General features: G+C 71.7%; 51 protein-coding genes and 1 pseudogene (2 of these 52 only partly in view). 22 read left to right on the top strand and 30 right to left on the bottom strand.

Features of this window, described 5'->3' with window-relative positions; translation table 11 throughout:
* Positions 1-833, bottom strand: the 5' portion of a protein-coding gene (gene purH / locus ACIBTX_RS19930; protein WP_357126230.1) for a bifunctional phosphoribosylaminoimidazolecarboxamide formyltransferase/IMP cyclohydrolase. Its footprint begins 739 nt before the window's first position; 833 of the gene's 1,572 nt are visible here — the first part of the coding sequence; the start codon lies at positions 831-833; its stop codon lies off the left edge, out of view.
* Complete coding sequence (gene purN, locus ACIBTX_RS19935) at positions 830-1,450, bottom strand: phosphoribosylglycinamide formyltransferase (RefSeq protein WP_355050659.1); 621 nt, start codon at positions 1,448-1,450, stop codon at positions 830-832. The genes purH and purN overlap by 4 nt, the downstream gene beginning before the upstream one ends.
* 182 nt (positions 1,451-1,632) lie before the next feature.
* Here purN and ACIBTX_RS19940 point away from each other — a divergent pair, with 182 nt between their 5' ends.
* Together ACIBTX_RS19940 and ACIBTX_RS19945 are read left to right on the top strand one after the other, a co-directional pair.
* Positions 1,633-1,929: a CD225/dispanin family protein gene (locus ACIBTX_RS19940; RefSeq protein WP_363661426.1), complete on the top strand. Its 297-nt coding sequence runs from the start codon at positions 1,633-1,635 to the stop codon at positions 1,927-1,929.
* A gap of 26 nt (positions 1,930-1,955) precedes the next feature.
* Positions 1,956-2,522, top strand: coding sequence for a DUF4190 domain-containing protein (locus tag ACIBTX_RS19945; RefSeq protein ID WP_357126234.1), 567 nt, complete (start codon positions 1,956-1,958; stop codon positions 2,520-2,522).
* A gap of 144 nt (positions 2,523-2,666) precedes the next feature.
* On the opposite strand, the gene ACIBTX_RS19950 is transcribed toward ACIBTX_RS19945, so the two are convergent.
* Positions 2,667-3,962, bottom strand: a complete 1,296-nt coding sequence (locus tag ACIBTX_RS19950; protein ID WP_396832830.1) for a DUF6350 family protein — start codon at positions 3,960-3,962, stop codon at positions 2,667-2,669.
* Positions 3,963-4,163: 201 nt separating this feature from the next.
* Between ACIBTX_RS19950 and ACIBTX_RS19955 the strand changes: the two genes are divergently transcribed.
* Positions 4,164-4,424 carry a DUF4190 domain-containing protein gene (locus tag ACIBTX_RS19955; RefSeq protein WP_357174470.1) on the top strand — a complete coding sequence of 87 codons (261 nt, stop codon included), beginning with the start codon at positions 4,164-4,166 and terminating at the stop codon, positions 4,422-4,424.
* A gap of 63 nt (positions 4,425-4,487) precedes the next feature.
* Here the strand turns inward: ACIBTX_RS19955 and sucD are convergent, their stop codons facing one another.
* From sucD to ACIBTX_RS19970, 3 genes are all read right to left on the bottom strand, one after another.
* Positions 4,488-5,375 (bottom strand): succinate--CoA ligase subunit alpha, encoded by an 888-nt coding sequence (gene sucD / locus ACIBTX_RS19960; protein WP_357126243.1) that lies wholly within the window; start codon positions 5,373-5,375, stop codon positions 4,488-4,490.
* A 2-nt stretch (positions 5,376-5,377) separates the two neighbouring features.
* Positions 5,378-6,556 carry an ADP-forming succinate--CoA ligase subunit beta gene (gene sucC, locus ACIBTX_RS19965; protein ID WP_357126246.1) on the bottom strand — a complete coding sequence of 393 codons (1,179 nt, stop codon included), beginning with the start codon at positions 6,554-6,556 and terminating at the stop codon, positions 5,378-5,380.
* 417 nt (positions 6,557-6,973) lie between these two features.
* Positions 6,974-7,378 carry a cobalamin B12-binding domain-containing protein gene (locus ACIBTX_RS19970; RefSeq protein ID WP_357126249.1) on the bottom strand — a complete coding sequence of 135 codons (405 nt, stop codon included), beginning with the start codon at positions 7,376-7,378 and terminating at the stop codon, positions 6,974-6,976.
* Positions 7,379-7,805: 427 nt separating this feature from the next.
* Between ACIBTX_RS19970 and ACIBTX_RS19975 the strand changes: the two genes are divergently transcribed.
* Positions 7,806-8,513: a M23 family metallopeptidase gene (locus ACIBTX_RS19975; protein WP_357126252.1), complete on the top strand. Its 708-nt coding sequence runs from the start codon at positions 7,806-7,808 to the stop codon at positions 8,511-8,513.
* Between the two features lie 261 nt (positions 8,514-8,774).
* Positions 8,775-9,542: a M23 family metallopeptidase gene (locus tag ACIBTX_RS19980; RefSeq protein ID WP_363661427.1), complete on the top strand. Its 768-nt coding sequence runs from the start codon at positions 8,775-8,777 to the stop codon at positions 9,540-9,542.
* Positions 9,543-9,633: 91 nt separating this feature from the next.
* Here the strand turns inward: ACIBTX_RS19980 and pcrA are convergent, their stop codons facing one another.
* Positions 9,634-12,039, bottom strand: a complete 2,406-nt coding sequence (gene pcrA, locus ACIBTX_RS19985) for a DNA helicase PcrA (protein WP_396832831.1) — start codon at positions 12,037-12,039, stop codon at positions 9,634-9,636.
* Between the two features lie 292 nt (positions 12,040-12,331).
* Between pcrA and ACIBTX_RS19990 the strand changes: the two genes are divergently transcribed.
* The gene (locus ACIBTX_RS19990; protein ID WP_396832832.1) at positions 12,332-12,721 is read left to right on the top strand and encodes a chorismate mutase; all 390 of its coding nucleotides are present in this window, start codon (positions 12,332-12,334) and stop codon (positions 12,719-12,721) included.
* A gap of 73 nt (positions 12,722-12,794) precedes the next feature.
* Here ACIBTX_RS19990 and ACIBTX_RS19995 read toward each other — a convergent pair whose 3' ends face one another.
* The 8 genes from ACIBTX_RS19995 to ACIBTX_RS20030 all read right to left on the bottom strand — a co-directional run bounded on the left by ACIBTX_RS19995 (position 12,795) and on the right by ACIBTX_RS20030 (position 22,477).
* The gene (locus ACIBTX_RS19995) at positions 12,795-13,808 is read right to left on the bottom strand and encodes a dipeptide ABC transporter ATP-binding protein (protein WP_355050671.1); all 1,014 of its coding nucleotides are present in this window, start codon (positions 13,806-13,808) and stop codon (positions 12,795-12,797) included.
* Positions 13,801-14,829, bottom strand: coding sequence for an ABC transporter ATP-binding protein (locus tag ACIBTX_RS20000; RefSeq protein ID WP_357126580.1), 1,029 nt, complete (start codon positions 14,827-14,829; stop codon positions 13,801-13,803). Before ACIBTX_RS20000 ends, ACIBTX_RS19995 begins: the two co-directional genes overlap by 8 nt.
* Before the next feature lie 25 nt (positions 14,830-14,854).
* On the bottom strand, positions 14,855-15,814 hold the full coding sequence (locus tag ACIBTX_RS20005; RefSeq protein WP_357126262.1) for an ABC transporter permease: 960 nt from the start codon (positions 15,812-15,814) through the stop codon (positions 14,855-14,857).
* Entirely contained in the window at positions 15,807-16,733 is a 927-nt protein-coding gene (locus ACIBTX_RS20010; RefSeq protein ID WP_357126265.1) for an ABC transporter permease, read from the bottom strand. Before ACIBTX_RS20010 ends, ACIBTX_RS20005 begins: the two co-directional genes overlap by 8 nt.
* A gap of 149 nt (positions 16,734-16,882) precedes the next feature.
* A complete protein-coding gene (locus tag ACIBTX_RS20015; RefSeq protein WP_357126268.1) occupies positions 16,883-18,523 on the bottom strand; it encodes an ABC transporter substrate-binding protein in 1,641 nt (546 codons plus the stop codon).
* Between the two features lie 650 nt (positions 18,524-19,173).
* On the bottom strand, positions 19,174-20,337 hold the full coding sequence (locus ACIBTX_RS20020) for a Cys-Gln thioester bond-forming surface protein (RefSeq protein ID WP_357126271.1): 1,164 nt from the start codon (positions 20,335-20,337) through the stop codon (positions 19,174-19,176).
* Positions 20,338-20,528: 191 nt separating this feature from the next.
* Positions 20,529-21,209, bottom strand: a complete 681-nt coding sequence (locus ACIBTX_RS20025) for a response regulator transcription factor (RefSeq protein ID WP_357126583.1) — start codon at positions 21,207-21,209, stop codon at positions 20,529-20,531.
* A 2-nt stretch (positions 21,210-21,211) separates the two neighbouring features.
* Positions 21,212-22,477, bottom strand: a complete 1,266-nt coding sequence (locus ACIBTX_RS20030) for a PspC domain-containing protein (protein WP_357126274.1) — start codon at positions 22,475-22,477, stop codon at positions 21,212-21,214.
* A 160-nt stretch (positions 22,478-22,637) separates the two neighbouring features.
* Between ACIBTX_RS20030 and ACIBTX_RS20035 the strand changes: the two genes are divergently transcribed.
* From ACIBTX_RS20035 to ACIBTX_RS20045, 3 genes and pseudogenes are all read left to right on the top strand, one after another.
* Positions 22,638-24,488, top strand: a complete 1,851-nt coding sequence (locus ACIBTX_RS20035; RefSeq protein ID WP_396832833.1) for a PspC domain-containing protein — start codon at positions 22,638-22,640, stop codon at positions 24,486-24,488.
* A pseudogene (locus ACIBTX_RS20040) lies at positions 24,485-24,730 on the top strand (hypothetical protein); the annotation flags it as partial. The gene ACIBTX_RS20035 and the pseudogene ACIBTX_RS20040, both read left to right, overlap by 4 nt.
* A 674-nt stretch (positions 24,731-25,404) precedes the next feature.
* Positions 25,405-26,658 carry a phosphatidylserine decarboxylase gene (locus ACIBTX_RS20045; RefSeq protein WP_396832834.1) on the top strand — a complete coding sequence of 418 codons (1,254 nt, stop codon included), beginning with the start codon at positions 25,405-25,407 and terminating at the stop codon, positions 26,656-26,658.
* Positions 26,659-26,709: 51 nt separating this feature from the next.
* On the opposite strand, the gene ACIBTX_RS20050 is transcribed toward ACIBTX_RS20045, so the two are convergent.
* The 3 genes from ACIBTX_RS20050 to ACIBTX_RS20060 form a co-directional block, all read right to left on the bottom strand.
* A complete protein-coding gene (locus tag ACIBTX_RS20050; RefSeq protein ID WP_396832845.1) occupies positions 26,710-27,642 on the bottom strand; it encodes a CDP-alcohol phosphatidyltransferase family protein in 933 nt (310 codons plus the stop codon).
* A 347-nt stretch (positions 27,643-27,989) separates the two neighbouring features.
* A complete protein-coding gene (locus tag ACIBTX_RS20055; RefSeq protein WP_396832846.1) occupies positions 27,990-28,877 on the bottom strand; it encodes an NUDIX hydrolase in 888 nt (295 codons plus the stop codon).
* 136 nt (positions 28,878-29,013) lie between these two features.
* A complete protein-coding gene (locus ACIBTX_RS20060) occupies positions 29,014-29,964 on the bottom strand; it encodes an NUDIX hydrolase (RefSeq protein WP_357126283.1) in 951 nt (316 codons plus the stop codon).
* A gap of 144 nt (positions 29,965-30,108) precedes the next feature.
* On the opposite strand from ACIBTX_RS20060, the gene ACIBTX_RS20065 reads away from it, so the two are divergent.
* Positions 30,109-30,447 (top strand): PspC domain-containing protein, encoded by a 339-nt coding sequence (locus ACIBTX_RS20065; RefSeq protein ID WP_357126286.1) that lies wholly within the window; start codon positions 30,109-30,111, stop codon positions 30,445-30,447.
* Positions 30,448-30,454: 7 nt separating this feature from the next.
* On the opposite strand, the gene guaA is transcribed toward ACIBTX_RS20065, so the two are convergent.
* Positions 30,455-32,011 carry a glutamine-hydrolyzing GMP synthase gene (gene guaA / locus ACIBTX_RS20070; protein WP_357126288.1) on the bottom strand — a complete coding sequence of 519 codons (1,557 nt, stop codon included), beginning with the start codon at positions 32,009-32,011 and terminating at the stop codon, positions 30,455-30,457.
* Positions 32,012-32,183: 172 nt separating this feature from the next.
* Here guaA and ACIBTX_RS20075 point away from each other — a divergent pair, with 172 nt between their 5' ends.
* Entirely contained in the window at positions 32,184-32,645 is a 462-nt protein-coding gene (locus ACIBTX_RS20075) for a GNAT family N-acetyltransferase (RefSeq protein ID WP_357126291.1), read from the top strand.
* Here ACIBTX_RS20075 and ACIBTX_RS20080 read toward each other — a convergent pair.
* Positions 32,634-34,331, bottom strand: a complete 1,698-nt coding sequence (locus tag ACIBTX_RS20080; RefSeq protein WP_357126295.1) for a GMC family oxidoreductase — start codon at positions 34,329-34,331, stop codon at positions 32,634-32,636. The two genes, ACIBTX_RS20075 and ACIBTX_RS20080, sit on opposite strands and share 12 nt — an antisense overlap.
* A 146-nt stretch (positions 34,332-34,477) precedes the next feature.
* Between ACIBTX_RS20080 and ACIBTX_RS20085 the strand changes: the two genes are divergently transcribed.
* Positions 34,478-35,596, top strand: coding sequence for an LCP family protein (locus ACIBTX_RS20085; RefSeq protein ID WP_396832835.1), 1,119 nt, complete (start codon positions 34,478-34,480; stop codon positions 35,594-35,596).
* 50 nt (positions 35,597-35,646) lie between these two features.
* Here ACIBTX_RS20085 and ACIBTX_RS20090 read toward each other — a convergent pair whose 3' ends face one another.
* From ACIBTX_RS20090 to guaB, 4 genes are all read right to left on the bottom strand, one after another.
* The gene (locus ACIBTX_RS20090) at positions 35,647-37,107 is read right to left on the bottom strand and encodes a M1 family metallopeptidase (RefSeq protein ID WP_357126301.1); all 1,461 of its coding nucleotides are present in this window, start codon (positions 37,105-37,107) and stop codon (positions 35,647-35,649) included.
* Between the two features lie 108 nt (positions 37,108-37,215).
* Positions 37,216-38,637, bottom strand: coding sequence for a M1 family metallopeptidase (locus ACIBTX_RS20095; RefSeq protein ID WP_396832836.1), 1,422 nt, complete (start codon positions 38,635-38,637; stop codon positions 37,216-37,218).
* A gap of 151 nt (positions 38,638-38,788) precedes the next feature.
* On the bottom strand, positions 38,789-39,907 hold the full coding sequence (locus ACIBTX_RS20100; protein WP_357126307.1) for a GuaB3 family IMP dehydrogenase-related protein: 1,119 nt from the start codon (positions 39,905-39,907) through the stop codon (positions 38,789-38,791).
* Between the two features lie 31 nt (positions 39,908-39,938).
* Positions 39,939-41,501: an IMP dehydrogenase gene (guaB, locus tag ACIBTX_RS20105; protein ID WP_357126310.1), complete on the bottom strand. Its 1,563-nt coding sequence runs from the start codon at positions 41,499-41,501 to the stop codon at positions 39,939-39,941.
* A gap of 186 nt (positions 41,502-41,687) precedes the next feature.
* On the opposite strand from guaB, the gene ACIBTX_RS20110 reads away from it, so the two are divergent.
* Entirely contained in the window at positions 41,688-42,110 is a 423-nt protein-coding gene (locus ACIBTX_RS20110) for a DUF5319 domain-containing protein (RefSeq protein ID WP_357126313.1), read from the top strand.
* Between the two features lie 187 nt (positions 42,111-42,297).
* Here the strand turns inward: ACIBTX_RS20110 and ACIBTX_RS20115 are convergent, their stop codons facing one another.
* A complete protein-coding gene (locus ACIBTX_RS20115) occupies positions 42,298-43,116 on the bottom strand; it encodes a response regulator transcription factor (protein WP_357174439.1) in 819 nt (272 codons plus the stop codon).
* Between the two features lie 256 nt (positions 43,117-43,372).
* Between ACIBTX_RS20115 and ACIBTX_RS20120 the strand changes: the two genes are divergently transcribed.
* A complete protein-coding gene (locus tag ACIBTX_RS20120) occupies positions 43,373-43,756 on the top strand; it encodes a WhiB family transcriptional regulator (protein WP_357126320.1) in 384 nt (127 codons plus the stop codon).
* A 175-nt stretch (positions 43,757-43,931) separates the two neighbouring features.
* Here ACIBTX_RS20120 and ACIBTX_RS20125 read toward each other — a convergent pair whose 3' ends face one another.
* From ACIBTX_RS20125 to groES, 3 genes are all read right to left on the bottom strand, one after another.
* Complete coding sequence (locus ACIBTX_RS20125) at positions 43,932-45,497, bottom strand: molybdopterin-dependent oxidoreductase (protein ID WP_357396948.1); 1,566 nt, start codon at positions 45,495-45,497, stop codon at positions 43,932-43,934.
* Positions 45,498-45,622: 125 nt separating this feature from the next.
* Positions 45,623-47,266, bottom strand: coding sequence for a chaperonin GroEL (groL, locus tag ACIBTX_RS20130; protein ID WP_357126326.1), 1,644 nt, complete (start codon positions 47,264-47,266; stop codon positions 45,623-45,625).
* Between the two features lie 70 nt (positions 47,267-47,336).
* Positions 47,337-47,651, bottom strand: a complete 315-nt coding sequence (gene groES / locus ACIBTX_RS20135; RefSeq protein WP_030330046.1) for a co-chaperone GroES — start codon at positions 47,649-47,651, stop codon at positions 47,337-47,339.
* A 258-nt stretch (positions 47,652-47,909) separates the two neighbouring features.
* On the opposite strand from groES, the gene ACIBTX_RS20140 reads away from it, so the two are divergent.
* The 8 genes from ACIBTX_RS20140 (at position 47,910) to ACIBTX_RS20175 (ending at position 55,462) form a co-directional block, all read left to right on the top strand.
* Positions 47,910-49,091, top strand: a complete 1,182-nt coding sequence (locus tag ACIBTX_RS20140) for a methyltransferase domain-containing protein (protein ID WP_357174429.1) — start codon at positions 47,910-47,912, stop codon at positions 49,089-49,091.
* Between the two features lie 9 nt (positions 49,092-49,100).
* A complete protein-coding gene (gene ybaK / locus ACIBTX_RS20145) occupies positions 49,101-49,580 on the top strand; it encodes a Cys-tRNA(Pro) deacylase (RefSeq protein WP_357396944.1) in 480 nt (159 codons plus the stop codon).
* A 176-nt stretch (positions 49,581-49,756) separates the two neighbouring features.
* On the top strand, positions 49,757-50,845 hold the full coding sequence (locus ACIBTX_RS20150; protein ID WP_357126335.1) for a substrate-binding domain-containing protein: 1,089 nt from the start codon (positions 49,757-49,759) through the stop codon (positions 50,843-50,845).
* A gap of 113 nt (positions 50,846-50,958) precedes the next feature.
* Complete coding sequence (locus tag ACIBTX_RS20155; protein ID WP_357126338.1) at positions 50,959-51,777, top strand: ATP-binding cassette domain-containing protein; 819 nt, start codon at positions 50,959-50,961, stop codon at positions 51,775-51,777.
* A complete protein-coding gene (locus ACIBTX_RS20160) occupies positions 51,774-53,036 on the top strand; it encodes an ABC transporter permease (RefSeq protein WP_357174423.1) in 1,263 nt (420 codons plus the stop codon). Before ACIBTX_RS20155 ends, ACIBTX_RS20160 begins: the two co-directional genes overlap by 4 nt.
* A gap of 22 nt (positions 53,037-53,058) precedes the next feature.
* On the top strand, positions 53,059-54,240 hold the full coding sequence (locus ACIBTX_RS20165; protein WP_357126345.1) for an ROK family protein: 1,182 nt from the start codon (positions 53,059-53,061) through the stop codon (positions 54,238-54,240).
* Positions 54,241-54,259: 19 nt separating this feature from the next.
* Complete coding sequence (locus tag ACIBTX_RS20170; protein ID WP_357126348.1) at positions 54,260-54,565, top strand: DUF1707 domain-containing protein; 306 nt, start codon at positions 54,260-54,262, stop codon at positions 54,563-54,565.
* A 156-nt stretch (positions 54,566-54,721) separates the two neighbouring features.
* Entirely contained in the window at positions 54,722-55,462 is a 741-nt protein-coding gene (locus tag ACIBTX_RS20175; RefSeq protein ID WP_357126351.1) for a DUF4142 domain-containing protein, read from the top strand.
* 23 nt (positions 55,463-55,485) lie between these two features.
* On the opposite strand, the gene ACIBTX_RS20180 is transcribed toward ACIBTX_RS20175, so the two are convergent.
* Positions 55,486-55,740, bottom strand: coding sequence for a hypothetical protein (locus ACIBTX_RS20180; protein ID WP_053660576.1), 255 nt, complete (start codon positions 55,738-55,740; stop codon positions 55,486-55,488).
* A gap of 14 nt (positions 55,741-55,754) precedes the next feature.
* On the bottom strand, positions 55,755-56,642 hold the 3' portion of the coding sequence (gene tsaD / locus ACIBTX_RS20185) for a tRNA (adenosine(37)-N6)-threonylcarbamoyltransferase complex transferase subunit TsaD (protein ID WP_357126354.1). It continues 159 nt past the right edge of the window; only the last 888 of its 1,047 coding nucleotides appear in the window; the start codon falls outside the window, past its right edge — the gene reads right to left on this strand; the stop codon is at positions 55,755-55,757.

A 56,642-nucleotide genomic window follows, 5' to 3' on the forward strand; every position in this document is an offset into this window, starting at 1 on the left:
GCCGGCTGGTCGGCGAAGTCGTTCGCGGCCCGCCAGGCGGCGTCCGCGTCCACGTAGTTGTTGTACGACATCTCCTTGCCGTGCAACTGCTCGGCCTGAGCCAGCCCTGCCGGGGCGTCCGGGTCGACGTAGAGAGCGGCCGGCTGGTGCGGGTTCTCGCCGTACCGCAGCACCGTCGACTTGCGCAGCGCCGAACCGGCGAACGCCGGCCAGGTGTCGTCGGCGGGAGCCAGCTCACGGGCACACCACTGGGCGACCGCCACGTCGTACTCGGCGATGTCGGCGAACGCGCGGGCCGCGAGCGCGCGACGCTGGGCCAGCGTGAAGCCGCCCTCGTCGAGCGCGCCGAGCAGCGCCGGGTAGCCGGCCGGGTCGGTGAGCACGGCGACCGAGGCGTGGTTCTTGGCGGCGGCGCGCACCATTGCCGGGCCGCCGATGTCGATCTGCTCCACGCACTCCTCGACGCCGGCCCCGGAGGCGACGGTCGCCTGGAACGGATAGAGGTTGGAGACCAGCAGGTCGAACGCGGCCACCCCCAGCTCGTCGAGCTGGGCCACGTGGGTGTCCTTGCGCAGGTCGGCGAGCAGGCCCGCGTGCACCTTCGGGTGCAGGGTCTTCACCCGGCCGTCGAGCACCTCGGGGAACCCGGTCACCGTCTCCACCGGCGTCACCGGCACCCCGGCGGCGGCGATGGTGCCCGCCGTGCTGCCGGTGGACACGATCTCCACACCGGCCGCGTGCAGGGCCTGGGCCAGCTCGACCAACCCGGTCTTGTCGTAGACGCTGACCAGCGCCCGCCGAATCGGGCGACGCCCGTCCTGAGTGGGACTCACGGAACCGTGACCTTCCTTCCGGTGATGGTCCAGCCTTCGCGGACCAGCCGACCGACCTGCTCGACGAGCTGGCGGCGCTCGGCTTCCTTGATGCGTTCGGTGAGGGTGTCCACGTCGTCGTCGTCCAGCACCGGCACTGCGACCTGCGCCACGATCGGCCCGGTGTCCATGCCGGCGTCGACGAAGAACAGCGTGGCCCCGGTGAGCTTCACGCCGTAGGCGAGAGCGTCGCGCGGGCCGTGGATGCCGGGAAACGCCGGCAGCAGGGTGTTGTGGGTATTCAGGTAGCGGTCGCCGAAGGCGGCGAGGAAGTGCGGGCCGACCAGCTTGAGGAACCCGGCGGAGATGACCAGGTCCGGTTGGTGCTTGGCGACGTGCGCGGTGAGCGCCCGGTCCCAGTCTTCCCGGCTGTCGTGATCCGGGACCCGCTCGACGAACGTCGGCACCCCGGCGGCCTCGGCCCGGTCCAGGCCCGCGATGCCGTCGCGGTCCGCGCCGACCGCCACCACCTGGGCGCCGTACGCGGGATCGACCGCGGCGTCCAGCAGGGCCTGGAGGTTGCTCCCGGAGCCGGAGACGAGGACGACGATGCGGGCGACGGACGCGGGCTCGGTCACCGCAACACCCTATCGGGCAGGTCACGAACGACCTTCGACCGGGCGGCGCGCCGATTCTGTGCCGGTGCGGACGAGCATCGAACCGGTACGCTGCCGGTCGCTCGGGCTGGACACCGCGCCGGCCCGCACCCCTGTCAGTAATCCGGCACGGCGAGCGTGCCGATCGAATGAGGAGCACCCCCATGCACCCCGGCGCCCACCCCCAGCAGCAGCCGCCGATCAACAACAACATGACGATGTCGATCGTCGCCATCTTCCTGTTCTGGCCCCTGGCCATCCCGGCGATCATCAACGCGTCGAAGGTCAACCCGCTGCTGCAGCAGGGTGACTACGCCGGTGCCCAGGCCGCCGCCGCAGAGTCGCGGAAGTGGTCGAAGTGGGCCCTCATCGTGGGCATCGCGTGGCTTGTCATCGTGTTGCTGTGCTGTGCGTTGGGCGGCCTGGGCGCGATCATGAGTGGGAACAGCAGCACCAACTGACGGATCCAACCAAGGAGTTCTCTCGAATGCAGCCCGGTAATCCCGGTCAGGACCCGTACGGCCAGCAGCCGAACGACCCGTACGGCCAGCAGCCGAACGACCCGACCGCACCCCAGCCGCCGCACGACCCGTACGCCCCGCCGCCGGCCGCCCCGTACGGCCAGCAGCCCACCTCGGGCCAGCCGTACGGCCAGCCCGCTCCGGGGCAGCCCTACGGCCAGCCGCCGCAGGACCCGTACGGCGCGCCGCAGGCCCCGTACGGGCAGCAGCCGCAGGCGCCCTACGGCGCTCCGACGTACCCGAACGCCGGGTACCCGCAGGCCCAGGGGCAGAACAACACCCTCGGTCTGGTGTCGATGATCCTCGGCATCGCGTCGATCCCGCTGGTCTGCTGCGTCTTCCTGGGTATCCCGGTGGGCATCGCCGCCGTGGTGACCGGCTACCTCGCCAAGCAGAAGGTCGCCCAGGGCCAGGCCAGCAACGCGGGCCAGGCCAAGGCCGGTCTGATCTGCGGCGCGGTCGGCGTCGGCCTGGGCATCCTGCTGCTCCTGCTGAACGTCATCGGGAGCTTCAGCCTGCCGACCGAGCCCTGATCGGCAACCCTCTCGTCGGGGCGCTCCGGATCTCCTCCGGGGCGCCCCGCGGCGTTCCCACCCTCGATCCCCCACGCGTTGATCATGAAGTTATCGCCCCGCACCTCGGCGTGTCGTGACAACAGCTTCCTGATCAACCGAAGGTCAGGGGGTGGGGCGGGGGGTGCGGGCCAGTACGCGGGTGGCGGCGGCGCCGAGTAGCGCGCCTACCGCGACGACGCCGGCCGCCACGGCGCCGACCTGCCAGGCCACCGGCCCGAGCTGCGCCAGCCGCCCCGATCCGAGTGGTCCAGCGGAGGCCGCGGCGGCGACGCCGAGCAGCACGCCGGCCACCGGGCCGGCCAACGCGGCCGGCGCCAGCAACTCCGCCCACCGTCGCGGGGCGCGCTCCGGCCCGGCGACGCGGGCCAGCCGGCGGGCGAGCAGCCAGCCGGCGACCATCCCGGCCAGCACCGGCACCGCGAGCAGCAGGGCGCCGAGGCCGTCCACCGGGCCGCGCGGCAGGCCGGCGAGCAGGGGTACGGCCGGCAGCGCGCCGACGGACACCTCGCTGGTACGCACCGCCGTGTCGACGCCGACCGCGAAGCCCGGCCCGAGCAGATAGCTCGTCGACCAGACCGCCGCGTTCGGCGCGTACGCCATGCTGACCAGGGTGATCCCGGCCTGCCCGGCCACGCCGGTCCGGTACGCGCCGATCATGTCCGCCGCGTCGCCGCCCCCGGTGGCCACGGCCAGGCCGGCCGCGCCGGCCCCCGCGCCGAGCAGCAGGAGCGCGGCCACCAGGCCGGTGCGGACGCCGTCGCGCAGCGGGCCGGGTATCCGGGCGACGAGCAGCCGGGTCACGGCGGTGATCCGGATCGCGCCGACCAGCGCGCCGAGCGTGCCGACCATCGCGAACGTGGCCGCCGCCCGCACCGGGGACACCTGTGGACCGTGCGCGCCGATCAGCACCGCGGCGAGAGCGCCGAGCAGGGCGTACGCCAGACCGACCGCTCCGGCCGCGATCAGCGCCCGGCGCGGTGAGCGGCTGTCGCGGGCGCCGATCGCGCGACTCACGTGCACGCCGGCCCGGGTGAGTCGCCACAGCGCGAGCACGGTCAGCGCCAGCGGGGCGAGCCCGAACGGGCCCGCCTCGGTGTGCAGCGGAACGCCGTGCCCCACCAGCCAACCGGCCAACGCGGTGCGCAGGGTGCCGCCCAGCGTGGTGGAGTCCGCGCCCAACTGGACCAGGCCGAGCACGATGGCCACCGGCAGGTACGAGGTGAGGGCGGCCCCGCCGGCGGCCACCCCGGCGGCGACGGGCAACGGCGCCCGTCCGCGCGGCGACCCACCGGCGCGGGGCGCGGGCACCCGTCGGCGCGGCGGGGCGCGGTCGACCGGCCGGTCGTCGGCGCGTACGCCGCCGGCACGGCTGGGACGGTCAGGGGTGACGGGGGACATCCGCTCTACTCTGGCACGTCGCGCGGGCTGTGGCAGTCCGTTAACGCGCCCTCAGCGGCGGCGAGTTGGGCGAACCGGGTTCCGGACGGCCCGCGCGGGTCTAGCCTCGGCCCAGAGGGGGGTGGCCGTCGCCGCCATCGGGTCTCATCCGCCGGTCGCGGCCCGGGTCCGCCCGCCGCCCAGGACCGACCGGAGGTAGTCGTGACGACCGCATACCCGCCGCCACCGCCGGCCCGGGGCCGGGACCGCACCACGCTCTGGGGCGTGCTGGGCATCGTCCTCGGCCTGATCTGTTGCGGCATCCTCGGCATCATCTTCGGTTACCTGTCACTGCGGGACGCGCGGCGTAACGGCCAGTCCCCGGTGCTCGGCTACCTCGCCATCGCGTTCGGCGTGATCAACATCATCGGCGGCTCGATCCTGCGTCTCACCGGCAACTACCCGTTCTGGAACAACGACTGAGCCGGCGGTACGACGAAGGGGCCGACCGGTTCCGGTCGACCCCTTCGCTGTTGCCCTGCCGGCTCAGTTGCCGGACATGATCTCCCGCATCAGCTTCGCGGTCTCGGTCGGCGTCTTGCCGACCTTCACCCCGACGGCCTCGAGCGCCGCCTGCTTCGCCTCGGCGGTGCCGGCCGAGCCGGAGATGATCGCGCCGGCGTGGCCCATGGTCTTGCCGGGGGGCGCGGTGAATCCGGCGATGTAGCCCACCACCGGCTTGGTGACGTTGGCCTTGATGAACTCGGCGGCCCGCTCCTCGGCGTCGCCGCCGATCTCACCGATCATCACGATGGCGTCGGTCTCCGGGTCGGCCTCGAACGCCTTGAGGGCGTCGATGTGCGTGGTGCCGATGATCGGGTCGCCACCGATGCCGACGCAGGTGGAGAAGCCGATGTCGCGCAGCTCGTACATCATCTGGTAGGTCAGCGTGCCGCTCTTGCTGACCAGGCCGATCCGGCCGGAGCCGGTGATGTCGGCCGGGATGATGCCGGCGTTGGACGCGCCCGGGGAGGCGATCCCCGGGCAGTTCGGCCCGATGATTCGGGTGCGCTCGCCCTGGGCGAGGTTGTACGCCCAGAACGCGGCGGTGTCGTGCACCGGCACGCCCTCGGTGATCACCACGGCCAGCGGAATCGCGGCGTCGATCGCCTCGACCACGGCGGCCTTGGTGAACTGCGGCGGCACGAAGATGACGGTGACGTCGGCACCGGTCTCGGCCATGGCGTCCGCCACGGACGCGAACACCGGCAGCTCGGTGCCGTCGAAGTCGACCTTCTGGCCCGCCTTGCGCGGGTTGACGCCGCCCACCACGTTGGTGCCGGCGGCGAGCATCCGCCGGGTGTGCTTGGAGCCCTCGGAGCCGGTCATCCCCTGGACGATGACCTTCGATTCCTTGGTCAGCCAGATAGCCATGATCAGACCCCCGCAGCTGCCAGCTCAGCGGCCCGCTCGGCCGCACCGTCCATGGTGTCCACCCGCTGCACGAGCGGGTTGTTCGCGCCGTCCAGGATCGCCCGGCCAGCCTCGGCGTTGTTGCCGTCGAGACGGACGACGAGCGGCTTGGTGACCTTCTCGCCACGCTGCTCGAGCAGGGCCAGCGCCTGGATGATGCCGTTGGCGACCTCGTCGCAGGCGGTGATGCCGCCGAAGACGTTGACGAAGACGCTCTTCACGGCCGGGTCGGAGAGCACGATCTCCAGCCCGTTCGCCATCACCGCGGCGCTCGCGCCACCGCCGATGTCGAGGAAGTTGGCCGGCTTGACGTTGCCGTGCCGCTCACCGGCGTACGCGACCACGTCGAGGGTCGACATGACCAGGCCCGCGCCGTTGCCGATGATGCCGACCTCGCCGTCGAGCTTGACGTAGTTGAGGTCCTTGGCCTTGGCGGCCTGCTCCAACGGGTCCACGCTGGCCTGGTCGACCAGGGCCTCGTGGTCCGGGTGCCGGAACGCGGCGTTCTCGTCCAGGGTGATCTTGGCGTCGAGCAGCAGCAGCCGCCCGTCGCCGTTCTTGGCGAGAGGGTTCACCTCGACCAGGGTGGCGTCCTCGGCGACGAACGCCTGCCACAGGCCGACGGCCACCTCGACGACCTGGTCGGCGACCTCGGCCGGGAAGCCGGCCGCGGTGACGATCTCCCGCGCCTTGGCCTCGTCGACACCGGTGTTGGCGTCGATCGGCGCCTTCACCACGCGGTCCGGGGTCTCGGCGGCGACCTGCTCGATGTCCATACCGCCGGCCACGCTGGCGATGCAGAGGAAGGTGCGGTTCGCCCGGTCGAGCAGGTACGAGAAGTAGTACTCCTCGGCCACGTCCGCCGTCACGGTGATCATGACCTTGTGGACGGTGTGACCCTTGATGTCCATGCCCAGGATGTCGGTGGCCCTGGCCACCGCCTCATCCGGGCCCTCGGCGAGCTTGACGCCACCGGCCTTGCCTCGGCCGCCGACCTTCACCTGCGCCTTGACGACCACTCGACCGCCGAGGCGTTCGGCGATCGCGCGGGCCTCTTCCGGGGTCGTGGCAACGCCGCCGGCCAGCACGGGCAAGCCGTGCCGCTCGAACAGGTCCCGCCCCTGGTACTCGTACAGGTCCACGATTGCGCGTCCCGTCCCGTCTCCGCGGCGCGCCGTCGCGCCGCCACCAGCGTTCAGAAAACAGTTTGACGCCTGTCATCAGTTGAAACAGGCCATTGGCCGCAGCCTAGCGAGGTGGGCACGGCCGGCAACCGAGCGGGTGCGCGGTGTGCCGTAATGCACAGAGGCGGTCGGGACACGACCCGTTCCGACCAGGCCAGGGTCGGTGTCAGCCGTCCGGGCGATGTTGGCAGGGGTGCGTAACCCGGCCGTGGGGTCGTCGTTGAGTCAGGTGTCGGAGCGCTGCACAGCGCGATGACGGGAGACGGCCGATGCCCTGTCGGTCGAGGGGTGGCGGCGGGGCATCGTGCATAGAGGGGCCGGACGTGTGAGGGGTGCGTCCGGCCCCTCCCCCGTGCCCGGATACCGCGCCGCCGCTCAGGAGACCGGCTGCGCCACGTTCTCGCGGACCCACTCGACGATCGCCTGGGTGGTGGCGCCCGGCGTGAAGATCTTCGCGACGCCCAGCTTCTCCAACTCCGGGATGTCGTCGTTCGGGATGATGCCGCCACCGAAGACGACGATGTCCCGCGCGTCGCGCTCGGTGAGCAACTCCAGCACCCGACGGAACAGCGTCATGTGCGCGCCGGAGAGCACGGAGAGTCCGACCGCGTCGGCGTCCTCCTGGATGGCCGTCTCCACGATCTGCTCGGGCGTCTGGTGCAGGCCGGTGTAGACGACCTCCATCCCGGCGTCCCGCAGGGCGCGGGCGACGACCTTCGCGCCGCGGTCGTGGCCGTCCAGACCTGGCTTCGCGACGACGACCCGAATTCGAGAGCTCATCAGCGCACACCTTTCACCGGCTCCACGGCCTTCACCTGAACGAACGGTAACCCGCCCGGCCGGGGCCGGGAAATCCGGGCTGGAAACACGTCCGTCATCCCGGCGACCACGGACGCGCCCGGCGGCAAGCGCCCTCGCCCGGCCGTGGCGTCAAGCCGGACGACTCCGCCGGATCGGTCACGCTCGGCGACGAACGGGTGGTTACGGGGGCACCGTTCGACGGCACGATGCATGACAATCACGGACGCAAACGGACAAGTCGACACGCCAATTCAGCGGTCTGGCTTGTGACTCGCCTGGTGGTTGGCTAACGTGTCCACGGTTGTCATCAGGTCCATGGACGGGTGACGACGCGGTCGGCAGACGTTCATCCGAGCTTCACGGACGTCCACCGGTCGCCTCGGAACCCCGACAACGGAGGGTGTGCGTGCGCCAGCGCCTGTCGTCTGAGCCCGATCGATATCGCGGCCGCCGCCGCGTACCCACCCCCCCGCGTAGCCGTTACGCGGCGGTCGTCACCACCGCGTTCGTCGGCGCGGGCATCGTCGCGCTGGGCGCGTCGGCCCTGCCGGACGCCAAGGACGTCAGCCCGTCGGTGCTCGACGAGCTCAAGCAGGCGTCGGTCACCAGCCAGGACGCCGCAGCCCGCGCGGACAACGCCGAGCGCGCCTCCCGGGACAGCCGCGGCAAGGAAGCGGCCGAGCCCGAGGTCTGGATGCTGCCGCTGCAGGGCTACGACTTCAACTCGCCATACGGGATGCGGTGGGGCAAGCTGCACACCGGTGTCGACCTGGTCGTCCCCGAGGGCACGCCCTACGTGGCCGTCCACGACGGGCTGGTCACCAAGGCCGGCTGGTTCGGCGGCTACGGCTACGCCGTGATCGTGCAGCACGCCGACGGCAGCGAGGCCATCTACGGCCACTCCTCCGCGCTCAGCGTCAAGGAGGGCCAGCAGGTCAAGGCGGGCGACCAGCTCGGCCTGGTGGGCCAGACCGGTCACGCCTACGGCACCCACCTGCACCTCGAACTCCATGTCAAGGGCGCACCGATCGACCCCGTTCCGTACCTGCAGGAGCGCGGAGTGGACATCAAGCTGCAAGTCGAGGCAATCTACAGCGATGTAGCCGCGTCCTGACGCTGGGTACTGACCGTTGACCGCCCGGATCTGTCGATCCGGGCGGTTCTGCGTGCGCTGATGTTCCCTGGGTCACAGCGTCGACTGTGGCCCAGCACACGGGCCGCATGATCACTTATCCGGACGGAACGCCTCAGGACGCCGCATAACGGGCCGTCCCGGCTGCGGCCGGCGGGCCGGGCGTCCGGTCCCGGCCATCGCCCGACTCGGCCCGGCACCAGTATTTCGAGGTCAAGTGCCCCTCGACTGTGAAGGTCCGCCGTGCCGGAAGACAGCCCCGTCCAGAACGAGAACACCCCCGACACCACCGGTGAGCAGCCTCGGCGTGCCCGCCGGCGGAACCGCCTCATCGTGCTCGGCGCGGCCAGCCTGGTCGCCCTCGGCCTGGGCGGGGTCGCCGTCGCCACCACCGGACCCGACCGGCCCGCGCCCACCGCCGTCTCGCTCGACGCGCAGTCCCGGGCCGAGGCCGCCAGCCGGGCCGACCGTTCGGCCCGCGAGGCGAGCCCGCCCGCCTCCCCGTCGGCCAGCCCGACCACGAGCCCCTCGGCCGTCGCCGCCAGCCCGTTGCCCACGAAGACGGCCACCGCCAAGCCGAAGCCGAAGCCGAAGAAGACCACCAAGCCGACGGCCGCCTGGGTCGACCCGATGCCCGGGGCCGCGGTCACCTCCTGCTACGGCGAGCGCTGGGGCACCCTGCACGCCGGGATCGACCTGGCGCTGCCCTCGGGCACCCCCATCCGCGCCGCGGCGGCCGGCACTGTCACCCAGGCCGGCGACGCCGCCGACGGGTACGGGAACTCCGTCTTCATCGACCACGGCAACGGTTACCTGACCCACTACGCCCACCAGAGCCGCATCGCGGTCACCGTCGGCCAGAAGGTCAAAGCCGGCCAGGTGATCGGTTACGAGGGCGCCACCGGCGACGCCACCGGCCCACACCTGCACTTCGAGGTGCACCAGGGCATGTGGAACCAGATCGACCCGGCCCCGTTCATGCGCGCCCGAGGCGTGGACCTGGGCTGCTGACCCCGTACCTGCGCCGATCTTGCACTTTCTGTGGCGACAAAAAGGGCATGAGCCCCGATGTCGACGACCGAAAGTGCAAGATCGGCGCGGGTTAGAGCTTGTCGACCGGGGCGTGGCGCAGGACCAGCCACATGATCTGGTCGCCGAAGTCGATCTGCGCGCGGGCACCCGGGCCGTGGCCCTCGACGGCCAGCACCCGGCCCAGGCCGTAGCGCTGGTGGTTGACCCGGTCGCCGGCCGCCACCTTCGGCCCCTGCGGCAGCTCGCTGGCCGTGGTCAGGCGACTGCCGTCCACGCCGAGCCGCTGGGCGAGCTGAGCCGCCTTGGGCGTACCCCCGGTGAAGGTGCCGCGCCCGCCGGGCGCGCGGTCCGCGCGGCCACCGACGCCGCCGCCCCCGCCAGCCCACGAGGTGTACGACCCCTCGGTGCGCTCCCAGCGCACCAGCTCCGGCGGCAGCTCCTCCAGGAAGCGTGACGGGGGGTTGTAGGACGGCTGCCCCCACGCCGAACGGGTGACCGCACGGGACAGGTAGAGCCGCTGTCGGGCACGGGTGATCCCCACGTACGCCAGTCGGCGCTCCTCCTCCAACTCGCGGGTGTCGCCCAGCGAGCGCAGGTGCGGGAAGACGCCGTCCTCCAGGCCGGTCAGGAAGACCACCGGAAACTCGAGGCCCTTGGCGGTGTGCAACGTCATCAGGGTGACGACGCCCTGGTGGTCGGGGTCGTCGGAGGGGATCTGGTCGGCGTCGGCCACCAGCGCGACCTGCTCCAGGAACCCGGCCAGGGTGGCCCGCTCCCCGTCCTCGCCCAGGGCCTCGATCCGCTCGGTGTACTCCCGGGCGACGCTGACCAACTCCTGGAGGTTGTCCACCCGACCGGCGTCCTGCGGGTCGAGGCTCTCCTCCAGCTCGGTGAGGTAGCCCGAGCGGGTCAGCAGGGCCTCCAGCACCTCCTCCGGGGTGCCGGTCTCGGCCAGCTCCCGTGCGCCGTCGAGCAGCGCCACGAAGTCGGCGATGCCGTTGGCCGCCCGGGTGGAGATGCCGGGCGCCTCACGGGCCCGGCGCAGCGCCGCGCCGAACGAGATCCGGTCGCGGCTGGACAGCGCCTCGACGCACGCCTCCGCACGGTCGCCGATGCCCCGGCGTGGGGTGTTCAGCACCCGCCGCAGGCTCACGGTGTCGTCGTCGTTGACCACCGAGCGCAGGTACGCCAGCGCGTCGCGGACCTCCTTGCGCTCGTAGAAGCGCACCCCGCCGACCACCTTGTACGGCAGGCCGGCGCGGATGAACACCTCCTCGAAGACGCGGGACTGGGCGTTGGTGCGGTAGAAGACGGCGACGTCACCGGGGCGGGTCTCGTCGGCGTCGACGAGTCGGTCGATCTCCCGGCCCACCCAGTCGGCCTCGGAGTGCTCGGTGTCCGCCACGTACCCGACGATCCGCTCGCCGTCGCCGGCCTCGCTCCACAGCCGCTTCGGCTTGCGGGACGTGTTGCGGTCGATCACCGCGTTGGCCGCGTTGAGGATGGTCTGCGTGGAGCGGTAGTTCTGTTCCAGCAGGATCGTCCGCGCGTCGCTGAAGTCCCGCTCGAACTCCAGGATGTTGCGGATCGTCGCGCCCCGGAACGCGTAGATCGACTGGTCGGCGTCACCGACCACGCACAGCTCGGCCGGGTCCAGCCCGTCGGTGCCGGAGACCAGCTCCTTGATCAGGACGTACTGGGCGTGGTTGGTGTCCTGGTATTCGTCGACGAGCACGTGCCGGAACCGCCGCCGATAGCTCTCGGCCACGTGCGGGTGGGACTGGAGCAGGTGCACCGTCGTCATGATCAGGTCGTCGAAGTCCAGCGCGTGCGCCTCGCGCAGCCGGCGCTGGTAGAGCGTGTACGCCTCGGCGAGCGCCCGCTCGTTGGGCCCGCTGGCCCGCGCGGCGAACTGCTCCGGGTCGACCAGCTCGTTCTTGAGGTTGGAGACCTGGGCGGCCAGCCCACGCGCCGGGTAGCGCTTCGGGTCGAGATCCAACTCCCGGGTGACCAACTGCATCAGGCGGCGGGAGTCATCCGCGTCGTAGATCGAGAACGTCGATTTGAGGCCGGCGTGCTCGTGCTCGGCGCGCAGGATGCGGACGCACGCGGAGTGGAACGTCGACACCCACATCAGCCGGGCCCGGGGACCGACCAGCGCGGCGACGCGCTCCTTCATCTCGCCCGCCGCCTTGTTGGTGAACGTGATGGCGATGATCTCGCCGGGGTGGACGTCCCGTGCGGCGAGCAGGTAGGCGATCCGGTGGGTGAGCACCCGGGTCTTGCCGGAACCGGCGCCGGCCACGATCAGCAACGGGGAGCCGGCGTGGCTGACCGCGTCGCGCTGCGGCCCGTTCAACCCGTCGAGCAGTTGCCCCGGATCGAGGCGGGCGGCGGCCGGCCCGGGCCGGTGCGGACGGGCCGGCGCGGACTCCGGCGCGGGCGGGGACGCGGGGATGTCGAAGAGAGGATGCATCGCGCGCCAAGTCTATGCCGCCAGCCGGACACTTCCCGACCGGTGCGGGGCCCGTCCGCCAGCCGGGCCCTGCGTCACGAACCGCGTCGAATCCTTGCGCGCCGGCCATCCGCGTGGGCATACTCGACGGCGTGATCGGAGCGCGCTACTACTTTTACTACGGCACCGGGAGTCCGGCTGCCGTAGGTCGCGCCTGATCGATCAGACCTGCGAAAAGCCCCGGGCTCCTGGAGTCCGGGGCTTTTTCGTCCCGGGTTGCGGGCACGGGGCACCAGAGCGCGAGAGGTACCCGATGATGACAGACGTGGTGGAGCAGAACGGCGGCCCGGCACGGCCGGACCCGGCACAGGCCCCGGTCGACGGGAGCGTGCCGGAGGCGGGCCCTCCGATGGAGTCCGGCGAACCGGCCGACGCGCGGACCGGCACGGTGGAGCCGACCGCCGCCGCGCGGATCGTGCAGATCAGGGAGCGGATCGACGAGATCGACCACGCCTTGATCACGCTCTGGCAGGAGCGGGCCGCGCTGTCGCGGGAGGTCGGCGCGACCCGGATGGCCTCCGGCGGCACCCGGCTGGTGCTCTCCCGGGAACGGGACATCCTGGAACGCTTCCGGCTCGCGCTCGGCGCCGACGGTACGCAACTGGCGCTGTTGCTGCTGCGAGCGGGCCGCGGCCCGCTCTGAGGCGCTCAGCGGGCCGGGAAAGACAGAACCGCCTGCCGTCGTCGTGGTGACGTCGGCAGGCGGTTCCGGTGGATCACGCCTCGTGGGTGGCGACGATCTCGCGCCGCTCCGCGAAGTGGCACGCGCTCGGGTGGTCCGAGTCGCGGCGGATCTCCAGCAGCGGGACCTGCTCGGCGCAGACATCCTGCGCCTTCCAGCAGCGGGTCCGGAACCGGCAGCCCGAGGGCGGGCTGATCGGCGACGGCACGTCACCCGTGAGCCGGATGATCGTCTTGTTGTTCCGCTGGGTCGGGTCCGGCACCGGCACCGCCGAGAGCAGCGCCTGGGTGTACGGGTGGGTCGGCCGCTCGTAGATCTCGTCCTCGGTGCCGATCTCGACGATCTTGCCGAGGTACATCACCGCCACGCGGTCCGACAGGTGGCGGACCACCGACAGGTCGTGGGCAATGAAGATGTACGACAGGCCCAGCTCACCCTGCAGCTTCTCCAGCAGGTTCATCACCTGGGCCTGGATGGAGACGTCCAGCGCCGAGACGGGCTCGTCGCAGACGATCACCTCGGGCCGCAGCGCGAGCGCCCGGGCGATGCCGATGCGCTGCCGCTGACCGCCGGAGAACTGGTGCGGGTACCGGTTGATGTGCTCCGGGTTCAGCCCGACCAGGTCGAGCAGCTCGCGGACCTTGGCCCGGCGGCTGCCCCGGGGCGCCACCTCCGGGTGGATCTCGAACGGCTCACCGATCAGGTCGCCGACCGTCATCCGCGGGTTCAGCGAGGTGTACGGGTCCTGCATGACCAGCTGGATCTGCCGACGCAGCCGGCGCAGCGCCCCACCGGAGAGCTTGGAGATGTCCTGGCCCTTGTAGACCACGCTGCCTGCGGTCGGCTTCTCCAGGTTCATCAGAACCCGGGCGAGGGTCGACTTGCCGCAGCCGGACTCGCCGACGACACCGAGCGTCTCGCCGGCCCGAAGACCGAACGAGACCCCGTCGACGGCCTTGACCTGACCGACGGTCTTCTTGAACACCACACCCTGGGTGACGGGGTAGTGCTTGACCAGGTCACGGACCTCGAGGATGTTCTCAGACACGGTTCACCAGCTCCTCGGCGAAGTGGCAGGCGCTGGCCCGGGCGTGGCCCACCTGAAGCAGCGGGGGGACCTTCTCCCGGCACACCGGCTGAGCCATGGGGCAGCGCGGGTTGAACGGGCAGCCCGGCGGGATGTTCATCAGGTTCGGCGGGAGGCCCTTGATCGTCCGGAGCTGCTGCCCCTTCTCGTCGAGACGCGGGATCGAGTCGATCAGACCCATCGTGTACGGGTGCGCCGGCTTGGCGTACAGGTCGTACACGTCGGCTTCCTCGACGATGCGGCCCGCGTACATGACGGCGATCCGGTCCGCGACGTCGGCGACCACGCCGAGGTCGTGGGTGATCAGGATCATGCCCATCTGCCGCTCACGCTGAAGCTCCGCGAGCAGGTCCATGATCTGGGCCTGCACGGTCACGTCGAGCGCGGTGGTCGGCTCGTCGGCGATCAGCACCTCGGGGTCGAGCGCCAGCGACATCGCGATCATCGCGCGCTGCCGCATACCACCGGAGAACTGGTGCGGATAGTTGTTGAACCGGCCCTTAGCGTTCGGGATCTTGACCTGGTCGAGCATTTCGATCGCGCGCTTCTTGGCGTCGGCGCGACCCATGCCCCGCCGGACCCGGAACTGCTCGGCGATCTGGAACCCGACGGTGAAGACCGGGTTCAGGGCGGAGAGCGCGTCCTGGAAGATCATCGCGATGCCCTCGCCGCGGATGCGGCGGCGCTCCTCGCCGGACATGCGGAGCATGTCCTTGCCGTGGAAGCGGACCTGCCCACCGGTGACGAAACCCGGGGGCGTGTCGAGGATGCCCATGATGGTCTGCGCCGTGACGCTCTTGCCGGAGCCGGACTCGCCGAGCACGGCGAGGGTCTCCCCCGCGTCGACGTGGTACGTGACCCCGTTGATGACCTTTGCGACGCCGTCCCGGGTACGGAACTCCACCCGCAGGTCGTCGACCTCGAGCAGCCGGCCGGAGGGACGCCCGGACCCGCCGGATCCCGGCGCGGACTGCTCGGACACGAGAATGTCGGACACTGGATCTCCCCTAGCGGAGTTTCGGATCGAGGGCCTCGCGGACCGCCTCGCCGAGCATCACGAAGCTCAGCACCGCGGCGACGAGGAAGGCGGCGGGGAAGAACACCAGCCCCGGCGCGACCCGGATGAAATCCTTGCCCTCGCTGATCATGATGCCCCAGGACACCACCGGCGACTTCAGGCCGACGCCCAGGAACGAGAGGGTGGCCTCGGCGCCGATGAACGAGCCGACCATGATCGTGCCGTAGACCAGCAGCGGGGCCAGACAGTTCGGCAGCAGGTGCTTGAGGATGATCCGACCGCTACCGGCACCCAGCGCGCGGGCCGCGACGATGTAGTCGGCCTCCCGGGTGGCGAGCACCGAGGAGCGCATCAGCCGCATCACGACCGGCCAGCTCAGCACGATCAGCGAGACGGTCACCAGGCCCATGATCTCGGCCTTGCTGTTGCTGGTGCCCGAGCCGTTGAACGTGGTCAGGATGACGATCGCGCCGAGCACGAACGGAACCCCGAAGAACACGTCGGCGATCCGGCTGAGCAGCGTGTCGACCCAACCACCGAGGTAGCCGGAGATGATGCCCATGGTCCCACCAACCAGCAGGGTGCCGACCACGGAGAGCACGGCGACCACGACGGAGGCGCGGGCACCGTAGATGACCCGGGCGTAGACGTCCCGGCCCTGTAGGTCGTACCCGAACCAGGCGTTCCCGGACGCCTTGTTGAGGCTGCGCGACAGGGAGCCGTTGACCGCGTCGCCCGGGGCGAACAGCGACGGGAAGGCCGCCATCAACAGGAAGATGACGATGAACGTCGCCGAGATCCAGAACAGCGGCTTGCGGCGCAGGTCGCGCCAGGCGTCACCGAGCAGACCGCGCGGCTTCTCGTTGCTCTGGGGCCCCGGGGCGGCCGGGGTGTCCGTCGCCTGCGGGGTGGGGGTGCTGACGATCGATGCGGTGCTTGGGTCACTCATAACGGATCCTCGGGTCCAGGGCGGCGTAGAGCAGGTCGACCAACAGGTTCATCAACAGATAGACGACCACCAGTACGACCACGATGCCGACCACCGTAGCGCTCTCCTTGGTGATGATCGCGCGGTAGACCTCGCGGCCGATTCCGTTGATGCCGAAGATGCCCTCGGTGACGATCGCGCCGCCCATCAGCGCGCCAAGGTCGGTGCCGAGCAGGGTGACCACCGGAATGAGCGAGTTGCGCAGCAGGTGCACACCCACGACCCGGCGCATCGGCAGGCCCTTGGCGATGGCGGTGCGCACGTAGTCCGCTCGGCGGTTCTCCGCGATGCTCGTGCGGGCCACCCGGGCGATGTACGCCACCGACGCGCTACCGAGCACGAAGCCCGGGACGATCAGTTCGGACAGCCGCATCTCCGACGAGACGGTCGGCTTGACGAGGCCCCACTGCACGCCCAGCAGCCACTGCAGCACGAAGCCGACGACGAACACCGGCAGCGCGAGCAGGAAGAGGGTCGAGACCAGGACCAGGTTGTCCAGGAAGCCGTTGCGGCGCAGACCGGTCAGGATGCCGGCGCCGAGGCCGACGATGGCCTCGATGGCGAGCGCGACCAGGGCCAGCTTCAGCGTGTTGGGGTACGCCGTGGCGATGATGTCGCCGATTTCGCGCTGCGAGAACGTCTGCCCGAAGTCGCCCTGAAGGAGGTTCTTCATGTAGTTGCCGTACTGCACGAAGACGTTCTGGTCCAGGTGGTACTTCTCGGTCATGTACGCGATGTACTGATCCGGGCAGCGGCGCTCGCCGCACTTGCCGGCGAACGGGTCGCCCGGGACCGACCAGACGAGCCAGTAGATCAGGAAAGTCGAGCCGATGAAGACCGGCACGAGTTGGAGCAGCCGTCTCAACAGATAACGGCCCATGGGGTGGTCCTCCAGACAGGGGGCGCGTCGGACGGCCGACACGGTGGCGACAACGTGGCGAGTGGCATGTTGTAGCACCCACTCGCGGAACGGCCCCGGGTCGGGCTCACCGGATGTGGCGAGCCCGACCCGGGGTCAGACCGTACGGATCAGAGCTCGACCGAGGTGATGTCGAGTTCGCCGACGTTGTTCAGCTCGAGCTTCTTGATCTTCTCCGAGTGGCCGGACTGCTGGCCGTAGAAGTAGATCGGGATGCTCGGGACGTCCTGGTCGACAACCTCGACGGCCTTGGCGAACGCCTCGTGCGAGGCCTCCAGGCTCGGCGCGGCGCTGGCCTGCTTGGCCAGGGTGTCGACCTGCGGGTTGCTGTACAGGCCGTCGTTGGAGGAGCCACCCTTGACGTAGAGCGGGTTGACCCAGTTCTCCACGTCCGGGTAGTCCTGCTGCCAGGCGGCACGGTACGGGCCGTTCATCTTGTGCGCGTTGATGTTCTGCCGGAAGACCGCGAAGGTCGGGACGCCCTCGGCGCGGGCCTCGATGCCGAGGTTGGTCTTGACCTGCTGCGCAACGGCGTCCATCCAGTCCTTGTGGCTGGAGTCGGCGTTGTAGTAGAACACCATCTCACCGGTGAAGCCGCCGGCCTCGGTCAGCAGCTGCTTGGCCGTGGTCGGGTCGAACTTGCAGGCGGTGCAGTTGCCCGGCTTGGCGCCCGGGGTCAGCGGGTTCGCCCAGCTGTCGGCCGGCTTGCGGGTACCGAAGAAGATCTTGTCCGAGATCTCCTGCCGGTTGATCGACAGCGAGACCGCGCGACGCAGCTTCGGGTTCTGGAAGCGCTTGTCGTAGATCGGGAACGCGATGAACGCGGTCGACGGGGTGACCGTGTTCAGGCCCCGCTCGCCGAGGTCGGCCTTCCACTTGTCGCCGGCGAGCGCCGAGGTGGGGACAACCTCCATGAAGTCGAGGTTGTTGCTCAGCAGGTCGGCGTACGCGGCCGTCTCGTCCTGGTAGAGCTTGACGTCGACGTCCTTGATCTTCATCTTGTCACGCAGGTTGTAGTCGTCGAAGCGCGTGAGCTTGATGACGACGTTGTCCTGCCACGAGACGAACTTCACCGGGCCGTTGCCGATCGGCTTCTTACCGAAGTCCTCGGGCTTCATGGTGAAGAACGCGTCCGGCAGCGGCATGAAGGCGCTGTAGCCGAGCTTGGTCGGGAAGACCGCGGTCGGCGCGGCGAGGGTGACCTCGAAGGTCTGGTCGTCGACGACCTTCAGGCCGGAGAGCTCCTTGGCCGACGGGGTCGGGGCCTTCTGCGGGCCGTCCGCGCCGTCCGGGTCCTCGGTGTAGGTCTTGTCGAAGCCCTCGATGTCCGAGAAGAAGGAGCCGTTCTGCGCGCCGTTCGGCGAGTACGCGGCCCAGTTCCAGGCGTCGACGAAGTTCTTCGCCTTCACCTCGGTACCGTCGTGGAACTTGGTACCCTTCTTGATCTTGATCGTGAAGACCTTGGAGTCCTTGGTGTCGATGGACTCGGCCAGCGCGTTGCGCGGGGCCCCACCGTCGTTCGGGTACTCAACCAGGCCGGTGAACAGCCAGTCGATGACCTTGCCACCGCCGGTCTCCGTGGTGTTCGACGGAACCAGCGGGTTCTCCGGCTGGACGCCGTGGATGACGATGGCGCCGTCCTTGCTGGCGGCGGCGTCGCCGTCGCCGTCACCGCTCGAGCAACCGCTCGCGACAAGCGCGGCAGCCGCGCTGAGCGCGATCGCGCTCGTCGCCCGCTTCGAGACTCTCATTCCGAGGGGCCTCCTCTTTCTAACCTGGTCCGTCGTGGGTTTCACGCACGTTTGGGGGTGACACCGCCCGGCTACCTCGGGGCGGAGGTCGCCGGGACCACAGGGAAGTTTGGAGACACCCCTGATGTTCCGATCCGCCGGGCTCCCCACCCGACGGGGCACGACGCTACGCAGGCGTCGCGACCACGAACCCGCCGGGAAGCAGCGGAGATCATGGTCGTGGGCCGTACGGAGTGCCACACACCGAGGGTGAGGTGCTGCCACTGTGACACCCACCGGCCTCTTCCGTGAAGGTGCCGTTATCAAGCCGTTAGTTGCCCGCCACGTAGCCGATACTTGAAAAATGATCATAAAACGGTCGGTGTGTAGCTCCCCGGCTGCAACGCTCCGACCTGCCAGGAGACCCGTGCGGCGCTCAGATCCCGGTCTTTGTGAGTCACCCCGCACCCGGGGCCGTCGATCGGTGACCGCTCGCGCACTCAGTGTTCTTTACCCGTCCGGATGATGTCCTCGTCCGCTACACGGGCACCAGCACCAACTGGGTGGACGAGGGCGCCGCGGACGGACTTCTGCACACCACCTACGGCCGAGATGACATCGGCCCCGGCACCGCTCGCGCGGTTCCGGGGCCGATGGTGCGGCGAAATGGATCAGGCGGTGAAGCGGACCTTACGGCGACGCACCACCAGGACGGCCACCGCGCCCGCGGCGAGCAGCAGCAGACCCGCGGTCGCCGCCGCCGCGATCGGCGAACCGGTCAGCGGCAGGCCGCCACCGTTGCTCGCCGGCGAGGTGGACGGGGCCGGGCTGGCCGGCTGCGCCGAGTCCGACGGCGTGGCCGACGGGGTGGTCGGCGACGGCGACGCGCTCGGGGTCGCCGACGGGGTGGCCGGCGGCGTCGTGGGGACGGCCGTGAAGGTGGCCGCCGCCTGGGCGGTGACCGTCGCGCCGGTGCTGCCACCGAGGATCAGCTTCTGCGCCTTCTTGGGGCCGGTGAACAGGAACACCCGGCCGAAGGAGACCGAGTCCTGCGCGGTCAGGGTCACGTTGACCGTGCCGGCGGCCTCGGCGGCGAGCCAGAACTGCCCGCCGTTGGTGGTCGTGGTGACCGGCTTGCCCTCGGCGTCGACGGCGGTGCCGCCGGTGGCCGCGACGGTGATGGCGCCCGCCGGGCCCTTCACCGTGAACGGACCGGCCTTGCCGCCGACCGTCGCGGTGGCGCTGGCCGGGTCGACGGACAGCTCGGCACGCGGCTCCGGCTGGTCGGTGGCGTTCTTGACGAGGTAGTCACGAACCTTCGTGATCACCTCGTACTGGTTGCGCGGCTGCAGGTCCTTCTCCCAGGCGCCCAGCTCGATGCCGTCGCTGAAGTGCCAGATGGCGGTCTGGGTGCCGAAGTAGAGCAGGTTGTCGAGCTGCTTCTTGCCGATCTTGGTCTCCACGCCGGCGGCGGCGAGGAGCTTGGTCGAGTCGGCGTTCGGGTAACCGTGGGTGAGCACCCACTGCACCTTGCCGAGGTTCTTCACCTGGGACTCGTCCCAGGTGCCCTCCTCGTACTTGCCGTCGAGCTTCACGCTGGTGCGGTAGTCGATGCAGAAAGCCGGCACCAGCTTGCCGTCGATCTTCAGGGCGAGCGCGGACGTGGTGCGCGTCTTGCCGTCGAGCTTGAGGGTGACCTCGCTGCCGTCGACTGCCTTGGCCACACCGGTGGCCGGAGCGGCTGCGGCGACGCCTGCCACGCCGAACGCCAGGGCGCTGCCGGCGACAGCGGCCAGGGCGACCCGCGCCCAGCGTTGTCCTCGTTGTCCGAACATCAGAAGTGGTACCTCTCCCCCAGGGGTGACCCGCGATCCGCGGGTACGCGCGTGAGCCGTCGTTTCCACGGGATGCGACACCCACGCGCGGAAACGGGACCGGGGCAGTATGGAACCACGGTTGATCTTTTGTCAGCCCCGCCCGGCGGCATCCGTGGCATGTGTCCGAATTGCCGGGGCGGAGGAATTAATCACACGAGCCGGCGGTCCGCCGCCCAGCGGGAAAGCTCGTACCGGTTGGACATCTGGAGCTTGCGCAGCACGTTCGACACGTGCGTCTCCACCGTCTTGATGGAGATGAACAACTCCTTGGCGATCTCCTTGTACGCGTACCCCCGGGCGAGCAGGCGCAGCACCTCCCGCTCACGGTTGGTGAGCTGGTCCAGCTCCGGGTCGGCGACCGGCGCGTCCGGCCGGGCCGCGAACGCGTCCAGCACGAACCCGGCCAGCCGAGGGCTGAACACGGCGTCACCGTCGGCCACCCGGCGGATCGCGGCGGCCAACTCGTCCGGCGAGATGGTCTTGGTGACGTACCCCCGCGCGCCGGCCCGGATCAGCCCGATCACGTCCTCGGCCGCGTCGGAGACACTCAGGGCCAGGAACTTGACCTGCGGGTGACTGCGCCGCATCGCCTCCAGCACCGCGCGGCCGCCACCGTCGGGCATGTGCACGTCGAGCAGCACCACGTCGGGCACCGTGACGGCGATCCGGGCCACCGCCTCGGCCACCGTGCTCGCCTCGCCCACCACCTCGACGTGGGCGCCCAGCTCGGCACGTACCCCGGCGCGGAACATCGCGTGGTCGTCCACCAGGAAGACCCGCAGGCGTTCCGGGCGGCTCTGAACCGGGTGCTCCGTCGGCTGCTCGGCCATGGTCATTTGTTCCTCTCCGCCGCGGACGAGTCCCGGGAGATCGGCAGGATCAACCGGACCTCAGTCCCCTCCCCCGGGCCGGACCGGATCTCGGCCCGTCCGCCGTGCCGCTTCATCCGTCCGATGATCGAACCGCGTACGCCGTGCCGGTGGTCCTCCACCGTATCCGGATCGAAGCCCTTGCCCCGGTCCCGGACGAAGACACTTACCTGTTCCGGTTCCACCTCGGCGTAGAGCGACACGGTCTGCACGCCGGCGTGCCGTGCCGCGTTCACCAGCGCCTCCCGGGCGGCGGCGACCAGCGCGCCGACCTTCTCGTCGGTCTCGCGGTCACCCACCACCACCGCCTCCACGGTGATCGCGAACGTGTCCTCGACCTCGGCGGCAGCCTGCTCCAGGGCGGCCGCGAAGCGCTCGTTCGGCGAGGCCGTGGGCTTGTAGAGCCAGTTGCGCAGCGAGCGTTCCTGCCCCCGCGCCAACCGCTGCACCGTCTTGACGTCGCCCGCGTTGCGCTGGATCAGCGCCAGGGTGTGCAGCACCTGGTCGTGCACCATCGCGGCCAGCTCGGCCCGCTCCTGCTCCCGGATGCGACCCTCACGCTCCGCGCGGAGCTGGTTGTACGTCCGCCAGAGCACCGGCGCGGCGACCACGCCGACCCCGGCCAACCCGACCAGCGCGAAGATCACCCCGTTGATCACCGCGTCGAAGTTCTGTGCCGGCGAGTAGACCGCCGCGACACCGATGATGCCGACCGCGACCAGTACCCCGCCGCCGATGAACCGGAGCACGAAGGCCCGCCGGTCGCTCTCCTCGACGACCGCCCCGAGCCACGGGACCGGCATCGTCTCGCCCCAGCGCCGCCGCCGCTCGGGCGCCGACTGGTGCCAGATCACGCCCGCGCCGACCGCGATGATGGCGACCAGCCACCCGGCGGTGCCCGCCGCGCCGACCGAGTCGAAGACCATCACCTGGATCAACAGGACGCCGAGCCCGATCGCGACGAACGGCAGGAGCTGGGCCACGTCCCGCCGGGGCGGCACGGCGGTGTCACCGGGCCGCAGCGGCACCACCGCCCAGAACGCCGCGTACAGCAGCAGGCCGAGCCCACTGAGCCCGAGCAGCACCATGAACGCGACGCGCACGCGTAGCACCGAGATGCCGAGGTGGTCGGCGATACCGGCGGCCACGCCGGCGGCCATCCGATGCTCGGGGGCCCGGTACAGGCGCGGAGGCGGGGTCACGGTGCTGATCACAGGCTCCCTGGTCACGGTGGTGGGGCTTGGTGCGGGTCGGTGAGTTCGATCGTCACACGCTGCGGCGTCCCACGACCACGGGGACGCCCCCGACATTCCGGCCTCGGAGATCTCAGGGTGGTGTCAGGGTCGGGTCCTGAGGTCGTTCGGGCGAGGTGGGCCGCAGGATCGAGGCATGACCGAGGAAGCTGCCCCGCCGCCCCGCCCCGGGCCGGCACAGTCGGGCGGTTCAGTACCGCCCGCACCGCCCACGACACCCGCCGGCTGGGCCGAGCCGACCACGTTCGGCCCACCCGCCACACCGCCGACCGACGCCCAGCACGAGCCGCCGGGCGCCGGCTACGCCCCGGGTGCCGGCTACGCCCCGGGTGCCGGCTACGCGCCGGGTGCCGGCTACGCGGCCGGCACGGGCTACGGGCCCGGCGGTGGCGCGGGTACGCCTGGAGGGCCCGGCACGGCCGGACCGTCCGGGGGCCCGCTGGGCGGCACCGGCTTCACCTCGCGGTACGGGCTGGTCCGGCCCCGCGACGGCCGTTACCTCGCCGGGGTCTGCGCGGCGATCGGACGAGCCACCAACACCGACCCGGTGCTGTGGCGGGTGCTCCTCGCCGTGCTCGGGTTCTTCGGCGGCATCGGCATCCTGGTGTACGTCGCCGCCTGGCTGATCATCCCCAACGAGGGCGACACGGCCTCTCCGGTGGAGTCCATGCTGGGGCGGGGCCGTTCCAGCATGTCCCCGGTAACCGTGATCATCCTGGGCATCCTGGTGGCCGCGAGCTTCGGCTACATCGTCACCGACGCCTTCCGCGCGGTCCTGCTCGGCGCGGCCATCCTGATCGGCGGCGCGTTGCTCCTCAACCGGGACAACCGTGGGCCACAGCCCTCGGGTGGACCGGTGCCGCCCGCCCCGGCGGGCACGCCACCCGGGCCGGTTCCGCCGGTCGCCTGGCCCGCTCCCGCGTACGGCACGGTGCCGCCCGGCGGTCCGCTGGCGACCGCGCCGCTGGCGGGCGACACCCTGTCGTACGCCACCGCGCCGCAGAGCGCGTACCCGCCTGTCCCGGGTGGTCAGCCGCCCGCGACGGCGCAGCCGCCCGTCGGCGCGCAGCCGGCATCCCCGGCGACGCTGGTGTCCGGGGCAGGTCCGGTGTCCGCGCAGCCGGCCGCCGCGACGGCCACGTCGCAGGGCACCGGTTGGCCGGCCCCCGATCCCGGATGGCCGGGCGGCGACTCGCCCACCAGCGGCTGGCCGTCGGCGCCGGTGACCGCCGTACCCGCCGCCGGCCCGTCCACCCTCCCCGGGGCGACGACGCCGGGCGGATACCGCCCTCCGTTCGCTCCACACGGCCCGTACGCGGCACCGGCGCCGGTCGCGTACCCCCCGCCCAAGCCACCGAAGCCACCGAAGCGGCCCCGGGAGCGTTCGCCGCTCGGTCCGGTGACCTTCTCGCTGATCTTCCTGGCGCTCGGCGTGGTCGCCCTGCTCGACCTGTTGGACGTCTTCGACGTCGGCGCCTCGGCGTACTTCGCGGCCGCGTTGGCCACCATCGGACTGGGGCTGCTCGTCGGCACCTGGTTCGGCCGGGCGCGCTGGTTGATCGCGCTGGGGCTGGTGACGGCCGCCGCGTTGGGCACGGCGACCGTCGCCGAGTCCTACGACCGGATCCGGGGCGTGGACGGCGCGGTCACCTGGGCGCCCACCGACTACCGCGACCTCGCCGACCGGTACGAGAACAGTTTCGGTGACGCCGTCCTCGACCTGCGCGGCATCGACTTCACGAAGCAGGACACCCAGGTGACCGTGGCGATCAACTTCGGTCAGGCGACCGTGGTCGTACCGCCCAACGTGGACGTCACCACGGTGGCCGACGTCAACGCCGGCGACGCCACCGTCTTCGGCAACCGATCCGGCGGAATCGACGGCCGGCTGCGGGAGTCCACCGACCTGGGCGCGGACGGCCCCGGCGGCGGGAAGCTGCGGCTGTACATCCACGTCAATGCCGGCAACCTGGAGGTGACCCGGTGAAGGCTCACCGTACGGACCTGCTCTCGTTCGCCTTCGGGCTGGTGTTCCTGGCGCTGTCGGCCTGGTGGCTGCTCGCCCAACTGCTCGGGCTCGCGCTGCCGCCGGTCGGCTGGTTCCTGGCCGGCGCGCTGATCCTGATCGGAGTCTTCGGTCTGGTCGGCGCGCTGCGCTCCGGCCGGTCCGGCCGCCCGGAGCCGATCGAGACCACCGGACCGGGTGCGACGGCCTCCGCTGCGACGGGCGCGGGCGCGCCCGCGCCCGTCGCAGCCGAGCAGGGCACACCGCGGACCGCCTCGTTCGAGCCGACCGGGTACGAGCCGCCCGCGCCGACCATGTTCGAGTCCATGCCCGACCCTGCGCCCACGGCGGAGCTACGCACGCCGGAGCCACCCACGGCCGAACTGCGCACACCGGAGCCGCCCACGGCCGAGCTGAGCACGGCGGAGCCGCCCACGGCCGAGCTGAGCACGGCGGACGCGGCGACGGCCGGCATGGTCCATCCCGCCTGGCTGGCGCACGCCCCGGCCGAGCCGGAGACCTCGCCGGCCACGGCGCAGGCCGCCGAGCCGACCCGGGTCGACCACCCGCTCACCCCGGTCGGCGAGACCCGGGCGGCCGATCCGTCGGCCGAAAAGTCGGCCGAGACGTCGGCCGAGACGTCGGCCGGCGACAAGGATCCGGCGGCCAGCGACGGCCCCGCCACCGGCGACGATCCGGCGGGCGCTGACGAGCGGGCGGGGCGGCGAGAGGATTCCTGACCCCGGCGGTCGCCCCGGGCCGGAGGGCTCGCCGCTGCGGCCGGGGCGGACAGGCGCATATGCTGGCCGGTGGAGATCTCGCCTCCGCCGGCCGGCCCGTCCCGCCATGGCGCCCCCGCCGCGATTCCCGTCTCTACCCCGTCAGGAGCCCGCCCGTCATGACGCAGTCCCCCGCCGTGCGTACCACCGGCCGGTCCGGTCCGGTCCGCATCGGCGAGCGAGCCGCCCGTACGCTCGTCTCCGAGCTGGCCCGGATGAACGACCCGAAGGTCGCCCTGCTGGTCGGCGTGAGCCCGGAGTCCGCGGTGCTGGCCGCGGCGATCGAGGCGCTGCTCCCCGGCGACCGGCTCACCGTGGTGCCCGCCGAGTCGTCCACCGCCGCCGCGCTCCGTGAGCACGTCACCGCCCAGGGCCGGTGGGTCGCCGACCGGGTACACGTGGTCGACGCGCTCTCCGACGCCGAGCCCGCGGCGGTGGTCGTCGCCGGTGAGGCGTTCGTCGGCACCGCCGAGGAGGCCCGTCACGACATCCAGGGGTTGTCGAAGTACCTCGCCGACGGCGCGGTGCTGACCGTCGCCACCACCGCGACGCCGGGCCGGACCACCGGCGCGGCCGGCGAGCTGGGCCGCCAGGACGCCCTGTACGGCGTCGGCAGCGACCTGGTGCTGCGCAACTCGCCGCCGATACGGGTCCACCGACTGCGGTTCACGCCGGCCAGTCCGGCGGCGGCCGACCGGCTGGCCCCGGCGTACCGGCCGTCCAGCGTGCCGCTGACCAGGGGCATGCACATCGACTCCAACGGGGTGGCGGCGGCGGGCATCACGCTGGGTCTGGCGGCGCTGGCCCGGGTGGCGCGTCCGTCGTCCAAGCTGTGGCTGCTGCCGGCGCTGGCGGCCGGCCCGGTCGCCGCGTTCTTCCGGGATCCGCAGCGGGACGTGCCGGAGGACCCGAACGCCGTGGTCGCCAGCGCGGACGGCAAGGTCCTGTCGGTGCAGCGGCTGCACGACGAGCGGTTCGGTGACGGCGAGTGGCTGCGCGTCGCGGTCTTCCTGTCCGTGCTGGACGTGCACGTCAACCGGGCCCCGGTCGCCGGCAAGGTGGTGGACTACTTCGTCGCCGACGGTGGTTTCGTCAACGCGATGAAGCCGGACGCCGAGCACAACGTCGCCGCGTACACGGTGCTGGACACCAGCCGTGGCACGGTGGTGGTCGCGCAGCGGACCGGTCTGATCGCCCGCCGCATCGTGCAGCGCGCGCCGATCGGCACGCTGCTGGCCAAGGGCGAGCGGTTCGGGCTCATCCGGTTCGGCTCGCGGACCGACGTCTACCTGCCGGCCGACGCCGCGGAACCGCTGGTGGGGCCGGGCGACAAGGTCGTCGGCGGCGCCACGGTGATCGCCCGCTGGCGCTGAGACGAAGAACGGGGCGCCGCTGTCCGCGGCGCCCCGTTCTCGTACGTCGGGTCAGGCGGTACGACGCTGGCGCAGCCAGAGCACCGGCCCGCTGATCAGGTAACCGACCACGATCAGGGCGAACGTGAGCCGGATGTCGACGAGCGCGCCGAGCACCGGGGCGAGCCAGAGCCACGGCGGCAGCTTCACCAGGCGCGCGAGCTTGGCGTACGGGAAGCTGGACACCATCGCGAAGGCGAGCAGCGCCACGCCGGCCACGAGCACGAAGCCGGGCACCGGCAGACCGATCGCCACGGTCACGGCGAGCACGGCGGCGGCCATGGTGGTGGGGACACCGCAGAAGAAGCGGCCGTCCTTCGGTGAGACGTTGAAGCGGGCCAGCCGGATCGCCGCGCACGCCGCGACCAGCGCACAGGCGACCGCAGCCGCGGCCGTCGACACGGAGCCGGCGAGCGACGCGTAGACCACCACCGGCGCGGCGAGGCCGAACGAGCACATGTCGGCGAGCGAGTCCATCTGAGCGCCGAACGGGCTGGCGACGCCGAGCCGACGCGCCAACGCACCGTCCAGGCCGTCGAAGATGACGCAGGCGATCAGGCAGAGGGCGGCGATGCGCACCTCGCCCTGCATGGCCAGGAAGATCGCCAGCATGCCGAGCATCAGGCTGGCCAGGGTGCAGGCGTTGACCAGGGCGAACTTAATCCGGCGGGCCATCGTGCGCTCGCCGGGGAGCAGGGGGATCGACCCGGCGGTGGCCTCGTCGGTGTGCGCCATCGGCAGCGCCGGGCTGACCGGCATGACCGCTTCGATGCCGGCGCGGCTGACGCCGGCAGGCCGGCTGAGCCGGTCCAGGCCGTAGCGACGGCGCTGGCGGTCGGCGTACCGGTGCTCGGGCAGTGTCAGGTCGGTGGTCCGCAGGTCACCGTCACGGCGGCCCACCCGGACCAGCAACACCTGGCGGGCGAACGTGCTGCTGCGGCGCAACTGGCCCGCCCAGCGACGCCCTGCGGGGCGCGGACTGTCAGTCGTACGACGCCGGCGCCAAAGGGCTCTCGGCACGTTTCCTCCATCACCGGATCGGCTTGCCGCCCTCGGGGGGCGGGTGTCCGGCTGTCTCGTGCCGGACCTTACGTGGCCCGGCAGCCGTTTTGGCGGAGTACACCATCGCACAGGGGAACGGGGCTTGGCGATAGCTGCCGGCGGTACTCATCTGGTACAAACCACGCGAACCGCTTGTTATTCCCCATCCCGGGCTTCATCGCCCGTTTCCTCCACCATTCCCGCCTCTGACTCTACCGGAGGGTAGCCAACTCGGCTCGCTGAGCCGAGTGCTATGCGGCCAGCTGTCCGATTGCCGAGGCAGCGATGCCGGTCAGCGGCAGCTCAGCGGTCTGCGCGACGGTGAACCAGCCCGCCCGCGCGGTCGAGCCACCGGCGGACTCGGTCACCACGGCGTCGGTGGGGGCGTCCACCAGCACCCGGTAGACCACCCGGACGCCGTGCCAGTCCAACGGACGACCCTCCGGGCCGAGCGCGGCCGGGTTGTGCAGGTTGTCCACGCCGAGCAGCTCCACCACGCGGCCCACCTGACCGCCCTCCTCCACCAGTTCCCGGAGCAGCCCGGTGGTCGGCTGCTCACCGTGATCGGTGCCGCCGCCGGGTAGGTGCCACTTGCCGGCACCGGGGTAGCCGTCGGCGATCTGGGTCAGCAGGATCCGCCCCGCCGGGTCGGTGACCAGCCCGTACGCCCCGAAGCGCAGCCGGCGATCCGGATGCGACGGCGCGGGCGGCTCGGCGGACGGGTACGCGTCGACCGGAAGCGAAACGGCGGGCAGGCCGAGCAGTTCGGCGCTGAACGGCGTCAACGGCAGCTCGGCCACGGCCCCGGGGTCGACCCAACGGGTCTCCACGCCACCGCCGGTGACCTCCGGCACACCGTCCCGTGCGGCGAGGTCGAACAGCAAGCGGTCGGTGTGCACCGACGTACCGCCACCCGCGTCGGCGTTCACGTCCGCGGCGACAGCCCGCAACCGACCCACCGACGCGCTCGAACCGGTCTGCTCGGTGAACGCGCGCACCACGGCCCGCTCCGGGTGCTCCGCGTGCGCGACAAGCCCTCCCGGCAGCGACCAGGCCCGCGCCCCGCTATCCCGGACAACCAGAAACCGCCCCAGATCCCCCAACAGACCATAGGAACCAACCCGCCGCACCGACTCCACCCCGCCCACGCCCCTACCCCCGTCCCCAGCAGCACCCGGTGATCATGAAGTTATCGCCGTCCATCTCGGCGTGTCCTGACAATAACTTCATGATCACCGCGAGGCCGGTGGGCGGGGGCCAGGGTGGGGGTGGGGGTCAGGTTAGTTGGGCTGCTTGGACTGCTTCGGCTGTCACCTCGGTCAGGCGGTCGGTGGGCAGGGCGCCCAACTCCTCGCGGGCGAACCAACGGGCCTCGCAGGTGGAGCCGCCGACGTCGCCGATGATCAGCGGGTTGGGCTGGTCGACCACCACGCGGTAGAAGGCGCGTACGCCGTGCCAGTCGATGGGATAACCCTCCGGACCGAGCGAGGCGGCGTCGCGGTGGCTCGCCACACCGAGCAGCTCGACGAGGCGGCCGGCCTGGCCGGTCTCCTCGACCAGCTCCCGGATGAGCGCCGCGCCGGGCTGCTCGCCGTAGTCGGTGCCGCCGCCGGGCAGGTGCCAGCAGCCGGCGCCCGGGTACCCGTCGGAGATGCGGGTGAGCAGCACCCGGCCGGCCGGGTCGGTGCACACCGCGTACGCGGCGAAGCGCTGCGCCCGGTGCAGCCCGTCCGGGCCGGGGACCGCGTAGAAGGAGGGGAACTCGGGGGCCTCCTCGGGCACCACGTCGGCCGAGGAGGCGGGGAGGCCGAGAGTGCGGGCGGTGAAGGAGCGCAGCGGCAACTGACGCGCCTCGTCCAGCGTGTACCACCGGGCCAGGTCGGTGGGACGCTCGCCGGCCCGGTCGGCCAGCGTGCCGCCGCGCACCGCCACCCGGTAGATCAGGCGATCGGTGTGGATGGTGATGCCGCGCTCGGGCAGCGCCCGCATGTCGGCGAGCACGTCGGCCAGGCCCGAGACGGCGACCGAGAGGCCCGTCTCGGCGGCGGTCTCGCGGACCACCGTGTGATGGGGGTCCTCGCCGTGGTCGACCGCCCCTCCGGGCAGCGACCAGGTGCCGGGGGTGCCGGAGCGCTCCGATGCGCGGACCAGCAACACTCGGCCGTCTGAATCAGCACAAACTGCGTATGCCGCGATCCTGCGGAGCGGCTCCAGCATGGTGGTCACGGGTCCAAATTCTCCCCGGGCCGCGTTACCGGAACGGAAAAGAGTCGGATTCCTGACTTCTCGCTTCCCGCTCAGGGATCGATCAGGGTAGGGATCCGGGCGGTCACCGAGGGCAGGCCGGGCGTCGACGAGGACCGTGGAGGCATGACACCTACCGCCGCTCCCCAGGCCCCGTACAAGCAGCTCCGGCGACCCACCACCGACCGCATGGTGGCGGGGGTCGCCAGTGGCCTCGGCCGCTACTTCGACGTCGACCCCACCCTGATCCGCGTGGCCTTCGCGGTCACCGGCCTGCTCACCGGCGGGGTCGCGCTGCTCGCGTACCCGATCATGTGGTTCCTGATGCCCGAGGAGCCCACCGGCGCGCCCGCCTGGCCGCACCCGGCGGGCGTCGCGCCGACCGCCGGGTCCGCGCCGGGCGGTCCACCGCCGGGGTACGCCCCGACGCCGCCCTACCCGCCGACGACCCCGCCGGCCGCGTGAGGCCCGCTCACTCCCACTCGATGGTGCCCGGCGGCTTGCTGGTCACGTCCAGCACCACGCGGTTGACCTCGGCGACCTCGTTGGTGATCCGGGTGGAGATCCGGGCGACGACCTCGTAGGGCAGCCGGGACCAGTCGGCGGTCATCGCGTCCTCGCTGGAGACCGGGCGCAGCACCACGGGATGCCCGTAGCTGCGCCCGTCACCCTGCACCCCGACGCTGCGCACGTCGGCGAGCAGCACCACGGGGAACTGCCAGACGCCCCGGTCCAGGCCGGCGGCGGTCAGCTCCGCACGGGCGATCAGGTCGGCCTGACGCAGCAGGTCGAGGCGCTCCCGGTCGACGGCGCCGATGATCCGGATGGCCAGACCGGGGCCGGGGAACGGGTGCCGCCAGACCATCGCCTCGGGCAGGCCGAGCTGGAGGCCGAGCGCCCGGACCTCGTCCTTGAAGAGCGTGCGCAGCGGCTCGACGAGCGCGAACTTCAGGTCCTCCGGCAGGCCGCCGACGTTGTGGTGACTCTTGATGTTGGCGGTGCCGGTGCCGCCGCCGGACTCGACCACGTCCGGGTAGAGGGTGCCCTGGACGAGGAACTCCACGTCACCGTGCGAGGCGATCTCCCGGGCGGCGGCCTCGAAGACCCGGATGAACTCCCGGCCGATGATCTTGCGCTTCTGCTCGGGGTCGGTCACCCCGGCCAGCGCGCCGAGGAACCTCTCCGCCGCGTCGACCACCTTCAGCTTGATGCCGGTGGCGGCGACGTAGTCCTTCTCGACCTGCTCGGCCTCACCGGCGCGCAGCAGGCCGTGGTCGACGAAGACGCAGGTGAGCTGGTCACCGACCGCCCGGTGCACCAGCGCGGCGGCGACCGCCGAGTCCACCCCGCCGGAGAGGCCGCAGATGACCTCCTTGTCGCCGACCTGCGCCCGAATGCGGGCGACCTGCTCGTCGATGATGTTCTCGGGCGTCCAGGTCGGCTCGATGCCGGCGATGTCGTACAGGAAGCGGGTCAGCATCTCCTGGCCGTGCGCCGTGTGCCCGACCTCCGGGTGGAACTGCACGCCGGCCCGGCGGCCGACGATGTCCTCGAAGGCCGCCACGGGCGCACCCGCCGACTCGGCCGTCACCGTGAAGCCCTCGGGGGCCTCCGTGACGCAGTCGCCGTGGCTCATCCAGACCGGCAGATCAGCCGGCAGGTCACGCAGCAGCACACCCGGCTCGGTGAGGCGGGGACGCAGCGGGGTACCGCCGTACTCCCGGCTGCCCGTGTGCGCGACGGTGCCGCCGAGCGCCTGGGCCATCGCCTGGAAGCCGTAGCAGATGCCGAAGACCGGCACGTCGGCCGTGAACAGGCCGGCGTCGATCTGCGGGGCGTCCGGCGCGTACACGCTGGCCGGACCGCCGGAGAGGATGATCGCGGCCGGGTTCTTCGCCAGCATCTCGGCGACCGGCATGGAGTGCGGCACGATCTCGGAGTAGACCTTCGCCTCGCGGACCCGGCGCGCGATGAGCTGGGCGTACTGGGCTCCGAAGTCCACCACGAGGACGGGGCGAGGCAGGCTCATGTGCACAAAGCCTACCGACAGTCACCCCCGGCCCGACCCGCGCCCCACGCACTCGGCGCGGCGGCCGCACCGTCGGCGGTATGCCCCGTGATGTCCGGCGGGGTGGCGACGGCGTCCCGCGTCCCGATACGGTGCGCGACGATCCCCGTGCGGACCGGACGGAGGCGTGCCGATGACCGAGCTGACCATCCGAGCGTTCCGCCCCGAGGACGGCGAGGCACTGTCGGCCCTGGTCGTCCGCTGCCTGCGGGAGGTGAACAGCCGTGACTACCCGGCCGAGCTGATCGACCGGATGTGCGACCACTTCACCGCCGACCGGTTCCGCGACCTCAGTGCCGAGCGGCGGATCTACGTCGCCGAGCAGGACGGACGCCCGGTCGGCACGGTGTCCCGCGACGGCAACAAGGTCTACACCATGTTCGTCGACCCGGACGCGCACGGCCGCGGCGTCGGCCGCCGGTTGATGCGGCACGTCGAGGAGCTGGCCCGGGCCGAGGGGCACGCGTTCATGGAAACGGGCGCCAGCCACACCGGGCACGGGTTCTACCACCGGCTCGGCTACACCGACGTCCGCGTCAGCGACACCGTGTTCGGCGTCAACCACATCCTCCGCCGGCCCCTGTCAGGGGCGTAGGGCGGCCGGGGCGTCCGCGGGCACGGCCGGCGTGCGCGGGGGTACGGCCGGCAGCCGTCGGTACGGATCTCCGAGTGGGGGCCGGGGGTCCTCGTCGCCCCGGTTGGGCCAGAAGGACATCGCCCGCTCCGCCTGCGCGGTGATCGTCAGCGACGGGTTGACCCCGAGGTTGGCGGAGACGGCCGCGCCGTCGACCACGTGCAGGCCCGGATGGCCGTACACGCGGTGCCAGGGGTCGACCACCCCGTCGGCCGGGGTGGCGCCGATCACCGCCCCGCCCAGGATGTGCGCGGTGACCGGGATGTCGAACGGCTCGGTGAGCGAGCCGCCGGGCGTACCGCCGATCTCCTCGGCGAGCAGTCGGGTGGCGGTGTTGCCGGCCGGGATCCACGTCGGGCTCGGGGTACCGTGCCCCGGCCCCGCGACCAGGCGGCGGCCCCACGGACCGCGCCGCCAGCGGGTGGTCAACGAGTTGTCCACCGACTGCATCACCAGGGCGATCACCGTCCGCTCCGACCAGCCGCGCACGGTCAGCATCCGCGCGGCCAGGCGCGGCTGCCGGACGATGCTGCCCAGCCAGCGCCGGACCCGGTGCGGCCCGCCGTCGACCAGCAGCGACTGGAGCAGGCCCATGGCGTTCGAGCCGCGGCCGTAGCGGACCGGTTCGATATGGGTCTGCGGATCGGGGTGGAACGAACTGGTGATCGCCACCCCCTCGGTGAAGTCGGTCCGCTCCCGTCGGGCCCGTCGCCGGGGGATCGACGCGCCGAGGATCGCCTCGGAGTTGGTCCGGGTCAACGCGCCCAGCCGGTCCGACAGGCGCGGCAACGCCCCGGTGGCCTTCATCTCGTGCAGCAGCCGCTGCGTGCCGAGCGCCCCGGCCGCGAAGACCACCTGGTCGGCGTGGATGACCTGCCGCCGTCGGCGCAACCACGCCCCGGTGCGCTCGGTGTGCACCTCGTACCCGCCACCGGCGGCCGGCCGGACGGCCGTCACCGTGGTCAGCGGGTGCACGGTGGCGCCCAGCCGCTCGGCGAGCCAGAGGTAGTTCTTGGCGAGCGTGTTCTTGGCGCCGTGCCGGCAGCCGGTCATGCACGAGCCGCAGTGCAGACAGCCGGTGCGCTGCGGGCCGACGCCACCGAAGTAGGGGTCGGCGACGCGTTCACCCGGACGACCGATGTGCACGCCGACCGGGGTGGCGTGGAAGGTGTGCCCCACCCCCATCCGGTCGGCCACCGCCCGCATGGCGCGGTCCGCGCCCGTGTGGACGGGGTACGTGGTGACGCCGAGCATCCGCTTCGCCTGGTCGTAGTGGCGGGCCAACTCGTCTCGCCAGTCCGTGACGTCGCGCCACTGTGGATCGCGGTAGAAGGCGTCGAGCGGCTCGTAGAGGGTGTTCGCGTAGACCAGTGACCCGCCGCCCACCCCCGCTCCGGAGAGCACCAGCACGCCGCCGCCGGACCGGCCGGCGGCCGAGCGGAGCAGGGTGAGCCGCTGGATGCCGTAGCAGCCCAGCTTCGGCGCCCAGAGGAACCGGCGCAGACGCCACGACGTCTGCGGGAACTCGTCGTCGGCGAAGCGGCGGCCCGCCTCGACGACACCGACCGAATAGCCCTTCTCCGCCAGCCGCAGGGCGGTGACGCCGCCGCCGAAGCCGGACCCGATGACGACCACGTCGTACCGCATGGACGCATCATTACTCGCGAGTAGCGCTCGCGCCAGCGCCCGTTTTCGCGCGATCATGCACCGGCCGACCGACCCGTCGCCTCCCGGCCGCAACCCGGAGCACCCGTCGGAGCGTTGTTCCGGATACGGGTGGAAGGAAGCACACGATGATCCTGGGGTCGATGGAGCCGCGCCGACGCTGGCTGCTGCTCGGGCTGGCGGCGCTCGCCGTCGTGGCGTTGGTCGTCGGCGGAGCGACGGTGATCATGCGGCTGAGCGGCGACGACAAGCCCGCCAGCACCCCGCTGGCCGGCTCGCCGAGCCCGTCGCCGGCCGCCCCACCCACCCCGAGCCCGACCGGCCCGCCGCCGGGCGCGAACATCAGCGGCCCGTTGACGCTGCTGCTGGTCGGCGTGGACACCCGGGTCAGCGTGCCGGGCTGGGAGCCGCACTCCGACGCCGTCCTGGTGCTGCACGTGCCGAAGGGCCTGGGCCGGGCGTACCTCTTCTCGCTCCCCCGCGACCTGCTGGTGGACATCCCGCCGTTCCCCAAGGCCGGCTACAAGGGCGGCAAGACCAAGCTCACCCACTCGATGAGCTTCGGCAGCCGGGTGCCGGGCAAGCCCAAGCAGCCGAGCACGGCCCAGGGGTACGAGCTGCTGCGCAGCACGGTCAGCGGCTACACCGGGCTGCGGATCGACGCGGGCGCCGTGCTCACCTTCGGCGGGTTCGACAAGCTGGTGAACGCCCTCGGCGGGGTGGACATCTACGTCGACCAGCGGGTCGCGTCCCTGCACCGCAAGCCGGACGGCAAGTACCGGGACAGCGCCCCCGGCGGCTACACCGGCCCGCAGAAGGTCTACGAGAAGGGCGAACAGCACCTCAATGGCTGGCAGGCACTGGACTACGCCCGGCAGCGCTACATCACCGGCGGCGACTACGCCCGCCAGCGTCACCAGCAGCAACTCGTCAAGGCCCTGACCCGCAAGATCCTCGACGAGGGCCTGGCCCGGCAGCCCGAGCGGGTCGACCAGGTGGTCGCCGCCCTGGGCGACACCCTGGTGTACGTGGGCGGCGACCGGATCGTCGACCTGGCGTACGCCCTCAGCGGGGTGCCGGAGAACCAGTTCACCCTGGTCGGGCTGCCCGGCTCCGGCGTCGGCAAGGGCAGCGCCTACCGGGGCGAACAGCTCACCAGTGAGGGGCGGACGTTCATCACCGAACTCCGGGCCGGTCGCGCCGACGCGTACCTGAAGGCCCACCCCAAACTGGTGGTCAAGAACTGACCGCCCGGCCCCCGCCCCGCCCGGTGGGGCGGGCGGGGGCGTGGGCGGGGTCAGAGCTTCTTGGGCTGGGCGGGCTTCTTGGTGCCGAAGAGCCACGCGTCGAAGAGCGCGTCGAGCTGCTTGCCGGAGATCCGCTCGGCGAGGGCCACGAACTCGGCGGTGGTGGCGACACCGTTGCGCTTCTCCGCCGCCCACGTCTTGACGATCTCGAAGAACGCCTTGTCACCGACGGCCACCCGCAGCGCGTGCAGGGTCATTCCGCCGCGCTGGTAGACCGACTCGCTGAACAGGTCCTTCACGCCCGGCTTGCCCGGCGGGGTCTTCCACACCGTGGCGGGCACCCGCTGGTACCGGATGTCGAAGGCCTGCTTGGCGGTGTACTCCTTGGTGTGCTCCGCCCACAGCCACTCCGCGTACGTCGCGAAGCCCTCGTTGAGCCAGATGTCCTCCCACTTGGCCAGCGCCACGCTGTCGCCGAACCACTGGTGGGCCAGCTCGTGGGCGACCACCTCGGTGTTCTCGCCCCGCCGGAAGAAGCCGGCCGAGTAGACCGGGCGGCTCTGCGTCTCCAGCGCGTACGCGATCCGGCTGTCCGAGACCACCACGCCGCCGTACGCGTCGAACGGGTACGGCCCGAAGACCGTCTCCAGGTAGTCGGCCACCTTGACGGTCTTCGCGATCGACGCGTCGGAGGCGCCCTTGGCCACCTTGGTGGTGACCGCGCTGTACACCGGCTTGCCCTTGTGCTGGCCCGTGGTGATCCGGAACTTGCCGATCACCACGTTGCTCAGGTAGCTCGCCATCGGCGACTTCTCCGACCACTTCCAGGTGGTCCAGCCATCCGTGGTGGTGCTACCGCCCGGCACGCCGTTGCTGACCGCGGTGATGCCCTGCGGGACGGTGATCTCGAAGTCGTACGCCGCCTTGTCCGACGGATGGTCGTTGACCGGGAACCAGGTGCTCGCCGACTCGGGCTGACCCAGGGCGATGGCGCCGTCGGCGGTGTGCAGGAAACCGCCCTCGCCGAGCAGTTCGTTCTTCAGCGGCTTCGGCACACCCTCGTACGCGATCTCCACCACGAATCCGTTGCCCGTGATGAGGCCGGCCGCCGGCGTGATGACCAGCTCGTTCTTGTTCCGGGTGTGGGTGGCCGGCGCGGCGTCCACGGTGACCGTCGTGACCGTCAGGCCCGCCAGGTCGAGGTTGAAGGTCGACAGGTCCGCCGTCGCCGTGGCCTGCACGGTGGTCGTACCCGTCAACCGGTCCTTCGCCGGGTCGTAGCGCACCTTGACGGTGTACTTCCCGACGTCGTACCCGCCGTTGCCGTAGCTGGGGAAGTAGGCGTCGCCGACTCCGTCCGCACCGGGAGTGAAGGTCCGCGACGGCGTCGGGGACGCGCTCGGCGACGGCGGTGCCGCCTCCGGAGTGGACGAGTCGCACCCGGACAACACGAGCGCCCCGGTCACCAGCAGACCGACACCCGCCCGCAGCCTGTGCCGCGTACCCCGCATCACGAACCTCCCCGTACACCCGGTGCGGGAGGGCCGCGCCACCCCCGCGCGACCGGCGCTCCTGCCCGATCGCAGGCGGCAGCCTATCGATAGATGATCACGAGGCCGTCACGGCAGGGTCGGTGCCGCGCCGCCCACCAGCCAGGCGTCGAAGAGCGGCTGGAGCTGCCGGTCGGCCACCCGCTCGGCCAGCGCCACGAAGTCCGAGGTGGTGGCGGTGCCGGACGCCCGCTCCGACGTCCAGGTGCGCAGGATGCGGAAGAAGGTGTCGTCACCGACCGTCCGGCGCAGCGCGTGCACGGCGAGCGCGCCGCGCTTGTAGACGGCGGTGCCGAACATCCGCTCCCGGCCCGGCTCGACCGACGGCTCCGACCAGTCGGTCGACGCGTACTGCAGCTCGAAGTTGCGCTGCGCGGTCCGGCCGCCGTCGTGCTCCTCCCACAGCCACTCGGCGTAACTGGCGAAGCCCTCGTTGAGCCAGATGTCGCTCCACCTGCGCAGGGACACGCTGTCGCCGAACCACTGGTGGGCCAGCTCGTGCGCCACCACCCCGGGATTCGGGCGGTCTCCGGTGAAGAACGCCGGCCCGTAGACCGGCCGGGACTGCGTCTCCAACGCGTACCCGATCCGCTCGTCGGCGACCACGATCCCGCCGTACGAGTCGAAGGGGTACGGACCGAAGCGGCTGGCCAGGAAGTCGACTATCTCCCCGGTGCGGGCCACCGAGCCGGCCGCGCCACCGTTCGCCGGCAGGCTCGCCGCGACCGCGGTGACCAGCGGCCTTCCGGCGTGGGCGCCGGAGACCACCCGGTAGTTCCCGATCACGAGGGTGCTCAGGTAGCTGGCCATCGGGGTGCGCTCCGACCAGCGCCAGGTCGTCCACCCGTCGGCGCTGCTCCGGGGGCCGGGCACCCCGTTGCTCAACGCGGACAGTCCGTCCGGGACGGTCACCGCGATGTCGTAGGTGGCCTTGTCCGACGGGTGGTCGTTGACCGGGAACCAGGTGGCCGCCGATTCGGGCTGCCCGAGCGCGATGGCCCCGTCGGCGGTGTGCAGGAAACCGCCGCTGCCGAGCACGCCGTCGTCGACGGGGGTGGGCACGCCCGCGTAGTCGACAGTCACCGTGAACGACCGACCGCGCGCGAGCCCGGCGCGTGGGGTCACCACCAGCTCGCCGTCGTCGCGTCGGTGCTGGGCGCGCTTGCCGGCGACGGTGACCCCGTCGACGTTCAGGCCGACCAGGTCCAGGTTGAACCGGGACAGCTTCTGGGTGGCGGTCGCCGTGATGGTGGCCCGACCGGTGAGCCGGTCCGTCCTCGGGTCGTAGCGGACGTCCAGCCCGTAGTGCGTGACGTCGTAGCCCCCGTTGCCCCGGCCCGGCACGTACGGGTCACCGGCGTCCACCGCACCGGGCCGGAAGCCGTCGTCGTCGCCCGTGCAGCCGGCCGTGGTCAGCACGACGGCGCAGCTCAGAGCCGTGAGAGTGGCGACCAGCCGACGGCGCGGCGGCGTCAGTCCGCTCCGGACCATGCACCACTCCTTCCGCGCCACCCGGGGTCAGGACCGAGCGTAGCCACCGACCCGCCGACGGATGCCCGAATCGACGGCGAGGGCGTCGACGGTGACGGCGAAGGGCCGGCCCCGCCCGGTGGCGGAGCCGGCCCTTCGGCGACGCGAGCGATCAGCGGTCGAGGACCAGCCCGACCTTCTGGAACTCCTTGAGGTCGCGGTAGCCGCACTTGGCCATGGCCCGACGCAGCCCACCGAACAGGTTGAGCTGGCCGTCCGCCTCGTCCGCCGGCCCGAAGAGCAGCTGCTCCATTGAGCCGATCGGGTCACCGGACACCTCGAAGGCGCCCCGGGGCAGCGACGGGTGGCTGGCCGCCGAGTGCCACCAGGCGCCACCGGCGGGGGCCTCGTCGCAGAGCGACAGCGGCTCACCGAGCATCACCGCGTCGGCGCCGCAGCCGAGCGCCTTGGCGATGTCACCGGAGGTCTGGATGTCACCATCGGCGATCAGGTGCACGTACCGGCCACCGGTCTCGTCCAGGTAGTCACGACGGGCCGCCGCGGCGTCCGCGATGGCGGTGGCCATCGGCACCCGGATGCCCAGCACCGACTCGGTCGTCGACCACTCGTCGCCGCCGATACCCACGATCACGCCGGCCGCGCCGGTCCGCATCAGGTGCAGCGCCGTCTTGTAGTCCGTGCAGCCGCCGACGATCACCGGCAGGTCGAGGTCGGCGATGAACTCCTTGAGGTTCAGCGGCTCGTCGGTCGTCGACACGTGCTCGGCCGAGACGATGGTGCCCTGGATGACCAGGATGTCCACCCCGGCGTCCAGGATCACCGGCGCCAGCGCGAGGGTGTGCTGCGGGGAGACCCGCACCGCCACCGTGCCGCCGCCGGCACGCAGCTCGCGCACCCGCTCGGCGATCAGGTCGGGACGGATCGGCTCCGCGTAGACCTCCTGGAGTCGCTTGGTGGCACGGGCGTCCTCGTCGAGGCCGGCCAGCTCGTCCAGCACCTTCGTCGGGTTCTCGTAGCGGGTCCACAGACCCTCGACGTTGAGCACGCCGAGACCGCCGAGCTGGCCCAACCGAACCGCCGACGACGGACTCATCGTGGCGTCCGAGGGGTGCCCGACACAGGGGATGCCGAACGGGTACGCGTCGAGCTGCCACGCGGTCGAGACGTCGTCGACGTCCCGGGTCCGGCGGCTCGGCACGATGGCGATGTCGTCCAGGTGGTAGCCGCGCTGCGCGGTCTTGCCCAGCCCGATCTCGACCACGTCACGCATGGGGGACTCCAGGTGGTTGGGGGTGGTGGGGTCAGCGGGAGTGGTAGTTGGGCGCCTCGACGGTCATCTGGATGTCGTGCGGGTGGCTCTCCTTGAGCCCGGCCGCGGTGATCCGGATCAGCTGGCCGCGCCGGTGCAGCTCGGGGATGCTCTCCGCGCCGACGTACCCCATGGCGGCCCGCAGCCCGCCGATGAGCTGGTGGGCGACCGCGGACAGCGGGCCCCGGTAGGGCACCTGGCCCTCGACGCCCTCGGGGACCAGCTTGTCCTCGGCGAGAACGTCCTGCTGGAAGTACCGGTCCTTGGAGTACGACTTGGCCTGCCCCCGGGACTGCATCGCGCCGAGCGAGCCCATCCCGCGGTACGCCTTGTACTGCTTGCCGTTGATGAAGATCAGCTCGCCGGGGCTCTCCTCGCAGCCGGCCAGCAGGCTGCCGAGCATCACCGTGTCCGCGCCGGCGACCAGGGCCTTGGCGATGTCGCCCGAGTACTGGATGCCACCGTCACCGATCACCGGCACGCCGGCCGGGCGGGCGGCACGGGCCGCCTCCATGATCGCGGTGATCTGCGGGACGCCAACGCCGGCGACGATCCGGGTGGTGCAGATCGCGCCCGGGCCCACACCCACCTTGATGCCGTCGGCGCCGGCCTCGACCAGCGCCCTCGCGCCGGCGTACGTGGCCACGTTGCCGCCCACGATGTCGATCGTCACGTCCTTCTTGAGCCGGCGGACCATGTCCAGCACGGCCCGCTGGTGCCCGTGCGCCGTGTCCACGATCAGCACGTCGACACCGGCGTCGACCAGCGTGCGCGCCCGCTTGTACGCGTCCTCGCCCACACCCACGGCGGCGGCCACCCGCAGCCGGCCGGCGTCGTCCTTGGTGGCGTTCGGGTACTGCTCGCTCTTGGTGAAGTCCTTCACCGTGATCAGGCCGCGCAGCCGGCCGGAGTCGTCCACGATCGGCAGCTTCTCGACCTTGTGCTGGCGCAGCAGCGCCAGCGCGTCGTCCTTGCTCACCCCGACCCGGGCGGTGACCAGCGGAGTCCGGGTCATGATCTCGCGGACCGGGGTGTCCGGCTCGGTGACGAAGCGCATGTCGCGGTTGGTCACGATGCCGACCAACTGGCCGTTGCCGTCCACCACCGGAACGCCGGAGATGCGGTACCGCCCGCACAGCTCGTCGACCTCGCGCAGCGTGTCGTCCGGGCTGGCGGTCACCGGGTTGGTGATCATGCCGGACTCGGAGCGCTTCACCAGGTCGACCTGGAGCGCCTGGTCCTCCAGGGACAGGTTGCGGTGCAGCACGCCGATGCCACCCTGGCGGGCCATGGCGATCGCCATCCGCGCCTCGGTGACCGTGTCCATGGCGCTGGAGAGCAGCGGGACGGTCAGTTCGACGTTGCGGGTGAGCTTCGTCCGGGTGTTGACCCGGCTGGGCACCACGTCCGACTCGCCCGGCTGGAGCAGCACGTCGTCGAAGGTGAGCCCGAGCGGAACGACCCGGGCCGAGCCGGCGGGCAGCTCGGGCAGGTGGCCGCCCAGGTCGGCGTGCTCGACGCCGGCCGGAAGATCGGTGCTGGGCGAATTTTCCACGATTGCTCCCCTGAGCTGCTCGGATGGGCTTCAGCGAGGTGGCGCGGGCGGGCACCGGAACACGCCACGGTGCCGGCACGTCGTCCCATCGTACCCAGTGACCTGCGCGACCTGGATCGGCGGCGGTTGCCTCGGCGCGGTGCCCGGGGGCGGACGTTCCCGCCGCGTTGGGTCTACGGTGAGGGGGTGCACGACGAGCCCATCGACCCGTTCAACGGCGACCCGGCCGACCCGACCGCGGGGCTGGACGATCCGGGCGACGACGCGACGCCGGATCCACTGACCGACGTCGAGCGACAGGACGTGCTGGAGGACCTCGCCGATCTGGAGATCTACCAGGCCCTGCTGGCGCCCATCGGGGTGCGCGGGCTGGTCATCGAATGCGAGGACTGCCGGGAGCCGCACTACTTCGACTGGGACCTGCTGCGGGGCAACCTGCGGCACCTGCTCAACTCGGGGCGGCCCCGCGTGCACGAGCCGGCGTACGACCCGGATCCGGACCACTACGTGACCTGGGACTACGCCCGTGGGTACGCCGACGGGGTGCACGACACCCTGACCGAGGGCACCGAGGACGAGCCGGACCCGGGCGCCGCCCCCACCGACTGAGGTTCCGCCGGCCCCGGGCGCTCCCGGAGACCGTTCAAGATCGTGCTGGAACAAGGAAGTAGTGGCCCCGCCGCGCCGGGAGGCCACTACTTTCCGGTTCGAGCACGATCTTGAGCGGGTCGCGGTGGGCTGCGGCGGGTCGCGGCGGGCTGCGGCGGGCTGCGGCGGGCTGCGGCGGGCTGCGGCGTCAGGAGACCAGGCCGGCCCGGAAGCCGGCGGCGACCGCGTGGGCGCGGTCCCGGGCGCCGAGCTTGCGGAACAGCCGGCGCGCGTGTGTCTTGACGGTGTCCTCCGAGACGAACAGTTCCCGGCCGATCTCCGCGTTGCTCTTGCCCTCGGCCATGCCCAGCAGCACCTGGAGTTCCCGTTCGGTGAGCCCGATCGACGACCGGCCGCCACGAACGCCCGCGCCGGGCCGGATGGCGTCGGACTGCCCGGTGGCGGTCCCGTCGGTCGCCGCCTCGACCTCGTCGTCGCCCCGCTGCACGGGTACCGAGGCGACGCCCGCCGGCCCGTCGCCGGTCGCGGCGGTCCAGCCGGGCTCTGCGGCGCCGCGTACCGACGGAGTGGAACGGGCCGAGCCGCCGACCGCCGCCGCATCCCGCGCCGGGTCGGTGACCCGCTGCCGGGAGGCCCGGCCGGGCGCGGTCAGCAGGAGCAGGGCCTTCGCCACCGCGCTGGTGAGGTCGTGGTCGGCGTTCTGGATCAGCCCACGGGCGCCGGCGCTGATGGTGGCGGCCGCCGCCTCGGATTCCTCGGTGCCGAGCAGCACGACCGCGGCCTGCGGCGCGCGGGCCAGCACCCGACGGACGAAGCCCGCGCTGTCCGGCCGGGTGAGGGCCGTGTCGGCCAGAACCACGTCGGCCGGTCGTTCGGCCAGTCGCAGCATCACCTCGGGATCGGAGACGGCGGTACGAACGATCGCGGACAGACCCAGCCGCGCGGCAGCAGAAGTGAGGTGCTGAGCCGCGAGCGGTGTCCGAACGCACACAAGAACGGTACGCACTGTGATGGTCTCCTCTCCGCACACGAGCAGACCATGACGAGGTCGGCTGGGGAGGAGGTTCCCGGCAATCATCTGAACTTTTCCGACAGATGGGGCAAAAGCCGCAAGTTGTCGGGGGTTTTCGATCACAGAAGTGTGAGCCGGCAACGACCCGGGTACCGGGGGGTCCAGGCCGGGAACGGTGCGCCTGCGCGGCCCGCCGCCCGGAAGCCGGCCACAAGCATTCTCGCGGTGCCGCGCGGGAGGAGGGGTGCTGATGTCGAACGTACGTAGACTGCCCGGACCCATCGTCGACCTCTGGGACTGGCAGCGGCTCGGTGCCTGCCGGGGCCGGGACAGCGCGCAGTTCTTCCACCCGGACGGGGAGCGCGGATCCTCGCGGCTGCGGCGGGAGTCCTCGGCCAAGTCGGTCTGCCGCGCCTGCCCGGTCCGCGCCGAGTGCGCCGCACACGCGCTGTCGGTCCGCGAGCCGTACGGCGTGTGGGGCGGCTTCAGCGAGTCGGAGCGGCTGCGCCTGCTCGCCGTCGGCTGGGAGGACCTGGCGGACCGCCGGCAGATCCGGGTCGACGTGGCCCGCCTGGAGGCGCGCCTGGGTCGCCCGCACAAGTCGACGGTCCCCGCCCAGCGCAACGTCGCCTGACCCCACACACCACCCCGACACCGCGAACCGCGCCCCCGCCCAGCGGGAGCGCGGTTCCCGCGTACCCACCCCACCCAACCCCGACCCCGGTGATCATGAAGTTGTTGCCCCCGACACGCCGTCAGGGTGGCAACAACCTCATGATCACCGGGCCGAGGGGTGGGGGTGGGTGGGGTTAGTGGACGTTTACCGGGACGGTGTGCCAGCCGGTGGCGCCGTCGGGGGCGACGCTCTGGGTGCGCTCGGTCTGGGTCTCGCCGGTCGCGTCCGTGGCCCGGACCTGAAGGCGGTGCTCGCCCGGCGTGGCGTCCCAGCGCCAGGACCACTGGACCCAGGTGTCCACCGACACCGTCGGGGCCAGCGCCGCCTCCTGCCAGGGGCCGTCGTCGACGCGTACCTCGACCCGGCTGATGCCCCGGTGCTGCGCCCAGGCCACACCGGCCACCGTCACCGGGCCGGCGGTCAGCTTGTTGCGCCGTCGTGGCGCGTCGATCCGCGACTGGGTCTTGATCGGCCCCTGGGCCGACCAACCGCGTGGCACCCAGTACGCGTCGAAGTCGGCGAAGCGCGTCAACTCCAGCTCGGTCACCCACTTGCAGGCCGACACGTAGCCGTAGAGACCGGGCACCACCATCCGCACCGGGAAGCCGTGCTGGACCGGCAGCGGTTCGCCGTTCATGCCGATCGCCAGCAGCGCGTCCCGCCCGTCGCGCAGGGCGGCGGTGGGGGTGCCGCAGGTCCAGCCGTCGACCGACCGGCCGACGACCTGGTCGGCGTCCTCGTCCGGCTGGGCCTCGTCCAGCAGTTCCCGCAGCGGTACGCCGAGCCAGCGCGCGTTGCCGATCAGGTCCCCGCCGACCTCGTTGGAGACGCAGGCCAGCGTGACGTACCGCTCGACCAGCGGCCGGGCCAGCAGGTCCGCGTAGCTGTAGGTGCGCTCGGTACCCACCCGGCCGTGAATGCGCAGCCGCCAGGTGTCCGGGTTCACCTGCGGCACCACCAGGGCGGTGTCGATCCGGTAGAACCCGGAGTTCGGGGTGACGTACGGCGCGAGCTGGGCCAGGGACAGGTCCGCTCCCGCGGGCACGGCCGGCGCGGGGACGGCCGGGGCGGGGAGCCGGATCGCGTCCCGGGCGGCCGAGACGCCCCGCCGCCCGGCCAGCCAACGGCCGCCGAGACCGGCCACGGCCGCCGTACCGAGCAGCACTCCGGTGCCGGTGAGGAACCGTCGGCGCGACTCCGGGTCGACACCCTCGACCGGCGCGGCCGGCGTCACCGGCGTGGGTGGGTCCCACGGCCAGGGTTCCAGCTCGAACGGGCCGGCGATGAACAGCCAGAGCACCAGGGCGCCGAGCCCGCCGCCGACCAGCGACGGCAGCGCGTCGAAGACGTCCGCGCCGGGGCGGGTCAGCGCGGCGGCCACACCGACGGCGCCGAACGCCGCGATACCGGCCAGGCCCAGGGCCAGCCGCCGGATCGCCAGCATTCCGAACAGGGCCGCGAACCCACCCAGCAGCAGGGCCGTTCCGGTCAGCAGGGCGATCTTGTCGGCGGTGCCGAAGACGTCGATGGCGAACTGCTTGATCGGCTCGGGAACGGCGTCGACGACCACCCCGCCGACCGCGACCAGTGGCGCCGACCGGGGGCCGGTCAGCACCGCCACCGGCTCCGCGGTGCCGATCGCGACGGCGGCGGCGGTGACTCCGGCCAGCGCGGCGTACCGCCGCGACGTCGTGCTCATCGGCCCAGTGTGCGCGATCATCTCGGCCGATCGCCAACGACGTCATCGCTTGGTAATGCTCGCCCGACGAAACCGGGGCACACCGCCGTACGGCGGTGTGCCCCGGAACGGGTGTCGCTACCGGGTCAGAAGCCCGGGCCGTGCTGGTGGCCGTGGCCGTGGCCGTGCCCGCCACCGGCGGCGGCCGGCTCGGGCTGCTCCGGCTTCTCCACCACGAGGCTCTCCGTGGTGAGTAGCAGGCCGGCGATCGACGCGGCGTTGGTGACGGCGTTGCGGGTCACCTTCACCGGGTCGATGATGCCGGACTTGACCAGGTCGCCGTACTCGCCGGTGGCCGCGTCGAGGCCGTTGCCCCACTGCATGCCGGCGACCTTCTGGGTCACGACGTAGCCGTCGTGGCCGGCGTTCTGCGCGATCCAGCGCAGCGGCTCGACCAGCGCCTTGCGCACGATCGAGACGCCGACCTTCTCCTCGCCGGTGAAGCCCAGGTCGTCGTCGAGCACGGGGAGGATCTGCACCAGGGCGGCGCCGCCGCCGGGCACGGTGCCCTCCTCGACCGCGGCCTTGGTCGCCGCGATGGCGTCCTCGATGCGGTGCTTGCGCTCCTTCATCTCGACCTCGGTCGCCGCACCCACCTTGATCACGGCGATGCCGCCGGAGAGCTTGGCCAGCCGCTCGGCCAGCTTCTCCCGGTCCCAGTCGGAGTCGGAGGCCTCGATCTCCTTGCGGATCTGGGCCACCCGGTCGTCGACCTCGGTCTTCTGGCCGCCGCCGTCGACGATCGTGGTGTTCTCCTTGTCGACCACGACGCGCCGGGCGGTGCCGAGCACCTCCAGGCCGACCTGGTCGAGCTTGTAGCCCAGCTCCGGGGCGACCAGCTCGGCGCCCGTGGAGATCGCGATGTCCTGGAGCATGGCCTTGCGCCGGTCGCCGAAGCCCGGGGCCTTGACCGCGCAGACCTTGAGGGTCTTGCGCAGCGAGTTGACCACCAGGGTGGAGAGCGCCTGGCCGTCCACGTCCTCGGCGATGATCAGCAGGGGCTTGCTGTTCTGCAGGACCTTCTCCAGCAGCGGCAGCAGCTCCTCGATCGCCGAGATCTTCTGGGTGGTGACCAGGATGTACGCGTCCTCGAGGACGGACTCCTGACCCTCCAGGTCGGTGACGAAGTTCGGCGAGATGAAGCCCTTGTCGAACTGGAGACCCTCGGTCACGTCCAGCTCGGTGGTGAGCATCGAGCCCTCCTCGACGGTGATGACACCGTCGCGGCCGACCCGCTCCATCGCCTCGGCGATCAGCTCGCCGATGGTGGCGTCCTGCGCGGAGATCGTCGCCACGTTCGCGATCGACTCCTTGCCGGCGACCTCGACGGCCTTGCCGAGCAGCGCCTCGGAGACCTTGGCGGCCGCCGCGTCGATGCCCCGCTTGAGGCCGGCCGGGTTGGTCCCGGCGGTCACGTTGCGCAGGCCCTCACGGACCATCGCCTGCGCCAGCACGGTCGCGGTGGTGGTCCCGTCGCCGGCGACGTCGTTGGTCTTGGTCGCCACCTCCTTGACCAGCTGCGCGCCGAGGTTCTCGTAGGGGTTGGTGAGCTCGATCTCCTTCGCGATGGTCACGCCATCGTTGGTGATCGTCGGCGCACCGAACTTCTTGTCCAGGACGACGTTGCGCCCGCGCGGGCCGAGGGTGACCTTGACCGCGTCAGCGAGGGCGTTGACACCGTGCTCCAGCAGGTGTCGGGCGTCGTCCGAGAAGCTGAGGATCTTCGCCATGAATGTCCCTTCGAAGCGCCGCTGCCCCGGCCCGGCGAGCCGGACCGGGGCAGCGACACTGATCGGTTGCTTACTTCTCGATGACCGCGAGGACGTCGCGGGCGGAGAGCACCAGGTACTCCTCGCCGGCGTACTTGACCTCGGTGCCGCCGTACTTCGAGTAGAGGACGGTGTCGCCGACCTGCACGTCAACCGGAACCCGGTTGCCGTTGTCGTCGACGCGCCCCGGACCGACAGCGAGGACGGTGCCCTCCTGCGGCTTCTCCTTGGCGGTGTCGGGGATCACGATGCCCGACGCCGTGGTGGTCTCAGCCTCGTTCGCCTGGACCACGATGCGGTCCTCGAGCGGCTTGATCGCAACCTTGGTCGCGGTAGTCACGGGCATACCCTCCTGGGGTACTGGTTTCGTTGCTGGCCAGCGGGGCTGACCAGCGTCAATCTGCCTCATGCCACCGGGCGGGGCCGTCGTCGCGGGTGCCGGTCCGCCTGGCGTGCGCACCCGGGTCGCGAGACCCGGAAGCTGGCACCCTCAGGGTGAGAGTGCTAATCGCAGGTTATTCCGTGGCTAGCACTCCGTCAAGGAGAGTGCCAGCGCGTCGCGCCCCGCCAGCGGTATTTTCCCCTCGGTCGGGAGAATGGGCAGGTGGATCTCGATCAGTTGGCGGCACTGCGTACCCCCGAGGGGTCGGCCGCCCTCACGGCGGCGGCCGAGCTGGCCGGCGGCGATCCACTGGCCGCGGCGTCGGCGCTCCGCGCGGCCGGGGTGCCGCCGACGCTGGCGGCGGCGGCCCTCACCCAGGCCGAGCTGCGCCACCGGGCGGTGGGCAAGTTCGGCCCGGCCGCCGCCGGGATGTTCCTCACCCGCCCCGGCCTGGAACAGGCCACCCGCCGGGTGGTCGCCGACCGGCGGGCCGCCCGGCTGCACGCGGCCGGCGTGCGCACCCTGGCCGATCTCGGGTGCGGCCTCGGCGCGGACGCGCTGGCCGCCGCCCGTGCCGGCATCCGGGTGTACGGGGTCGAGGCCGACCCGGTGACCGCGGCGATGGCCGCCGCCAACGCCGCCGCCGCCGGGCTGGCCGACCTGTTCACGGTCGAGTGCGGCGACGCGACCGCGTTCGACGTGTCGCGGGTGGACGGCGTCTTCTGCGACCCGGCCCGACGGGCCACCGGCACCGGCCGACGGATCTTCGACCCGCGCGCCTACTCGCCGCCCTGGGACTTCGTCACCGGCCTCGCCGAGCGGGTGCCCCGCACGGTGGTGAAGGTGGCGCCGGGCCTGGATCACGCGCTCATCCCGGCTGGCGCGGAGGCGGAGTGGGTCGGCGTGGACGGCGACCTGGTCGAGGCGGCGCTCTGGTGCGGCGAACTGGCCGAGGTGCCCCGCCGCGCCAGCGTGTACCGGAGGGAGATCCACCAGCTCACCGGCTCGGGCGACACGGAGGCGCCGGTCGGACCCCCGCGCCGCTACCTGTACGACCCGGACCCGGCGGTGGTCCGGGCGCACCTCGTCGCCGAGCTGGCCGCGGAGCTGGACGCCACCCTTGCCGACCCGAGCATCGCGTACCTCTACGCCGACCAGCCGACCCGCACCCCGTACGCGCGCTGTCTGGAGATCACCGACGTGCTGCCGTTCTCGCTCAAGCGCCTGCGGGCATTGCTGCGCGAGCGTCGGGTGGGTCGGGTGGAGATCCTCAAGCGGGGTTCGGCGCTGACGCCGGAGCAGTTGCGGCGGGACCTGCGCCTGGCCGGCGACCAGGCGGCGAGCCTGGTGCTGACCCGGGTCGCCGGAGCGCCGACCGTGCTGATCGGCCGGCCGGTGGATTAGGTTCGGGGCGTGGCGGGACAGGGCACTCCGGCAACGGCACTACTGGCCAAGCGCGGGATCGCGCACCGCACCCACCCGTACCGGGTGGCACCCGACGCTCCGAACTACGGCGCCCTGGTGGCGGCGGCCCTCGGCGTGGCGCCGGAGCGGGTGTTCAAGTCGCTGGTGACCGAGGTGGACGGCGTCCTCACCGTGGCGGTCGTACCGGTGACCGGTGAGCTGGACCTCAAGGCGCTCGCGGCGGCGGTCGGCGGCAAGCGGGCGGCGCTCGCCGAGCGGACGGTCGCCGAGCGGGCCACCGGCTACGTGCGAGGCGGGATCAGCCCACTCGGGCAGCGGCGGCGACTGCCCACCGTGCTCGACGACTCCGCGCTGGACCTGCCGACGATCTACGTCTCCGCTGGTCGGCGCGGGCTGCAACTCGAACTGGCGGCGGTGGACCTGGTGGCGCTCACGGCGGCCCGCACCGCGCCCTTGCAGGCCCGCTGACCTGTCGTTACATCGCTCTTTTCGGCGGATGTTCGGCGAGTAACAGTCGCGTTGCTGAATTGTTATCGCTTCCAACAAACTTGGGACCTGGGTGGTCTTGTGGTGCGAGTGTGACGCGGAATACGTTGCCGGACACAACAAAACAACACCTCCCCACCTCCGAAAGGACCCTGCACATGCGTAAGGGGATCCTCACCATCGCCGCCGTGGGCCTGCTCGCGACCGGCGGTTTGACCGCCTGCGGCGACGACTCCGGCAACGGCTCGGCCGACTCCAAGAAGACTCCCAAGATCGGCGTGATCCTTCCGGACAGCAAGTCCTCCCCCCGCTGGGAGACGGCGGACCGTCGCTTCCTGGAGGAGGCGTTCAAGGCCGCCGGCGTCCAGTCCGACATCCAGAACGCCCAGAACGACAAGGCCGCCTTCCAGACCATCGCCGACCAGATGATCACCGGCGGCGTCACCGCCCTGATGATCGTCAACCTGGACTCCGGCACCGGCAAGGCCGTGCTCGACAAGGCCAAGTCGCAGGGCGTCGCCACCATCGACTACGACCGGCTCACCCTGGGCGGCTCGGCCCAGTACTACGTCAGCTTCGACAACGAGGTCGTCGGCAAGCTCCAGGGCGAGGGCCTGTCGAAGTGCCTGACCGAGAAGGGTGCCAAGAACCCTGTCGTGTCGTACCTGAACGGCTCGCCCACCGACAACAACGCCACCCTGTTCAAGGCCGGCTACGACTCGGTGCTCAAGCCGAAGTTCGACTCCAAGGAATACACCAAGGGCCCGGACGACGCCGTGCCGGGCTGGGACGGCCCTACCGCCGCGACCATCTTCGAGCAGCAGCTCACCGCGACCAAGGGCAAGATCGACGGCGTGCTGGCCGCCAACGACACTCTCGGCAACGCCGCCATCTCGATCCTGAAGAAGAACAAGATCAACGGCAAGGTGCCGGTGACCGGGCAGGACGCCAGCGTGGAGGGCCTGCAGAACATCCTCGCCGGTGACCAGTGCATGACCGTCTACAAGGCAGTCCGGGAAGAGGCCAAGGCCGCCGCAGACCTGGCCATCGCGCTGGCCAAGGGCGAGAAGAAGGACACCGGCCAGTCGGTGAAGGACGGTGACCGCGACGTCCCCTCGGTGCTGCTCACCCCGAAGGCCATCTACAAGGACAACGTCAAGGACGTCATCGCCGACGGCTACGCGACCAAGGAGCAGGTCTGCACCGCGGCGTACGCCAAGTTCTGCGCCGAAGCCGGCATCAGCTGACCGACGCCGCAGTACCCGCCGGGACGACCATCGCCGCCCGGCACGGGAGCACCCTCCCGTGCCGGGCGGCGCCCGCCGGACGGGCCCCGACCCTCCCTTAAGAAGGAGACCCCGTGTCCGCGACTCCCCTGCTGGAACTCCGCGGGATCGACAAGAGCTTCGGTCCCGTCCAGGTGCTCCGCGACGTCGCCCTGAGCGTCCACCCGGGCGAAGTGACCGCACTTGTCGGCGACAACGGCGCCGGCAAGTCGACCCTGGTGAAGTGCATCAGCGGCATCTACCCCACCGACGCCGGTGAGGTCCTGTTCAACGGCGAACAGGTGCACATCGGCAGTCCCCGCGACGCCGCAACGCTCGGCATCGAGGTCGTCTACCAGGACCTCGCGCTCTGCGACAACCTGGACATCGTGCAGAACATGTTCCTCGGCCGGGAGAAGCACAGCGGCATCGTCCTGGACGAGCCGACCATGGAACAGCTCGCCGCCGAGACCCTGGCGGGGCTCTCCATCCGCACCGTCACCTCGCTTCGCCAGCACGTCTCCAGCCTCTCCGGCGGTCAGCGCCAGACCGTGGCCATCGCCAAGGCGGTGCTCTGGAACAGCAAGCTCGTCATCCTGGACGAGCCGACCGCAGCCCTGGGCGTGGCACAGACCGCCCAGGTCCTCGAACTCGTTCGCCGCCTCGCCGACAACGGCCTGGCCGTGGTGCTCATCTCGCACAACATGAACGACGTCTTCGCCGTCTCCGACCGGATCGCCGCGCTGTACCTCGGCCAGATGGTCGCCCAGGTGAAGACCACCGACATCACTCACGCCCAGGTGGTTGAGTTGATCACCGCCGGGCGCTCGGGCGGCCTCGGCCTCGCCACCGACCCGGGCGGCAACGGCGACGGCCCGCAGCCGGCCGACTCGATCTCAGGAGGCGTCCGATGACCACCACCGCCGTGCGCAAGGACGGCCCGGCGGCCGTCACACCGCCGCCGACCGTCGGGAGCCACGTCCGCAACTACGTGAGCCGGGTACGCGGTGGCGACGTCGGCGCGCTACCAGCCGTGCTCGGCCTGATCGTGCTCTGCACCGTCTTCGCGGTCATGCGGCCGTCGTCGTTCCTGTCGGCCGGCAACTTCGCCAACCTCTTCACCCAGGGCGCGGCGGTCACGCTGATCGCGATGGGCCTGGTCTTCGTGCTGCTGCTCGGCGAGATCGACCTCTCCGCCGGCTTCGCCAGCGGTGTCTGCGCGGCGGTACTGGCAAACGTGGTCACCGTGCTCGGCTACCCATGGTGGGTCGCCGTCCTCGCCGCGATCGCCACCGGTGTCATCATCGGCACCACGCTCGGCATGCTCGTCGCGAAGATCGGCATTCCGTCCTTCGTGGTCACTCTCGCCGGCTTCCTCGCCTTCCAGGGCGTCGTGTTGCTGCTCGTGCAGGAGGGCACCAACATCTCCGTCCGCGACGAGGTGCTGGTCGCCATCGCCAACCGCAACCTCGCCCCCGCGCTGGGCTGGGCGCTGACCGCCGTCGCCGTCGTCGGCTACGCGGCGGTGCAACTGCTACGCCACCGCAACCGGGCGGCCCGCGGCCTGATCACCGACCCGATCGCGGTGGTGGCGCTGCGGATCGGCGGGCTCGCCGTCATCCTCGGCACCGCCGTGTACGTGCTCAACCTGGAGCGCAGCCGCAACGTCCTCATCGTCTCGCTCAAGGGTGTGCCGATCGTGGTGCCGATCATCGCGGTGCTGCTGGTCATCTGGACCTTCGTGCTCCAACGCACCAGCTACGGCCGGCACATCTACGCCGTCGGCGGCAACCGGGAAGCGGCCCGCCGGGCCGGCATCGGAGTCGACCGGATCCGGATCTCCGTCTTCGTGATCTGCTCGTCCATGGCCGCCGTCGGTGGCATCGTGGCCGCCAGCCGGGCCAACTCGGTCGACCCGAACACGGGGGGCAGTAACGTACTGCTCTACGCGGTCGGCGCGGCGGTGATCGGCGGCACCAGCCTCTTCGGCGGCAAGGGCCGGGTATTCGATGCCGTGCTGGGAGGCGCGGTGGTCGCGGTCATCGAAAACGGAATGGGCCTGATGGGGTACAGCGCGGGAGTCAAGTACGTGGTGACCGGCGTCGTGCTGCTGCTCGCCGCCAGCGTCGACGCCCTCTCCCGCCGCCGCGCGGCAGCCACCGGCTCCCGCTGACCGCGCGGGAGGTAGCACCAGCATGCGCCCGGCACCTAGCCAGGAAGAGGTTCGCCGGCAGAACCTCGGGGCCCTGCTGCGGTACGTGCACGTCCACGGGCCGACCACCCGTGCCGAACTCACCACGGCACTGGGGTTGAACCGGAGCACCATCGGCGCGCTCACCGCCGACCTGGCCGGCGTCGGGCTGGTCAGTGAGGGAACGCCGAAGGAGACCGGCCGGGCCGGACGACCGTCCATTGTCGTCCGGCCCGAGTCGGCCCGGGTGTACGCGTACGCGTACTCCGTGGAGGTGGACCGGCTGCGGGCCGCGCGGGTCGGTCTGGGCGGCGCGGTGCTGGACCGCCGCGAGCTGGACCGCCCGCGTGGCCTGCTGGCCGCGGAGGCCGCGCCGATGCTGGCCGGCGCCGTCAAGGAGATGCAGCAGGCGGTCCCGGGCGGCGCGATCTGCGTCGGCACCGGCGTCGCGGTCTGCGGCATGGTCCGCCGGGAGGACGGCCTGGTGCGGCTCGGGCCCACCACCGGCTGGGTGGACGAGCCGATCGGCGCGGCGCTCGGGGCCGAGATGGGCCTGGACGTGCCGGTCACGGTCGGCAACGTGGCCGACGTGGCGGCGTTCGCCGAGCACACCAGGGGCGTCGCGGCCGGCTGCGACAACGTCATCTACCTGTACGGCGACGTCGGCGTCGGCGCCGGGATCATCGCCGGTGGGCGTCGGCTCACCGGACACGGCGGGTACGGCGGCGAGGTCGGCCACATGAAGGTGGTGCGCGACGGCAGGCCCTGCGAGTGCGGCGCCCGGGGTTGCTGGGAGACCGAGATCGGCGAGCACGGCCTGCTGCGCGCCGCCGGACGCTCCGATGCGCGGGGACGCGACGCCCTGCTGGCCGTCTTCGACGCCGCCGACCGGGGGGACGCCCGCGCCCAGACGGCGGTACGCCAGGCGGGTGACTGGCTCGGCTTCGGGGTCGCCAACCTGGTCAACGTCTTCAACCCCGAGATGGTCATCTTCGGCGGCACCATGCGCGACCTCTACCTCGCGGCGGCGGCCCAGATCCGCAGCCGGCTCAACTCGAACGCACTCGGCGCGTGCCTGGAGCACGTCCGGCTGCGTACGCCGACGCTGGGCGAGGACGCACCCCTGATCGGGGCCGCCGAGCTGGCCTTCGAACGACTGCTCGCCGACCCCCTCGACGTGGGCTGACCCGCGTACGCTGTCCGGCGTGGACGTCGAGTTGCGCGCCTCCGACGACGACCGTCACCGGGTGGTCGCCGAGCTGCACCGGCACACCACGGTGGGCCGACTCACCCTGGACGAGTTCTCCGAACGGGTCGGCGCGGTGTGGACCTCCCGCACCCTCGGCGACCTCGCCACGCTGACCCGGGACCTGCCCGCCCTGCCCGATCCCGCAGCCGCGGCGAAGGGCGACGACGGGATCGGGCACGGCCGCCGGGAGCTGCTGGTGCTCTTCGCCGTCGCCGCGCTCACCCTGCTGCTGCTCGGTGGCTTCCTGGCCGTCACCCGCTGATCCGTGTGGCACGCCCGACGGGCTCCGCATTTCCACGGCCCGAGCGGATGAACTGATCGGACGATCAGTCCGTACCAGTGGGCGGACGGGCGGCCGGCAGGGTGCGGCTGCCCGGTCCAGACGCGTTTCGGTCCGGACCGAGGAGGCACCGCAGACATGGCACCGCTCAGATTGGCCCGTCGCCGGCCGGGCAACCGGACGCACCGCGCGGCGATGTTGCTCATCGCGATCATCGCGGGGGTCGGTGTCCTGCCGGGCGTGGCCATCGCCGCCCCCGCGGGTGGGCAGCAGCTCAACGCCGCCGACATGACGCTGCTCAACGGGGTGCGCCTGGCCGGGCTGTGGGAGATGCCGGCCGGCCAGATGGCCGCCGAGAAGGGACAGTCGCCGAAGGTACGGGAGATCGGGGCCGGCATCGCCGGCGAGCACCAGAAGCTCGACCAGCTCGTCGTGGACGCCGCCAACAAGCTCGGCGCGTCCATCCCCACCGAGCCGACGGCCGAACAGAAGGGCTGGCTGGCCGAGATGCAGAACGCGTCCGGCGCTCGGTTCGACCAGATCTTCGTGACCCGGCTCCGGGTGGCCCACGGCAAGATCTTCCCGGTGATCGGCGCGGTACGGGCCAGCACCCGCGACGCCACCGTCCGCAAGCTCTGCGAGGACGCCAACGCCTTCGTACAGCACCACATGCAGATGCTGGAGTCCACCGGACTGGTCCGCTGGCCCGAACTGCCGCCGGCCGCGCTGCCCGCGCCCGGCAAGGACGGTCTGCTCGCCGCCGCCGGGGCGAACGCGGGGCCGCAGGTCGGGGTGAGCAGCACCGTCGTCTGGCTGGTCTTCCTCGCCGCGCTCGGTACCGGCGGGATCGCCACCTACCGGATGCTGCGCCGGAGCTGACCGACGATTGAGGTGGCCCGGAGTCAGCGGTCGACCTGGGTGAAGTCCCAGGAGTGCGGGGCGCGGGCCACCAGCAGGGCGGGCGGATCGGGCAGCGGACGCGGGTTGCTGCGCCACTTCGAGATGACCACGACGCGGTGGTCGGTGGACGAGAAGACCTCGCTCGACACGTGCAGCGGGTCGTGCTCCAGCTCGGGCAGGGCGGTGTCGCACACCCAGGTGATCAGGTCGGCGACGCCGTACGCCTCGGCGCGCGCCTCCCACATCCGCACGATCATCTCCGGCGTCCCCGTCACACGCTGACCGTGGTCAACGGCAGCGCCGAGTCGGCCGGCAGATCCAGCCGGCTCGGCGCGACCCCGGCGGCGACCAGGTGCGATCCGAGCGCGGCCACCATCGCCCCGTTGTCGGTGCACAGCTTCGGCCGCGGCACCCGGACCCGGATGCCGTACTTCTCGGCCCGCTCCTCGGCCAACGCCCGCAGCCGGGAGTTCGCGGCCACTCCCCCACCGATCACCAGGGTGTCGATGCCCTGCGCCCGGCAGGCGGCGATGGCCTTGTTGGTCAGCACGTCGCAGACCGCCTCCTGGAAGGACGCCGCCACGTCGGCGACCGGCACCGGCTCACCGGCGCGTTGCCGCGCCTCCACCCAGCGGGCCACGGCCGTCTTCAGACCGGAGAACGAGAAGTCGTACCGGTGGGCCGCCAGGTCCTTCGCGGCGGTCAGGCCACGCGGGAAGGCGATGGAGGCGGCGTCACCCGCCCGGGCCTCACGGTCGATGGGCGGACCGCCCGGGAACGGCAACCCGAGCAGCCGGGCCACCTTGTCGAACGCCTCACCGGCCGCGTCGTCGATGGTGGCGCCGAGCGGGGTGACACCCCGGGCCAGGTCGTCGACCAGCAACAGGGACGAGTGCCCGCCGGAGACCAGCAGGGCGATGGCCGGTTCGGGCAGTGGGCCGTGTTCCAGGGTGTCCACCGCCACGTGCGCGGCGAGGTGGTTGACGCCGTACACCGGCTTCTCGGCGGCGAGGGCGTACCCCTTGGCGGCGGCGACGCCGACGAGCAGCGCGCCGGCCAGACCCGGCCCGGAGGTGACCGCGATGGCGTCGATGTCGGCGAGGGTGACGCCAGCGTCGGTGAGCGCCCGCTGCATGGTCGGCACGATGGCTTCGAGGTG

Origin of the sequence: Micromonospora sp. NPDC049359 (assembly GCF_044466585.1) — a bacterium.
In the GTDB taxonomy this organism is placed as follows: Bacteria; Actinomycetota; Actinomycetes; order Mycobacteriales; family Micromonosporaceae; genus Micromonospora.

What these genes read in the sequence shown, in the direction of transcription:
- sucD (WP_357126243.1), bottom strand. Translation starts at nt 5,375, where the DNA reads ATGGCTATCTGGCTGACCAAGGAATCGAAGGTCATCGTCCAGGGGATG.
- ACIBTX_RS20085 (WP_396832835.1), top strand. Translation starts at nt 34,478, where the DNA reads ATGATCCTGGGGTCGATGGAGCCGCGCCGACGCTGGCTGCTGCTCGGG.
- groL (WP_357126326.1), bottom strand. Translation starts at nt 47,266, where the DNA reads ATGGCGAAGATCCTCAGCTTCTCGGACGACGCCCGACACCTGCTGGAG.
- ACIBTX_RS19970 (WP_357126249.1), bottom strand. Translation starts at nt 7,378, where the DNA reads ATGAGCTCTCGAATTCGGGTCGTCGTCGCGAAGCCAGGTCTGGACGGC.
- ACIBTX_RS20035 (WP_396832833.1), top strand. Translation starts at nt 22,638, where the DNA reads ATGACCGAGGAAGCTGCCCCGCCGCCCCGCCCCGGGCCGGCACAGTCG.
- ACIBTX_RS20095 (WP_396832836.1), bottom strand. Translation starts at nt 38,637, where the DNA reads ATGGTCCGGAGCGGACTGACGCCGCCGCGCCGTCGGCTGGTCGCCACT.
- ACIBTX_RS20075 (WP_357126291.1), top strand. Translation starts at nt 32,184, where the DNA reads ATGACCGAGCTGACCATCCGAGCGTTCCGCCCCGAGGACGGCGAGGCA.
- ACIBTX_RS20120 (WP_357126320.1), top strand. Translation starts at nt 43,373, where the DNA reads ATGTCGAACGTACGTAGACTGCCCGGACCCATCGTCGACCTCTGGGAC.
- groES (WP_030330046.1), bottom strand. Translation starts at nt 47,651, where the DNA reads ATGCCCGTGACTACCGCGACCAAGGTTGCGATCAAGCCGCTCGAGGAC.
- ACIBTX_RS20175 (WP_357126351.1), top strand. Translation starts at nt 54,722, where the DNA reads ATGGCACCGCTCAGATTGGCCCGTCGCCGGCCGGGCAACCGGACGCAC.
- ACIBTX_RS20015 (WP_357126268.1), bottom strand. Translation starts at nt 18,523, where the DNA reads ATGAGAGTCTCGAAGCGGGCGACGAGCGCGATCGCGCTCAGCGCGGCT.
- ACIBTX_RS20005 (WP_357126262.1), bottom strand. Translation starts at nt 15,814, where the DNA reads ATGAGTGACCCAAGCACCGCATCGATCGTCAGCACCCCCACCCCGCAG.
- ACIBTX_RS20150 (WP_357126335.1), top strand. Translation starts at nt 49,757, where the DNA reads ATGCGTAAGGGGATCCTCACCATCGCCGCCGTGGGCCTGCTCGCGACC.
- ACIBTX_RS20125 (WP_357396948.1), bottom strand. Translation starts at nt 45,497, where the DNA reads ATGAGCACGACGTCGCGGCGGTACGCCGCGCTGGCCGGAGTCACCGCC.
- ACIBTX_RS20045 (WP_396832834.1), top strand. Translation starts at nt 25,405, where the DNA reads ATGACGCAGTCCCCCGCCGTGCGTACCACCGGCCGGTCCGGTCCGGTC.
- ACIBTX_RS19950 (WP_396832830.1), bottom strand. Translation starts at nt 3,962, where the DNA reads ATGTCCCCCGTCACCCCTGACCGTCCCAGCCGTGCCGGCGGCGTACGC.
- ACIBTX_RS20180 (WP_053660576.1), bottom strand. Translation starts at nt 55,740, where the DNA reads ATGATCGTGCGGATGTGGGAGGCGCGCGCCGAGGCGTACGGCGTCGCC.
- pcrA (WP_396832831.1), bottom strand. Translation starts at nt 12,039, where the DNA reads ATGCATCCTCTCTTCGACATCCCCGCGTCCCCGCCCGCGCCGGAGTCC.
- ACIBTX_RS20165 (WP_357126345.1), top strand. Translation starts at nt 53,059, where the DNA reads ATGCGCCCGGCACCTAGCCAGGAAGAGGTTCGCCGGCAGAACCTCGGG.
- ACIBTX_RS20080 (WP_357126295.1), bottom strand. Translation starts at nt 34,331, where the DNA reads ATGCGGTACGACGTGGTCGTCATCGGGTCCGGCTTCGGCGGCGGCGTC.
- ACIBTX_RS19990 (WP_396832832.1), top strand. Translation starts at nt 12,332, where the DNA reads ATGATGACAGACGTGGTGGAGCAGAACGGCGGCCCGGCACGGCCGGAC.
- ACIBTX_RS20010 (WP_357126265.1), bottom strand. Translation starts at nt 16,733, where the DNA reads ATGGGCCGTTATCTGTTGAGACGGCTGCTCCAACTCGTGCCGGTCTTC.
- ACIBTX_RS19945 (WP_357126234.1), top strand. Translation starts at nt 1,956, where the DNA reads ATGCAGCCCGGTAATCCCGGTCAGGACCCGTACGGCCAGCAGCCGAAC.
- guaA (WP_357126288.1), bottom strand. Translation starts at nt 32,011, where the DNA reads ATGAGCCTGCCTCGCCCCGTCCTCGTGGTGGACTTCGGAGCCCAGTAC.
- ACIBTX_RS20090 (WP_357126301.1), bottom strand. Translation starts at nt 37,107, where the DNA reads ATGCGGGGTACGCGGCACAGGCTGCGGGCGGGTGTCGGTCTGCTGGTG.
- ACIBTX_RS20025 (WP_357126583.1), bottom strand. Translation starts at nt 21,209, where the DNA reads ATGGCCGAGCAGCCGACGGAGCACCCGGTTCAGAGCCGCCCGGAACGC.
- ACIBTX_RS20065 (WP_357126286.1), top strand. Translation starts at nt 30,109, where the DNA reads ATGACACCTACCGCCGCTCCCCAGGCCCCGTACAAGCAGCTCCGGCGA.
- ACIBTX_RS20160 (WP_357174423.1), top strand. Translation starts at nt 51,774, where the DNA reads ATGACCACCACCGCCGTGCGCAAGGACGGCCCGGCGGCCGTCACACCG.
- ACIBTX_RS19940 (WP_363661426.1), top strand. Translation starts at nt 1,633, where the DNA reads ATGCACCCCGGCGCCCACCCCCAGCAGCAGCCGCCGATCAACAACAAC.
- ACIBTX_RS20020 (WP_357126271.1), bottom strand. Translation starts at nt 20,337, where the DNA reads ATGTTCGGACAACGAGGACAACGCTGGGCGCGGGTCGCCCTGGCCGCT.
- ACIBTX_RS20100 (WP_357126307.1), bottom strand. Translation starts at nt 39,907, where the DNA reads ATGCGTGACGTGGTCGAGATCGGGCTGGGCAAGACCGCGCAGCGCGGC.